This is a genomic window from Anaerococcus porci, assembly GCF_009696575.1.
Lineage (GTDB): Bacteria > Bacillota > Clostridia > Tissierellales > Peptoniphilaceae > Anaerococcus > Anaerococcus porci.
The window spans coordinates 1-57,671 of record NZ_VULQ01000007.1; the positions used below are offsets into that span (position 1 = coordinate 1).

55 protein-coding genes, 19 tRNA genes, 1 rRNA gene, 1 pseudogene, 1 riboswitch and 2 other annotated features (1 of these 79 running past the window's edge) are annotated in these 57,671 nt (G+C 31.3%); of the genes and pseudogenes, 70 read left to right on the top strand and 6 right to left on the bottom strand.

What is annotated here, in order from left to right:
- The first annotated feature begins 10 nt into the window (after positions 1-10).
- The 26 genes from rrf to FYJ26_RS06610 all read left to right on the top strand — a co-directional run bounded on the left by rrf (position 11) and on the right by FYJ26_RS06610 (position 9,204).
- Positions 11-127 (top strand): 5S ribosomal RNA (rrf, locus tag FYJ26_RS06485).
- A 94-nt stretch (positions 128-221) separates the two neighbouring features.
- A tRNA-Asn gene (locus FYJ26_RS06490) sits at positions 222-296 on the top strand.
- Between the two features lie 58 nt (positions 297-354).
- Positions 355-443, top strand: a tRNA-Leu gene (locus FYJ26_RS06495).
- A gap of 4 nt (positions 444-447) precedes the next feature.
- Positions 448-524 (top strand) — tRNA-Met (locus FYJ26_RS06500).
- Positions 525-547: 23 nt separating this feature from the next.
- Positions 548-622: transfer RNA gene (locus tag FYJ26_RS06505), tRNA-Glu, on the top strand.
- Positions 623-686: 64 nt separating this feature from the next.
- A tRNA-Val gene (locus FYJ26_RS06510) sits at positions 687-762 on the top strand.
- Positions 763-828: 66 nt separating this feature from the next.
- Positions 829-905, top strand: a tRNA-Asp gene (locus FYJ26_RS06515).
- Positions 906-971: 66 nt separating this feature from the next.
- Positions 972-1,047: transfer RNA gene (locus FYJ26_RS06520), tRNA-Thr, on the top strand.
- A 75-nt stretch (positions 1,048-1,122) separates the two neighbouring features.
- Positions 1,123-1,208, top strand: a tRNA-Tyr gene (locus FYJ26_RS06525).
- Between the two features lie 4 nt (positions 1,209-1,212).
- A tRNA-Gly gene (locus FYJ26_RS06530) sits at positions 1,213-1,286 on the top strand.
- A 3-nt stretch (positions 1,287-1,289) separates the two neighbouring features.
- Positions 1,290-1,366, top strand: a tRNA-Arg gene (locus FYJ26_RS06535).
- Positions 1,367-1,371: 5 nt separating this feature from the next.
- A tRNA-Gln gene (locus tag FYJ26_RS06540) sits at positions 1,372-1,447 on the top strand.
- A 3-nt stretch (positions 1,448-1,450) separates the two neighbouring features.
- A tRNA-Lys gene (locus FYJ26_RS06545) sits at positions 1,451-1,526 on the top strand.
- Positions 1,527-1,621: 95 nt separating this feature from the next.
- Positions 1,622-1,697: transfer RNA gene (locus tag FYJ26_RS06550), tRNA-Lys, on the top strand.
- A gap of 6 nt (positions 1,698-1,703) precedes the next feature.
- Positions 1,704-1,794 (top strand) — tRNA-Ser (locus FYJ26_RS06555).
- A 25-nt stretch (positions 1,795-1,819) separates the two neighbouring features.
- Positions 1,820-1,913: transfer RNA gene (locus tag FYJ26_RS06560), tRNA-Ser, on the top strand.
- Positions 1,914-1,916: 3 nt separating this feature from the next.
- Positions 1,917-1,992: transfer RNA gene (locus FYJ26_RS06565), tRNA-Phe, on the top strand.
- 63 nt (positions 1,993-2,055) lie between these two features.
- A tRNA-Trp gene (locus FYJ26_RS06570) sits at positions 2,056-2,131 on the top strand.
- 16 nt (positions 2,132-2,147) lie between these two features.
- Positions 2,148-2,224, top strand: a tRNA-Ile gene (locus tag FYJ26_RS06575).
- A gap of 24 nt (positions 2,225-2,248) precedes the next feature.
- Positions 2,249-2,325, top strand: a tRNA-Ile gene (locus FYJ26_RS06580).
- 430 nt (positions 2,326-2,755) lie between these two features.
- Positions 2,756-4,069 carry an alanine/glycine:cation symporter family protein gene (locus FYJ26_RS06585; protein ID WP_154540831.1) on the top strand — a complete coding sequence of 438 codons (1,314 nt, stop codon included), beginning with the start codon at positions 2,756-2,758 and terminating at the stop codon, positions 4,067-4,069.
- 212 nt (positions 4,070-4,281) lie between these two features.
- Positions 4,282-4,569 carry a hypothetical protein gene (locus FYJ26_RS06590; RefSeq protein WP_154540833.1) on the top strand — a complete coding sequence of 96 codons (288 nt, stop codon included), beginning with the start codon at positions 4,282-4,284 and terminating at the stop codon, positions 4,567-4,569.
- 9 nt (positions 4,570-4,578) lie between these two features.
- Positions 4,579-5,202: a hypothetical protein gene (locus FYJ26_RS06595; protein ID WP_154540835.1), complete on the top strand. Its 624-nt coding sequence runs from the start codon at positions 4,579-4,581 to the stop codon at positions 5,200-5,202.
- An 81-nt stretch (positions 5,203-5,283) separates the two neighbouring features.
- Positions 5,284-6,186 carry a helix-turn-helix domain-containing protein gene (locus FYJ26_RS06600; protein WP_154540837.1) on the top strand — a complete coding sequence of 301 codons (903 nt, stop codon included), beginning with the start codon at positions 5,284-5,286 and terminating at the stop codon, positions 6,184-6,186.
- Between the two features lie 187 nt (positions 6,187-6,373).
- The gene (gene trkA, locus FYJ26_RS06605; protein ID WP_154540839.1) at positions 6,374-7,741 is read left to right on the top strand and encodes a Trk system potassium transporter TrkA; all 1,368 of its coding nucleotides are present in this window, start codon (positions 6,374-6,376) and stop codon (positions 7,739-7,741) included.
- Between the two features lie 2 nt (positions 7,742-7,743).
- Positions 7,744-9,204, top strand: coding sequence for a TrkH family potassium uptake protein (locus FYJ26_RS06610; protein ID WP_154540841.1), 1,461 nt, complete (start codon positions 7,744-7,746; stop codon positions 9,202-9,204).
- Positions 9,205-9,369: 165 nt separating this feature from the next.
- Here FYJ26_RS06610 and ilvD read toward each other — a convergent pair whose 3' ends face one another.
- From ilvD to ilvB, 4 genes are read right to left on the bottom strand one after another with little or no spacing between them, the layout of a single operon-like run.
- Positions 9,370-11,034 (bottom strand): dihydroxy-acid dehydratase, encoded by a 1,665-nt coding sequence (gene ilvD, locus FYJ26_RS06615; protein ID WP_154540843.1) that lies wholly within the window; start codon positions 11,032-11,034, stop codon positions 9,370-9,372.
- Positions 11,034-12,038 (bottom strand): ketol-acid reductoisomerase, encoded by a 1,005-nt coding sequence (gene ilvC, locus FYJ26_RS06620; RefSeq protein WP_154540845.1) that lies wholly within the window; start codon positions 12,036-12,038, stop codon positions 11,034-11,036. The genes ilvD and ilvC overlap by 1 nt, the downstream gene beginning before the upstream one ends.
- Positions 12,039-12,054: 16 nt before the next feature.
- A complete protein-coding gene (gene ilvN / locus FYJ26_RS06625; RefSeq protein WP_176270030.1) occupies positions 12,055-12,534 on the bottom strand; it encodes an acetolactate synthase small subunit in 480 nt (159 codons plus the stop codon).
- A gap of 3 nt (positions 12,535-12,537) precedes the next feature.
- Positions 12,538-14,199, bottom strand: coding sequence for a biosynthetic-type acetolactate synthase large subunit (ilvB, locus tag FYJ26_RS06630; RefSeq protein ID WP_154540847.1), 1,662 nt, complete (start codon positions 14,197-14,199; stop codon positions 12,538-12,540).
- An 85-nt stretch (positions 14,200-14,284) separates the two neighbouring features.
- Positions 14,285-14,511: a binding site (T-box leader), on the bottom strand.
- A 231-nt stretch (positions 14,512-14,742) separates the two neighbouring features.
- Positions 14,743-14,845, top strand: a riboswitch (TPP riboswitch).
- Positions 14,846-14,995: 150 nt separating this feature from the next.
- Between ilvB and thiD the strand changes: the two genes are divergently transcribed.
- The 13 genes from thiD to FYJ26_RS06690 all read left to right on the top strand — a co-directional run bounded on the left by thiD (position 14,996) and on the right by FYJ26_RS06690 (position 22,874).
- Positions 14,996-15,808 carry a bifunctional hydroxymethylpyrimidine kinase/phosphomethylpyrimidine kinase gene (thiD, locus tag FYJ26_RS06635; protein WP_154540849.1) on the top strand — a complete coding sequence of 271 codons (813 nt, stop codon included), beginning with the start codon at positions 14,996-14,998 and terminating at the stop codon, positions 15,806-15,808.
- Positions 15,805-16,977: a putative hydroxymethylpyrimidine transporter CytX gene (gene cytX / locus FYJ26_RS06640; RefSeq protein ID WP_154540851.1), complete on the top strand. Its 1,173-nt coding sequence runs from the start codon at positions 15,805-15,807 to the stop codon at positions 16,975-16,977. Before thiD ends, cytX begins: the two co-directional genes overlap by 4 nt.
- Before the next feature lie 17 nt (positions 16,978-16,994).
- On the top strand, positions 16,995-17,738 hold the full coding sequence (locus tag FYJ26_RS06645; protein ID WP_154540853.1) for a sirohydrochlorin cobaltochelatase: 744 nt from the start codon (positions 16,995-16,997) through the stop codon (positions 17,736-17,738).
- A gap of 174 nt (positions 17,739-17,912) precedes the next feature.
- Positions 17,913-18,353 carry a 50S ribosomal protein L13 gene (gene rplM, locus FYJ26_RS06650; protein WP_154540855.1) on the top strand — a complete coding sequence of 147 codons (441 nt, stop codon included), beginning with the start codon at positions 17,913-17,915 and terminating at the stop codon, positions 18,351-18,353.
- 11 nt (positions 18,354-18,364) lie between these two features.
- A complete protein-coding gene (gene rpsI, locus FYJ26_RS06655; protein WP_154540857.1) occupies positions 18,365-18,757 on the top strand; it encodes a 30S ribosomal protein S9 in 393 nt (130 codons plus the stop codon).
- A 124-nt stretch (positions 18,758-18,881) separates the two neighbouring features.
- Positions 18,882-19,445 (top strand): chromate transporter, encoded by a 564-nt coding sequence (locus tag FYJ26_RS06660; RefSeq protein WP_154540859.1) that lies wholly within the window; start codon positions 18,882-18,884, stop codon positions 19,443-19,445.
- On the top strand, positions 19,435-19,992 hold the full coding sequence (locus FYJ26_RS06665; protein ID WP_154540861.1) for a chromate transporter: 558 nt from the start codon (positions 19,435-19,437) through the stop codon (positions 19,990-19,992). Before FYJ26_RS06660 ends, FYJ26_RS06665 begins: the two co-directional genes overlap by 11 nt.
- 8 nt (positions 19,993-20,000) lie before the next feature.
- Complete coding sequence (locus FYJ26_RS06670; RefSeq protein WP_154540863.1) at positions 20,001-20,630, top strand: epoxyqueuosine reductase QueH; 630 nt, start codon at positions 20,001-20,003, stop codon at positions 20,628-20,630.
- A gap of 52 nt (positions 20,631-20,682) precedes the next feature.
- Positions 20,683-20,985: a UDP-N-acetylmuramoyl-tripeptide--D-alanyl-D-alanine ligase gene (locus tag FYJ26_RS06675; RefSeq protein WP_154540865.1), complete on the top strand. Its 303-nt coding sequence runs from the start codon at positions 20,683-20,685 to the stop codon at positions 20,983-20,985.
- Complete coding sequence (locus tag FYJ26_RS06680) at positions 20,978-21,463, top strand: ferritin (protein ID WP_154540867.1); 486 nt, start codon at positions 20,978-20,980, stop codon at positions 21,461-21,463. The genes FYJ26_RS06675 and FYJ26_RS06680 overlap by 8 nt, the downstream gene beginning before the upstream one ends.
- Before the next feature lie 176 nt (positions 21,464-21,639).
- Positions 21,640-22,338 (top strand): aldose epimerase family protein, encoded by a 699-nt coding sequence (locus tag FYJ26_RS06685; RefSeq protein WP_154540869.1) that lies wholly within the window; start codon positions 21,640-21,642, stop codon positions 22,336-22,338.
- Between the two features lie 124 nt (positions 22,339-22,462).
- Positions 22,463-22,636: a hypothetical protein gene (locus tag FYJ26_RS10810; protein ID WP_176270025.1), complete on the top strand. Its 174-nt coding sequence runs from the start codon at positions 22,463-22,465 to the stop codon at positions 22,634-22,636.
- 10 nt (positions 22,637-22,646) lie between these two features.
- Entirely contained in the window at positions 22,647-22,874 is a 228-nt protein-coding gene (locus tag FYJ26_RS06690) for a hypothetical protein (RefSeq protein ID WP_154540871.1), read from the top strand.
- Positions 22,875-22,910: 36 nt separating this feature from the next.
- Here FYJ26_RS06690 and FYJ26_RS06695 read toward each other — a convergent pair whose 3' ends face one another.
- Positions 22,911-23,738 (bottom strand): Cof-type HAD-IIB family hydrolase, encoded by an 828-nt coding sequence (locus FYJ26_RS06695; protein WP_154540873.1) that lies wholly within the window; start codon positions 23,736-23,738, stop codon positions 22,911-22,913.
- 139 nt (positions 23,739-23,877) lie between these two features.
- Entirely contained in the window at positions 23,878-24,111 is a 234-nt protein-coding gene (locus tag FYJ26_RS06700; protein WP_154540875.1) for a glutaredoxin family protein, read from the bottom strand.
- Between the two features lie 82 nt (positions 24,112-24,193).
- Between FYJ26_RS06700 and srtB the strand changes: the two genes are divergently transcribed.
- The 31 genes and pseudogenes from srtB to FYJ26_RS06845 form a co-directional block, all read left to right on the top strand.
- On the top strand, positions 24,194-24,958 hold the full coding sequence (srtB, locus tag FYJ26_RS06705) for a class B sortase (protein WP_154540877.1): 765 nt from the start codon (positions 24,194-24,196) through the stop codon (positions 24,956-24,958).
- A 10-nt stretch (positions 24,959-24,968) separates the two neighbouring features.
- A complete protein-coding gene (locus FYJ26_RS06710) occupies positions 24,969-25,874 on the top strand; it encodes a DNA-3-methyladenine glycosylase family protein (protein WP_154540879.1) in 906 nt (301 codons plus the stop codon).
- An 84-nt stretch (positions 25,875-25,958) separates the two neighbouring features.
- Complete coding sequence (locus FYJ26_RS06715) at positions 25,959-26,240, top strand: co-chaperone GroES (RefSeq protein WP_154540881.1); 282 nt, start codon at positions 25,959-25,961, stop codon at positions 26,238-26,240.
- A 10-nt stretch (positions 26,241-26,250) separates the two neighbouring features.
- The gene (gene groL / locus FYJ26_RS06720; RefSeq protein WP_154540883.1) at positions 26,251-27,864 is read left to right on the top strand and encodes a chaperonin GroEL; all 1,614 of its coding nucleotides are present in this window, start codon (positions 26,251-26,253) and stop codon (positions 27,862-27,864) included.
- 580 nt (positions 27,865-28,444) lie between these two features.
- The gene (locus FYJ26_RS06725; protein WP_154540885.1) at positions 28,445-29,653 is read left to right on the top strand and encodes a dicarboxylate/amino acid:cation symporter; all 1,209 of its coding nucleotides are present in this window, start codon (positions 28,445-28,447) and stop codon (positions 29,651-29,653) included.
- A gap of 77 nt (positions 29,654-29,730) precedes the next feature.
- Positions 29,731-33,261 carry a pyruvate:ferredoxin (flavodoxin) oxidoreductase gene (gene nifJ, locus FYJ26_RS06730; protein ID WP_154540887.1) on the top strand — a complete coding sequence of 1,177 codons (3,531 nt, stop codon included), beginning with the start codon at positions 29,731-29,733 and terminating at the stop codon, positions 33,259-33,261.
- Between the two features lie 335 nt (positions 33,262-33,596).
- On the top strand, positions 33,597-34,313 hold the full coding sequence (locus FYJ26_RS06735; protein ID WP_154540889.1) for a glycerophosphodiester phosphodiesterase: 717 nt from the start codon (positions 33,597-33,599) through the stop codon (positions 34,311-34,313).
- Positions 34,314-34,323: 10 nt separating this feature from the next.
- Positions 34,324-35,667, top strand: coding sequence for an alanine/glycine:cation symporter family protein (locus tag FYJ26_RS06740; RefSeq protein WP_154540891.1), 1,344 nt, complete (start codon positions 34,324-34,326; stop codon positions 35,665-35,667).
- Between the two features lie 356 nt (positions 35,668-36,023).
- Complete coding sequence (gene glmS / locus FYJ26_RS06745) at positions 36,024-37,844, top strand: glutamine--fructose-6-phosphate transaminase (isomerizing) (protein WP_154540893.1); 1,821 nt, start codon at positions 36,024-36,026, stop codon at positions 37,842-37,844.
- Between the two features lie 498 nt (positions 37,845-38,342).
- Positions 38,343-38,566, top strand: a binding site (T-box leader).
- 63 nt (positions 38,567-38,629) lie between these two features.
- Positions 38,630-39,844, top strand: a complete 1,215-nt coding sequence (locus FYJ26_RS06750) for an amidohydrolase (protein WP_229771221.1) — start codon at positions 38,630-38,632, stop codon at positions 39,842-39,844.
- A gap of 12 nt (positions 39,845-39,856) precedes the next feature.
- Positions 39,857-40,885 (top strand): methionine ABC transporter ATP-binding protein, encoded by a 1,029-nt coding sequence (locus FYJ26_RS06755; protein WP_154540895.1) that lies wholly within the window; start codon positions 39,857-39,859, stop codon positions 40,883-40,885.
- Entirely contained in the window at positions 40,872-41,537 is a 666-nt protein-coding gene (locus tag FYJ26_RS06760; RefSeq protein WP_154540897.1) for a methionine ABC transporter permease, read from the top strand. Before FYJ26_RS06755 ends, FYJ26_RS06760 begins: the two co-directional genes overlap by 14 nt.
- Before the next feature lie 18 nt (positions 41,538-41,555).
- Positions 41,556-42,428, top strand: a complete 873-nt coding sequence (locus tag FYJ26_RS06765; protein ID WP_154540899.1) for a MetQ/NlpA family ABC transporter substrate-binding protein — start codon at positions 41,556-41,558, stop codon at positions 42,426-42,428.
- Positions 42,429-42,443: 15 nt separating this feature from the next.
- On the top strand, positions 42,444-43,310 hold the full coding sequence (locus tag FYJ26_RS06770) for a MetQ/NlpA family ABC transporter substrate-binding protein (protein ID WP_154540901.1): 867 nt from the start codon (positions 42,444-42,446) through the stop codon (positions 43,308-43,310).
- 149 nt (positions 43,311-43,459) lie between these two features.
- Positions 43,460-43,621 carry a hypothetical protein gene (locus tag FYJ26_RS06775; RefSeq protein WP_154540902.1) on the top strand — a complete coding sequence of 54 codons (162 nt, stop codon included), beginning with the start codon at positions 43,460-43,462 and terminating at the stop codon, positions 43,619-43,621.
- Positions 43,622-43,911: 290 nt separating this feature from the next.
- Positions 43,912-44,388 carry an NUDIX hydrolase gene (locus FYJ26_RS06780; protein WP_154540904.1) on the top strand — a complete coding sequence of 159 codons (477 nt, stop codon included), beginning with the start codon at positions 43,912-43,914 and terminating at the stop codon, positions 44,386-44,388.
- A 739-nt stretch (positions 44,389-45,127) separates the two neighbouring features.
- On the top strand, positions 45,128-45,388 hold the full coding sequence (locus FYJ26_RS11045) for a Fic family protein (protein WP_229771222.1): 261 nt from the start codon (positions 45,128-45,130) through the stop codon (positions 45,386-45,388).
- Positions 45,389-45,515: 127 nt separating this feature from the next.
- Positions 45,516-46,370, top strand: a complete 855-nt coding sequence (locus FYJ26_RS06790) for a hypothetical protein (RefSeq protein WP_154540906.1) — start codon at positions 45,516-45,518, stop codon at positions 46,368-46,370.
- A gap of 174 nt (positions 46,371-46,544) precedes the next feature.
- A pseudogene (locus FYJ26_RS06795) lies at positions 46,545-47,391 on the top strand (KilA-N domain-containing protein).
- 165 nt (positions 47,392-47,556) lie between these two features.
- On the top strand, positions 47,557-48,357 hold the full coding sequence (locus FYJ26_RS06800) for a class I SAM-dependent methyltransferase (protein WP_154540908.1): 801 nt from the start codon (positions 47,557-47,559) through the stop codon (positions 48,355-48,357).
- Positions 48,358-48,794: 437 nt separating this feature from the next.
- Positions 48,795-48,950, top strand: coding sequence for a hypothetical protein (locus tag FYJ26_RS10815; RefSeq protein WP_195837852.1), 156 nt, complete (start codon positions 48,795-48,797; stop codon positions 48,948-48,950).
- A 22-nt stretch (positions 48,951-48,972) separates the two neighbouring features.
- On the top strand, positions 48,973-49,185 hold the full coding sequence (locus tag FYJ26_RS06805) for a hypothetical protein (RefSeq protein WP_154540910.1): 213 nt from the start codon (positions 48,973-48,975) through the stop codon (positions 49,183-49,185).
- Between the two features lie 14 nt (positions 49,186-49,199).
- Entirely contained in the window at positions 49,200-49,346 is a 147-nt protein-coding gene (locus FYJ26_RS11450; protein ID WP_407654225.1) for a hypothetical protein, read from the top strand.
- A gap of 410 nt (positions 49,347-49,756) precedes the next feature.
- Positions 49,757-50,260: a GNAT family N-acetyltransferase gene (locus FYJ26_RS06810; protein ID WP_154540912.1), complete on the top strand. Its 504-nt coding sequence runs from the start codon at positions 49,757-49,759 to the stop codon at positions 50,258-50,260.
- A complete protein-coding gene (locus FYJ26_RS06815; protein ID WP_154540914.1) occupies positions 50,257-52,839 on the top strand; it encodes an ATP-dependent DNA helicase in 2,583 nt (860 codons plus the stop codon). The genes FYJ26_RS06810 and FYJ26_RS06815 overlap by 4 nt, the downstream gene beginning before the upstream one ends.
- Before the next feature lie 40 nt (positions 52,840-52,879).
- Entirely contained in the window at positions 52,880-53,194 is a 315-nt protein-coding gene (locus FYJ26_RS06820; protein WP_154540916.1) for a PadR family transcriptional regulator, read from the top strand.
- 1 nt (position 53,195) lies between these two features.
- Positions 53,196-53,897: a pseudouridine synthase gene (locus tag FYJ26_RS06825; protein WP_154540918.1), complete on the top strand. Its 702-nt coding sequence runs from the start codon at positions 53,196-53,198 to the stop codon at positions 53,895-53,897.
- A gap of 94 nt (positions 53,898-53,991) precedes the next feature.
- Positions 53,992-54,600 carry a sugar transferase gene (locus FYJ26_RS06830; RefSeq protein ID WP_154540920.1) on the top strand — a complete coding sequence of 203 codons (609 nt, stop codon included), beginning with the start codon at positions 53,992-53,994 and terminating at the stop codon, positions 54,598-54,600.
- 243 nt (positions 54,601-54,843) lie between these two features.
- Complete coding sequence (locus FYJ26_RS06835; RefSeq protein WP_154540922.1) at positions 54,844-55,416, top strand: glycerol-3-phosphate responsive antiterminator; 573 nt, start codon at positions 54,844-54,846, stop codon at positions 55,414-55,416.
- An 11-nt stretch (positions 55,417-55,427) separates the two neighbouring features.
- Complete coding sequence (gene glpK / locus FYJ26_RS06840; RefSeq protein ID WP_154540924.1) at positions 55,428-56,933, top strand: glycerol kinase GlpK; 1,506 nt, start codon at positions 55,428-55,430, stop codon at positions 56,931-56,933.
- 117 nt (positions 56,934-57,050) lie between these two features.
- Positions 57,051-57,671: the 5' portion of an NAD(P)/FAD-dependent oxidoreductase gene (locus FYJ26_RS06845; RefSeq protein ID WP_154540926.1), read on the top strand. It continues 801 nt past the right edge of the window; only the first 621 of its 1,422 coding nucleotides appear in the window; its start codon is at positions 57,051-57,053; the stop codon falls past the right edge of the window.

Below are 57,671 nucleotides of genomic sequence, written 5' to 3' on the forward strand. Positions count from 1 at the left end.
GTAAAGAAAATATGGTGACAAAAGCAGAAGGGATACACCTGTATCCATACCGAACACAGAAGTTAAGCCTTCTAACGCCGATGGTACTCGGAGGGAGACCTCCCGGGAGATTAGGAAGTTGCCAAACTTAGAAGTTTTTGTGAAGAATAATTCTTCACAAAAACCCATAAGATAATTTGACAAAAGTCAATACATATTTTATAATTATATATATTGCATGTGCTTAGGTAGCTCAATGGTGGAGCACCCGGCTGTTAACCGGTAGGTTGTGGGTTCGAGCCCCACCCTGAGCGCCATTTAAAACCCGTCCGGTTCCTGAAGGATTCGTGCGGAGCACTCGCTTTAGCGAGATAAGCCGGGGTGGCGGAACTGGCAGACGCACAGGACTTAAAATCCTGCGGTGGTCAAACACCGTATCGGTTCGATTCCGATTCTCGGCACCAATATCGCGGGATGGAGCAGCTTGGTGGCTCGTCGGGCTCATAACCCGGAGGTCGTAGGTTCAAATCCTACTCCCGCAACCAATTAATTACTCTAAATATAATAAGGCCCTATGGTCAAGCGGTTAAGACACCACCCTTTCACGGTGGTATCCCGGGTTCGAATCCCGGTAGGGTCACCATTTTTAAATTTATCAATTCTAGTTTATTAATTAAAATCATGTATTAGATTTTTGATAATTTTTTGGAAGTATAGCTCAGTTGGGAGAGCATCTGCCTTACAAGCAGGGGGTCACAGGTTCGAGCCCTGTTACTTCCACCATTAAACAAGTCGTCCGGTTCTGAGAAGATTCGAGCGGAGTACAAATTTAGCAAAGCTAGATTTTCTGGCTTAGTAGTTCAGCTGGTTAGAATGCCGCCCTGTCACGGCGGAGGTCGTGGGTTCGAGTCCCATCTAAGTCGCCAAAAGTCCTTTAAGCATTTATTGCTATAAAAGGATAAAGCCTTTGGATTTCAAAAGAGATCCAATGTGCTGATGTAGCTCAATTGGTAGAGCAATTGATTTGTAATCAATAGGTTGTAGGTTCAAGTCCTATCATCAGCTCCAATTTTATTGTGATTCAATAAAATAAAAAATGGTGTAAACCATTATATTTACTTATTTTTAAGAAATACAAATTTTGGGGAAGTTCCAGAGTTGGCCAAATGGGACGGACTGTAAATCCGTTAGCTTTGCTTTCAGTGGTTCGAATCCGCTCTTCCCCACCAATTTGCGGGTGTAGCTCAGTGGTAGAGCCCCAGCCTTCCAAGCTGGTTGCGAGGGTCCGATTCCCTTCACCCGCTCCATATGCGCCTGTAGCTCAGTTGGATAGAGCAACGGACTTCTAATCCGTGTGTCGGAGGTTCGAATCCTCCCAGGCGCGCCACATGTTGGGATATAGCCAAGTCGGTAAGGCACCAGACTTTGACTCTGGTATGCGTAGGTTCGAGTCCTGCTATCCCAGCCATATGATCCATTAGCTCAGTCGGTAGAGCACTTGACTTTTAATCAAGGTGTCCGGAGTTCGAATCTCCGATGGGTCACCATTAACATTTTTTATAATATGTAATTAGTTTAGTGGTTATACTGGCAAAGCTAAATAGGCGATAAAGGCAATCTTTAGCCACTGTATTTCTAGATTGATCCATTAGCTCAGTCGGTAGAGCACTTGACTTTTAATCAAGGTGTCCGGAGTTCGAATCTCCGATGGGTCACCAAAATATGGAGAGGTACCGAAGCGGTCATAACGGGGCGGTCTTGAAAACCGTTAGAGTCTTACGGCTCACAAGGGTTCGAATCCCTTCCTCTCCGCCAATATTTTAAGCCTTAATTGGCTTTTGGAGAAGTACTCAAGTGGCTGAAGAGGCTCCCCTGCTAAGGGAGTAGATCCTTTCAAAAGGGATGCGAGGGTTCAAATCCCTCCTTCTCCGCCATATGCCCAGATAGCTCAGTCGGTAGAGCAGGGGACTGAAAATCCCCGTGTCGGTGGTTCGATTCCGCCTCTGGGCACCAAACAAGCCTACTCGGCTTCTGGAAAACTCTTTATGTAATCTTAAGGATAATGGGAGTTTAAGTAGGGGTTTAGTTCAGTTGGTAGAACGTCGGTCTCCAAAACCGGATGTCACGGGTTCAAGTCCTGTAACCCCTGCCATTTTATATTTTAATATGGACCTGTAGCTCAGCAGGTTAGAGCGCACGCCTGATAAGCGTGAGGTCGGTAGTTCGAGTCTACTCAGGTCCACCATAAATGAATCTTATAGATTTATTTGGGCCTCTAGCTCAGTCGGTTAGAGCGCCCGGCTCATAACCGGTAGGTCCAGGGTTCGAGTCCCTGGAGGCCCACCATACTAACACCAATCATTTTTGATTGGTGTTTTTTATATGTAATAATTCAAATTCTACAATAGTTTTGAATATATAAGTATTTAAAATCAGTACTTTGCAACTTAATGAAATATTTTATATTTTTTATAATGGCAAATATATAAAATTTGCAATGAATAATTTCTCTTAGATGAAAAGATTAGAAATTTTACTAAAAATCATGATATAGATTTTAGGAAAATAAGATTTAGATGAATAACTGAATCAATATAAATTTTATATTAGCTTATTATCTTTTGCTAATATATTTTATCTTTGTAATTTTAAAAATATTACTAATATTTAACATTATTTAAGTTATTTTTAATTTTAAACGTTAATAATTAAATTAATTTAACATGACATACTATTTATGATAAAATTTAAACATATTTAATATTAGGAGAAAATAATGGAAAACTTAAATAATATTGTTGGAATTTTAAATTCCTTTGTAAGAGATTGGATTTTGGTTTTATTTCTATCTTCTATAGGAATTTACTTCACTTTCAAAACAAGATTTGTTCAATTTAGAAAATTTAAGACAGCTTTTATCGAAGCTTTTGGTGGAATGTTTCGACAAAATGATGAAGGAATTTCACCTGTTAAGGCCCTTTCGGTTGCTATAGCAGGTCAGGTTGGGACAGGAAATATAGCAGGTGTTGCAACTTGCATTGTAACAGGAGGGCCGGGGTCTATATTTTGGATGTGGGTAATGTCTATTTTTGGTATGGCTACGATTTATGCTGAAAGTGTCCTATCCCAAAAGTTTAATGAAAAACTTCCAGATGGAAGCTTAATTGGTGGTCCTTCATATTACATAATGAAAGGTATAAAAAATAAGAGATTGGCTAAGTTACTATCAAGGTCTTTTTCAATTTTATTAATAATAGCCTTAGGATTTTTTGGAAATATGACACAAGCAAATTCTATAGCTTCATCTATCCATGCTATAAATAATAATATCCCTTTGATTTTAATTGGGATTCTTATAGCCATAGTCTCTTTTGTTGTCCTTATAGGTGGAATTAATAGAATATCAAATTTTGCCCAACTTTTAGTTCCTTTTATGGCTATTTTGTATATAGTATTTTCTATCATAATACTCTTTAAGTATAAGGAAAATATCCTGCCTTCATTTAAGCTTATTTTCACCTCAGCTTTTGGATATAAACAAGCTTTGGGTGGACTTATGGGAATTTCTATGAAAAAGGCAATCTCTATTGGGGTTGCTAGGGGACTTTTTTCAAATGAAGCTGGTATGGGAACTACAGCCCATGCTCATGGATCTGCCAATGCAAAAAACGCTTATAGTCAAGGTTATATCGCTATGTTTGGTGTTTTTGTTGATACTATAATAATCTGTTCAGCAACTGCTTTAATAATATTAGTTACAGGAGTATATAAAGAAGATTTAAATGGAGCTGTCCTTACTCAAAGGGCTTTTGAATTGAGTTTTGGACCCTTTGGAAAGGTAATGCTTGCCATAGCACTTACATTTTTTGCCTTTACAACAATTGTAGCTTGGTATTATTTCGCAGAGAGTAACTATAAATTTTTATTTGGTGAAAAAAACATCAATATATTTAGGGCTATATTCATATCCTTTATAATTACAGGTTCTTTTCTTAAAATTAACCTTGTATGGAATTTATCAGACCTTTTTAACTCCCTTATGGTAATACCAAATATTATAGCCTTATTCCTATTAAGGGATAGGGTATAAGAATTCATTTTTTTTACTTTAATAATAACTTAAATAATTTTATCAAATTTTTCTAATATTAATGCTAAGTTTATAATATTCTATAAATCTACTTAGTAAATATTATAAACTTAGAAAAAACATACACAAATGATAGTTGTATGAAAATGAATTGTGTTATAAACTAAACATAAGATAGTTAGGTTATTCTATGGAAGCTTAAGGAGGATAAGATGGATAAGAAAAATACTAATTTATCAAAATACTTTTCTTACTTGCCGCTAGCTGGTTCTATAGTTGCTGTACTTATTAGCGTTTTATTTTATGTATTGATGGGAAAAAAATTTCAAACCGAATATTTAATAAAACCTATAATCTACTTTGCTATATTTACAGTAATTGGTTTGTTTGGGACAAAGTATTTAGAAGATGAAATACTGGTTAAAAATAAAAATCTTATTATTATACTCATAATAGTATTTTTGATAATTCAAGTATTAGCTTACTTAAAAATTATATAGGAGAACAATATGTTAAAAAAAGTGATAGCAGTTTCAATTTCAATATTAATGATCTTAAGTGGTATTAGACCTTCATTAGCTAGTGAAGAGAGTAAAACTTTTGATGAAATAGTTGAATCTACATTAAAAGATAATAATTTAGATTATAAATCAGAAAAGTACGATTTGAGTAATGATGATTGGGAAATAATAAATAAAGAGTTATCTTATAGTGGATACCTTAATAAAATAGATAAGAATAACTACAAAGAATTTAATAATTCAAAATTAGTACCAGTAAAAGTTGAATCTAAAGAATATGATAAGGCTATCATATTACCAATTTACTATGAAAATAACAATTCTAAATTATTTACACAAGTAGTATATATTCCTGATCAAAAAATCGTTTTATCAGTAGCTTCTGCTGAGCTAGATGAAAATGAAGAACTAAATGAATTTTTTGCATATAATAATATATCTTATTTCAGAGAAATAAGATATTCTCTTCCAAAATTTGTATGTGATTTGGGAGGAGCCGTAGCATGTGCAACCTTCTGTGGAGGAGTAGGAGCGGCGTTTCCAGTATTCGGTGTAGCATGTTCAATAATATGTGGACCTGCATTTGGATATGCTTGTGATGGTGTAGAATAATACACTATTTTAAGCTTCCATATTTTAATAATTAGAGCTGTTATATTTATAGCAGTTCTTTTTTAATACAAGGAGATTATCATGAACGATTATAGTTTTATAGGTAAAGAAATTAAAAATATTAGAAAATATCAAAATATGACTCAAAAAGAATTAGCAGATAGTTCAAATATTAGTGAACAAACTTTAAGAAGATGTGAGCAAGGTAAAATAGATACTAAATTAACTACCCTAGCAAATATACTAGATGCCTTAAATATCAGTGTTAGAAAATTGTTTTTAGATACAAATGGCTCCAAATTGCATGAAATAAATAATCTTTTTATTGAATTAAACTATAATTTAAATTGTAACTATTTAAAAAAAGTATCAGATATCTATGAAAATGTGAAATCTATTGACCTTGATAAGTTTGCACCTTATATACAAGTAGAGATTAATGCTAATTTAAAATTTTATGAAGCCTTATTTTTAGAGTTGTGTGAAAAAGAATATAAACTTGCTTTAGTTAAATATGAAGAATCTATTGAAATATATATTAAGAATTACGATATAAATAAGTTTGAAAGTTTTAATTATAATCAAAGATCACTGCATGTTCTAATTAAGATAGCAGATTTAATGACAAAAATGAATTATAATATTAACAAATCTAATGAGATTTTATGTTTTGTATATGATATTTTAGGAGATGATTCTGTTACATCAAATTATTTAATGTATATTTTAGCTATTAATAATTACATGAGTAAAAATTATGAAAAATCCTTAGAATATACAATAAAGGGAATTGATAATTCTAAAAGATTGTTTGATATGAAATATTTAGATCTTTTGTTTCATATATTATCTAAAATATATTATAAGATTGATAAATATGGTTTAGCCAAACATTATGAAGAAAAAGCAGATATACTATCTAAGGTGATTTGTGATTCAAGAGATAGGTTAGATTACTTAGACAAACATCTGGAAAGTAATTAAATTTTTAAAAAAAGACAATCATATACTAAAATAGTTTTTTTGAAAAAGTTTTTTAAAGTAACTTATTATATTTAAAAAATATTTTGCCCAACCTGTATCATATATCTGATCAGACTTTATTACTTTGATTTTTACTTAAGATATTATACAATAAGAACATATAAAGATAGTATCTTTAGGAGGAATTATGAATATTATTATTGTGGGTGCTGGTAAGGTAGGTTCTTACCTTACAAGTCAATTATCTGATGAAGGACACAATATTTTAGTTATAGATAAAGATCAAGATGTACTAGAAAGACTTCTTTCTCAAAATGATGTTATGGGAATTCTGGGAGATTGTAGAGACCTTGATGTATTAGATGAGGCTAATGTCGATAAATGTGATGTCTTTATAGCTATGACATTTGATGATGATGTAAACCTTATATCATCAATTATGGCTAAGAGAAAAGGAGCAAGGTCTACTATTGTAAGACTCCGTGATCCAAGATATATAAAAGATCAAGAATTTATGAGAAAGGCAATGGAAGTTGATAGGTTAGTAAATCCTGAGTTTTTTGCAGCAAAAGAGATTCAAAGAACCTTAAAATATACCTATGCGGTAAATGTCGAAAATTTCCTTAATTCAAAAGTCATACTTATAGAGCTTGAATTAGATAGAAATTCCAAACTTATCAATAAGTCTTTAATGGACTTGAATAAAGAAGGACTTTTGGGAAATATTATAATAGCTATTGGGGAAAAAGATGATCAAGTTGTTATACCAAATGGTAGCCATATATTAGAGGTTGGAGAGAAAATCTATGTAGCAGGTCCTAGGGAGGATATAGATAAGTTTTATAAAAGTCAAGTTGACTCTAAAAAAAATATAAAGGATGTTCTAATAATAGGTGGAGGCTCTATTGCCATTTATCTTACAAAACTTCTACTAAAGAGAAACTTTGCTGTAACAGTTCTTGAAAATAATAAGAAAAAGGCTATTGAATTTTCTGAGTCTGTTCCTGATTGCGATGTTATAAATGCAGATGGAACAGATCCAGAAATCCTAGATGAGGTAGGGGTTGAAAACTATGATGCAGTGGTTTCTCTTACAGGCATTGATGAGGAGAATATTCTTATCTCCTTACTTGCCAAAAAATGTGGTATAGAAAAAACTATAGCTAAGGTTAATAGAACCCAACTATTGAGGATAACTGGGATACTCGATGTAGATACTACAGTAACACCTAAAAAATCTGCTTCTTTTTATGTATCAAGACTCCTAAGAAGTAAGGAAAATTCAAGGGGAGAGTCTATATCAAACCTTTATAGGCTATCTGATGATAGGGTTGAAGCAATTGATTTTACAGTTATAGAAAATTCTAAGCTAACAGGTATTAGACTTAAAGATTTAAACCTTAAGTCTAATACCCTCATAGTATGCATATCTAGAAAAGATTTGGGTGGAAAAATCGAGGTTGCAAATGGAGAATCTGTAATAAAACTTGGTGATAGAGTTATGGTTATAACCAAGCACAAGGACTTTACAGAAATAGACGATATATTGGAGTAATTATGAACTTAAAAATTGTCAAATATTCTATAGGAAAGCTTCTTTTGGTTTTGGCAGGCTTGTTGGTATTCCCATTAATAGTTTCTTTTATTTATAAAGAATCAATAGCTGATAAGATAAATTTTATACTACCAATTATAATATCTATAATACTAGGTATGTTACTATCAAAACTTGGAGATAATAAAAGTCACATCTATACAAAAGAGGCTATGTTTATAACAGCATCAACTTGGCTTATATTTTCACTTATAGGGGCAATTCCCTTATTTCTTACAAAGTCAAATTACCCATCATATATAGATGCATTTTTTGAAATGGTATCAGGTTTTACAACATCAGGAGCATCGGTTGCCTTTAATGTAGAAGATTTACCTCATTCTATAATATTTTGGAGGTCATTTTCTCACTTTATAGGGGGTATGGGTATACTTGTATTTACCATAGCAATTCTTCCAAATTCCAACAAGGAATCATCTCTACTAATGAAAAGTGAGGTTCCCGGTCCAAGCTTTGGAAAGATTACACCAAGACTTTCAGACACAGCAAGAAACCTCTACCTTATGTATATAATCTTAACCATACTTACTATTATCTTACTTATGTTGGGAAGAATGAATCTTTTTGACTCTATTGTTCACGCTTTTGGGACAGCTGGGACTGGTGGATTTTCGAGTAAGGGTATATCAATAGGAGCCTATAATTCTAGATATATAGAATTTATTTTAGGAATTATGATGGCAGTATTTGGTGTAAACTTCAATATTTATTTTTATGCCATAACAAAAAACCTAAGAGTTGCTATTGATAGTGAGGAATTAAAATGGTATGTAGGTATAATCCTAATATCAAGTGTGCTTGTATTTATAAATATCCTATCTATGTACAAGGATGTAATATATTCTTTGGTAAATTCATTTTTCTCAGTTTCATCTATAATAACCACAACAGGTTATGTATCAGCAGACTTTGGAAAATGGCCACTTTTTTCTAAGTCTATTTTAATTCTTCTAATGTTTATAGGAGGATGTGCAGGTTCAACTGCAGGTGGACTTAAGGTATCTAGATTTGTTATCCTAATAAAAGGTGGTATAAACCAAATAAGAGAAGCAATGAATCCTAAGAAAATAACCATAAATAGACTTGATGGAAAGAGAGTTGATGAAAAGACTGAAAAATCAGTATCAAAGTATTTAGTTATATATATTTTAATTTTTATAATTTTTTTTATGATTGTGTCTATAGATATGAATGACTTTGAAACGGCCTTTGCAGCAGTTGCTACAACTTTTAATAACGTAGGTCCAGGTCTTGGAGCTTTTGGGCCAATTGAAACATTTGCACAAATGTCACAACTTTCAAAATTTGTCTTAACCTTAGCTATGCTTTTGGGAAGACTTGAAATATTCCCAGTGCTTTTACTTTTATATCCATCTACTTACAGGTATTTGAAGGATAAATAAGAAAATAAACCCACAATAAGGAAATTTTCGCTTAATGTGGGTTTTATTGGTATAGATTAGATGATTTTTATAAGGCAAAATTCATTTATACATTAGTCGTAGATTTAATTTATTATTTTAAATAAAAATTTAAAATGGACTTAATAAAGGAAAAATTTGATAAAATTATTTTAAAATAGCTCCCTTATCTGAGCTTGTTACAAGTCTTCTATACCTATTTAACCAACCATTTACTTTGTTTATTTCAAGAGGTATGAATTTATCAATTCTTTCTTTAAATTCTTCATCACTTATTTTTAAATTTATAGAATAAGATGGTATATCTATCTCTATAATATCACCATCTTCTATAATGCCTATAGGTCCACCTAGTGCTGCTTCTGGTGATACATGACCTATGGAGGCACCTCTAGATGCTCCAGAGAATCTTCCGTCAGTTATAAGCGCGACACTTTTATCAAGTCCCATTCCAGCAAGGGCAGATGTAGGGTTAAGCATCTCTCTCATACCAGGGCCACCTTTTGGACCTTCATACCTTATAATAACAATATCTCCAGGCTTTATTTGAGAGTTATAAATTGCTTTTATGGCATCATCTTCTGAATTATATACTCTTGCAGGACCAGTGTGTTTGAGCATAGACTCATCTACAGCAGATCTTTTAACAACTGCACCCTTAGTGGCTATATTTCCAAAAAGAATTGCAAGTCCTCCAACTTTAGAGTACGGGTTTTCAATATCTCTTATAACTTCATTATTTTTATTTTCAATATTTTTGATATTTTCTCCTACACTTTTCCCACTTACAGTAATAAGACTTAAATCGATTAATCCTTTTTTAGAGATCTCTTTTTCAACAGCTCCTATTCCACCACTTAGATATAAGTCTTCCATGTGGTGAGGACCTGCTGGAGCAAGGTGGCAAAGATTAGGCACTTTCTCGCTTATTTTATTGAATATATCTAGGTCTATATCAAGTCCTCTTTCACTAGCTATGGCTAATAGATGAAGAACTGTGTTTGTAGAACAACCCAAAGCCATATCACATGCTATGGCATTTTTAACTGACTTTTCTGTTATTATATCATTTATCCTAATGTCATTTTTTAAAAGTTCCATTATTTGAAAGCCAGATTCTTTAGCAAGCCTATATCTTTCAGAATAAACAGCAGGAGTTGTTCCATTTCCAGGCAAGGCTAGACCTATGGCTTCTGATAGGCAGTTCATAGAATTTGCAGTATACATTCCAGCACAAGATCCACAAGTAGGGCATACTGACTTTTCAATCTCATAAAGTTGTTCATCATTTATTAGATTAGCCTTATTTGCTCCTACAGCTTCAAAAACTGATGATAGGGAAAGTTCCTTACCTTTATTTTTTCCACTTAGCATAGGACCACCACTTACAAGAATTGTAGGTAGGTTAAGCCTTAAAGCTCCCATTATCATGCCAGGAACAATCTTATCACAATTTGGAACAAGCACTAGAGCATCAAGTCCATGGGCTATTGCCATAGTTTCAACGCTATCCGCTATAATTTCCCTACTTGGAAGGGAATATTTCATACCTATATGACCCATTGCAATACCATCACAAACTCCAATTGAAGGAATAGTTATAGGTGTTCCTCCATTCATTAAAACTCCGGCTTTTACAGAGTCAGCTACCTTATCTAGGTACATATGACCTGGAACAATTTCACTATAGGCTGATATTATTCCAATCAAAGGTCTATTAAGCTGTTCTTTGCTATAGCCTAGGGCATAAAAAAGCGATCTATTTGGAGCTCTTTCACTACCCCTTAGTACTTTATCACTATTTAATTTCATTAGTTCTCCTTTTTATTAAGCCAAGTCATCATAGATCTCAGATCTTTTCCGACTTCTTCTAATTGATGTTCTTTTTTTCTTCTTCTAGTTGTAAGAAATTCTATCTTTCTTCCTGATGAGAATTCTTGCATGAATTGACTTGCAAAGGCACCTGACTGGATATCTTCTAGGATATTTTTCATAGCATCTCTTGTTTCTTTTCCTATTATTTTCTTTCCAGCATAGTAGTCACCATATTCTGCAGTATTTGAGATGGAGTTTCTCATATTTGAAAAACCACCTTCAACAATCATATCAACTATAAGTTTCATTTCGTGAATACATTCAAAGTATGCCATTTCTGCTTCATATCCTGCTTCAACCAAGGTTTCAAAACCTGCTGTCATAAGTTCACAGATACCACCACACAAAACTGCTTGTTCTCCAAAAAGGTCAGTTTCAGTTTCTTCTTTGAAAGTTGTTTCAAGAATACCTGCTCTACCTGCACCTATAGCAGAGGCATAGGCTAGGGCAAGATCCTTTGCCTTACCAGAATAATCTTTATAGACTGCTACAAGAGAAGGAACACCATTACCTTTAACAAATTGACTTCTTACAGTGTGACCTGGTCCTTTTGGAGCGACCATTGCCACATCAATACCTTCAGCAGGTTTTACTAGGCAGTAGTGGATATTAAATCCATGAGCATACATCAAAGTGTCACCTTTTTTCATGTAAGGGGCAACTTCACTGTTGTATATGTCTGCAGATACTTCATCTGGTACAAGCATCATTACCACATTTGCTTTTTGGCTAGCTTCACTTACTTCATAAACTCTAAGTCCAAAGCTTTCTGCTTTTTTCCAAGATTTTGAGCCCTTTCTAAGTCCTACAAGGACATCTATACCAGATTCTTTTAAGTTGAGGGCGTGGGCATGACCTTGTGAACCAAATCCTATTACAGCTACAGTTTTTTCCTTAAGTAGGTTTATATTACAATCCTTGTCATAGTATTTTTTTATCATTTTTTACTCCTTAAATTTAATATTTTTTTATCCCTGTTATTCCAGTTCTAGTTACATCTTCTATTTGGTATTTTGAAACTATTGCTAAAAAATCATTAACCTTATCCCTATCTCCAGTAAGCTCTAAATAGAGGTCTTCTTTAGAATAGTCAATTATATTTGCCTTATATAGATTTGTTAGGGCATTTAATTCCAAATAGTCTTTTTTATGTATCTTTAGCCTAACAATTAGCATTTCTCTTGAAATAAAGTTTTTATCATCCATTATCTCAAGATTTATTACATCTTCAAGCTTCTCAATTTGCTTTACAACCTGCCTTACAAGCTCTTCTTCTTCAGATATGGTCGCGATAATCCTTGTCTTGTTACCTTTACCATTTACAGCTGCATTTATGCTTTCTATATTGTATCCTCTTCTTGAAAAAATCGAAGAAATTCTCGTAAGTATACCAGCATTGTTTTCCACTAAAACATTTATAGTACTTAATTTTTTCACTTTTTACTCCATTATTACATCATCAACTGATCCGCCAGCTGGTATCATAGGAAGGACTAATTCATTTGTGTCAATCTTTACCTCTATGATAGATGGGCCATCTATTTTTATGGCCTTATCAAAGCAATCCTTAAATTCCTTTATAGTACAAGCACTAAATCCTTTTGCACCCATGGCTTGGGCAAGAATCACATAGTTAAGTTTACTTTCAATATTGGTTTTTGAGAACCTATCCTTATAAAGAAGGTGTTGCCATTGCCTTACCATTCCTAGGGTATTGTTATTCATGACTACAGTTATGACCTTTATATTTTCATTGACTGCCGTTAAAACTTCATTAAAGTTCATATTAAAGGATCCATCACCTGTAATTAAAACTACAGGTCTGTTAGGATTGGCTAGTTTTGCTCCCATGGCGGCTCCATAACCAAATCCCATAGTTCCAAGTCCTCCACTCGTTAAAAATGATCTAGGCTTTGTTCTTCCACAATATTGGGCTGTCCACATTTGATGCTGACCAACATCTGTAACAAAGATTAAGTCATCACCCAAAGTGTTAGATATGTGTTTTATAACTTGATGTGGTTTTAATAATTCTTTTGAATCTTCTGCTTTAAAGTCTTTTTTTCTCAAATCATTTATCCTTGAAATCCAATCCTTTCTTTCTCTTTTTTCTACACAAGGTAAAAGTTTATTTAAAATTTCTTTTACATCTCCTACTAGACCAAAATCAACAAAGATATTCTTATCAATTTCTGACTTATCTATATCAATATGAATAATTTTAGCATCTTTGGCAAACTTCTTTGTATTTAGAGCGACTCTGTCAGAAAATCTTACTCCACAAGCTATCAAAAGGTCACATTCGTCTATAGCGTTATTTGTGGAATATTTTCCATGCATACCAACCATTCCAAGATTTAGTTCATCTTCATATCCTAAAACTCCTATACCCATGATAGTATTACAAGCTGGAATTTGAGACTTATGGATTAACTGTCTTAACTCTTTAAAGCTTTCTGACGAAGTGACTCCTCCTCCTGAATATATAATTGGTCTTTTTGCATTATTAATGTAGAATGCGATTTTTTTTATATCATTATCTGAAACTTCAAAATTTCTCTCTTTTCTAAAGATATCTTTTTTTACATATTCAATAAAATCTCCTGTAATATCACTAGGTATATCAACAAGAACTGGTCCCTTTCTTCCAGATTGGGCTATTAAAAAAGCTCTTTTTAGAGTATTTTGAAGATCTCTTATATCCCTTACTACGAAATTGTGCTTGGTAATGGGCATAGTTATACCCATTATGTCAATTTCTTGAAAAGAGTCTTTTCCAATAAGTTTTCTATTTGCGTTGCCTGTTATACAAACTAAGGGAATGGAATCCATAAAGGCAGTCGCAAGACCTGTCACAATATTGGTTGCACCAGGCCCAGATGTCGCAATAACTACTCCAGTTTTTCCGCTAGATCTTGCATATCCATCGGCTGCATGGACTGCACCTTGTTCATGACTTGTCCTTATAAGCCTGAGTTTATCTTCATAGTCGTAAAGTGCATCAAAGATTTGAATTACAGCCCCACCAGGATAGCCGAAGATAATATCAACTCCTTCGTCTATAAGTGTTTTTACAATTATTTCAGCACCCTTCACCTTCATTTAATCACCTCTTTTTAATTACTTAATTCTCATTATTCTTTAACATTTATAAAATTTTCAATAAAAAAAGTCCTTTGTCTTATTGACAAAGGACGAAATTATCGCGGTACCACCTTTTTTCTTATACAAAAATAAGCTCTCAAGCATCTAACAATGCCGGGTTTAGATAACGCCAACCATAGCGACAAATCTTACTTATTTTCAGACTTGCATAAGAAAAAGGATATTCAAATTATATCAACTATAAGCTCACACCAGCCGCTTACTCTCTTTAAATCTTTATAATCCTACTCGTTTTTTCTGATAATTTTTAAATTCAAATGTTAATACATATAATAATATCTATGTTTAAAAATGTCAAGTTTTTTTGTATATTTTTTTATAATTGGGTAAGTTTATACTTGGAAACATTGACATAATAATGTTTTATATAAAGAATGTAATTTTAATCTATTATAGCAATCTTATAATAAGAAAGACAAGTTTTTTTCTAAAAGACTATAAACTTTCAAAATTGACAAGAACTTCATTTTAATTTATTATAAAAGTGACAAAGGGAGTTCTAAAAAGATCTGAGAGGAAGATAAATCTTCGACCTTACCTGATCCAGGTAATGCTGGCGTAGGGAATATTTCATTTATTGAATTTATAAGGAAATGGCCTTTTGCTATTTCCTTTTTTATTTACCTTTTTTATTCTGAGTTTGTAACTTCCTTTGAGTATTTGTAACGATAGCGGTATATCGGGCAGACCACTTTATATCGCTTAAGAAAAGTGCTAAGAAAGGAAGTTTTTAATGAAAATAGCATTAACTATAGCGGGTAGTGACTCGTCGGCAGGCGCTGGTATCCAAGCGGATATTAAGACAATGACATTAAATGGAGTGTATGCAGAAAGTGCCATAACAGCCTTGACTGCTCAAAACACAACAGGAGTATATGATATATTAGAATCAAGTCCTGAATTTTTAAAAGCCCAACTTGATGCAATCTTCGATGATATATATCCAGATAGCGTAAAGATAGGCATGGTATCAAGCAAGGCTTTGATTGAGGTTATAGCAGATTGCCTAAAAGAAAGAAAGACCAAAAACATAGTTGTGGATCCTGTAATGGTTGCAACTAGTGGTTCAAAGCTTTTATTAGATGATTCAATTGAAACATTGATGCAAAAGCTCTTACCATTGGCAGATTTGCTTACACCCAATATTCCAGAAGCCGAGATTTTATCAGGTATAGAAATTAAGTCTATAGATGATATGGAGGAGGCGGCAAAAATTATCTCTGAAAAGTTTTCATGTAAAACTCTTATTAAGGGAGGGCATAAGCTAAATGATGCCAATGATTATTTATATAGTGAGGGAAAAGGTGTTTGGTTTAAGGGAGAAAGAATAGACAATCCCAATACCCACGGAACAGGTTGTACCCTATCATCTGCAATTGCAGCAAATCTTTCAAAGGGTTTTTCTATGGAGGAAGCTATAAAAATGGCTAAGGACTTTTTATCAGCTGCCTTAAAAGATGGTCTCAATCTGGGAAAAGGGTCTGGTCCTATGAACCATGCTTTTGATATAAAAGACAAGTATAAAAAGCTGGGAGAAAATAGATGAAAAAACAAGGAGTTTTAGAAGATAGCCTAATATGGTTTGGGGCGGCAGTATCAATTGCTGAAATTATCACGGGAACATATTTTTCTTCCTTAGGCTTTACTAAAGCTATGGCGGCTATTATTATTGGCCACATTTTTGGCTGTTTTTTGCTTTATCTGGCTGCAATAATTGGAGCAAGATTAAATATGTCTGCTATGGAGAGTGTGAAATACTCTTTTGGAAGTAAGGGTTTTGCTATATTTGCAATAATAAATATAATCCAGCTTGTAGCATGGACTGGAATTATGATCTATGATGGAGCTATAGCAGCTGGAAATATTTTTAATATAGGAAATTGGATATGGTCTTTAGTAATAGGGTTTTTAATTATCTTTTGGATATTCATAGGTATTAAAAATCTTGGACCTGTAAATAAGATATCTATGACACTTTTATTTGTTCTAAGTCTTGTACTTGCCTTTGTAATCTTTAAAAATAGAGGCGCAAGTCTTGGTATAAGTGGAAATGAACTATCATTTGGAAATGGGGTCGAGCTTTCTATAGCTATGCCTCTATCATGGATTCCACTTATAGCAGACTACTCCAAAGACTATGACAATTATAAAAAATCATCATTAGCCTCAGTCCTCGCCTATGGTATAGTTTCATTTTTTATGTATACTATAGGACTTTCTGCATCACTTTTTGCAGGAACAAATGATATTGGAGAGATTATGTTAAAATCAGGTATGGGAGTTTTGGGACTTTTAATAATTGTCCTATCAACAGTAACTACAACCTTCCTTGATGCCTACTCAGCAGGAGTTTCTGCAAACTCCTTAAATAAAAATATAGATATTAAAAAATGTGGTATTCTTGTTACAATTATAGGAACTATTGGAGCAATTATCTTTCCAATGGATGATATTACTGATTTTCTATATTTTATAGGCTCAGTTTTTGCACCTATGATTGCAATTTTAATTGCGGACTTTTTTATAATAAAAATCGATAGGACAGGTGAGGACTTTTATCTTAAAAATATTATAATTTGGATAATAGGATTTATAATCTATAGGATACTTTTAAATACTGATGTTATAATAGGAGCAACTTTCTTAAGTATTCTTATAACTATAGCTCTTACACTAATCGTTGAAAAAATAACAAAGAGGAGTAAAATCAAGTAAAAGAAAAGAGATATTTTATGGATTTTGCAACGATTATAGTTAATCATGGAACATCAAGATTAAATCTTCAATATGAGCTTATCGAAAGGGTTAGTAGGAAAATAAAGAAAACTTATCCAAAAAGCTATATAGGGGCTTATCTTGCGGGAAATAGTATAAGAAAAAAGATAAAAGATAAAGACTTAAAAATAGAGTTAGAAGATATCTTAAAAAATTTAAGGGAAAAAAATATTAGAGAAGTTAAGTTTTTGATGCTTTATGTGGTAAGGGGTATAGAGTATGAAAAGCTAATAAAGCTTGCCCACAGCCTAAATAAAGATGAATTTTTCACCTTTACCTTCACTAAGGCCCTGCTTGAAGAAGACTTCTGTGATAAAAAAATCTTAAAATTAATTGAAGAAATTAGTGAGAACAAGGAAAGCTTAATAATAGCTCATGGAAGTCCAAAAAAAGATTTGAATCAATTTGAAAACTTCAAAAAAAAGATTGATAATCAGTCTGATAAGCTCTATTTTTCAACTTTTGAAGACAATAATAAGGATTATTTAATAAGTGAGTTTAAGAAAAAGGATATAAAAAAGATAAGGATAATACCTTTCTTAATCCTTGCTGGAAACCATGTTTATAGAGATATAGAAAGTGAAGACAAAGCTTCCTATAAAAGTATTCTAAAAGAAAATGCAATCTCTGTAGAAATAATTAAAAAGGGACTCATAGAGTATGATGAAATACTTAATATAATTGTAGAAAAACTTTCTTAAATCATTGACAAAGCTGGGAATTTAGTGTATCATAAGTGGGTATGAAAAAGTTTCACTTAACTTTTGACATAATCGCATATCCTGGAGGCGATTTATAAATGCCAGGACGAGTAAAACCGCCACCTATCCGAGCGGTATCAAAGTAGATAGGCAAAATATTTAAGGAGGAACTTGATGAAAAATCAAAAGACATATGTACCTACAAAGTCAACAATCGAACCAAAATGGTATGTAGTTGATGCTACAGATATGGTACTAGGTAGACTTGCAACACAAGTTGCATCTATAATTAGAGGAAAACACAAACCAACATTTACTCCAAATACTGACACAGGTGATTATGTGATAGTTGTAAATGCTGAAAAAGTCATTCTTACTGGAAACAAACAATACCAAAAAGAATATAAGAGATATTCTGGCTATGCAGGTGGACTTAAGACTACAAAATACCTTGATATGATGGACAAACATCCAGAAAGGATTGTAGAACATGCTGTGTTGGGTATGCTTCCACATAACAAATTAGGTAGACAAATGGCCAAAAAACTTAGGGTTTTTGTAGGTAGTGAACATACACACCAAGCTCAAAACCCAGAAGTATTGGATTTAAAGTAAGGGGGATTTAGATGGCAGATATTATATATCAAGCTACAGGTAGAAGAAAAACTTCAGTAGCAAGAGTTACAATGAAACCAGGTAGTGGAAGTCTTTTAGTAAATGGTAGAGATTTAGATGATTATTTTGCATATGACACATTAAAAGTTATAGCAAAAGCACCTCTTAAATTAACAGAAAATGAATCAAACTATGATATCAAAGTTAATGTAAAAGGTGGTGGATTTAATGGACAAGCAGGAGCTATAAGACACGCTATAGCAAGAGCCCTACTTGAAGTAAATCCTGAATATAGAAAAGCTCTCAAAAGAGCAGGTTTTCTTACAAGAGACTCAAGAAAGAAAGAAAGATACAAATACGGTCAAAAGAAAGCAAGAAAATCTTCACAATTTTCAAAGAGATAAGAAGTATATTACAAACAAGGGATTTTTATTCCTTGTTTTTTTAATGTATAAAAATAGGTGGGAAAATTTTAAAATAACTATTTAATAAAAATATAGTAAAATGTAAATATGAAAGGATTTTGCTATGTCAAAAACACACAAACTATTTAAACTTTTTATAAATACCCTCAAACTTTCGGCTTTTACTTTTGGTGGAGGATATGTAATCTTATCTTTGATGGAAAATACCTTTGTAAATAAGCTTGGTTGGATTAATAAAGAAGAGATGCTTGATATGACGGCAATCGCCCAGTCATCACCTGGAGCTGTTGCTATTAATGCATCAATTAGTGTGGGTTATAAGCTTTTTGGGATTTTAGGAGCGGTAATTTCAACACTTGGAACTGTCATTCCTCCTCTTGTAATTATATCTCTTATCTCATTTTTCTATGAGGCTTTTATATCAAATAAATATATAGCCTTAGTATTAAAAGGTATGCAAGCAGGAGTTGCCGCTCTTATTATGAGTGTGGTAATAGATATGATAAAAGAGGTAATTGTTGGAAAATCATTTTTAATCTATGTTATAGCCTTAAGCTCTTTTGCATTAAATGTATTTTTAAATGTAAATATAATCTATATAATACTTACACTTATAATAACAGGGCTTTTGTATTCTTTTATAGAAAGGAGAAACCATGCTTCTTAAGTTATTCATAAGTTTTTTTAAGGTAGGACTTTTCTCTTTTGGTGGAGGATATGCTGCTCTTCCCTTAATCCAAGAAGAAGTTGTAAATGCTAATGGTTGGCTTAAAATTAGTGAATTTAATAATCTTATAACTATAAGTCAGATGACACCAGGGCCTATTGCCATAAACTCGGCATCATTTGTAGGTACTAGGGTTTTTGGGCTTTCTGGAGCTATTGCTGCAACTTTAGGATGTGTTACGCCTTCTTTTATCATAGTAGGAACTATTTCTTATTTTTATACGAAATATAAAAATCTTGATACTATGCAAAATGTACTAGGATTTTTAAGGCCTGCTGTTGTATCTATGATTTTTGCTGCTGGTATTGATATACTAAAGACTGCACTTTTTGATATAAATCGCATAAGATTGGAAAATTTGGATTTTATTATGCTTTTATTATTTGTTTTTATTCTAATTATTATAAGAAAGACAAAGCTAGATCCTATATTTTTAATGCTTTTATCAGGATTTTTATATCTTTTTATAAGTTTATTAGTGGGGTAGAATACTTTATGAACAAAATAAATTATAATATAAAAATGGAAGAAATAATTAAAAAAATAAGAAAAGATGGGAATAGACCCAAGCTTTTACTCCAAGTTTGTTGCGCACCTTGTTCTTCAAGTGTATTAAGTCGCTTAAGAAATGATTTTGATATAGATATATATTATTACAATCCAAACATATATCCTATAAGTGAGCTTAATAAGAGGGTTGATACTGTAAGAATTTTGCTAGATGAAATTGGCCTAAATAGTAAGGTGATTTTTCCAGAAAATAATCCAAAAGATTTTTATTCTTATGTAGATAGTCGTAAGGATGACCATGAAGGTGGTAAATCTTGTTATAAATGCTATGAATTAAGGCTTAGGTCTGCTGCGGAATATGCCAAAAAAAACTCTTATGACTATTTTACTACTACCCTTTCTATATCTCCTTACAAAAGAAGTGACTGGTTAAATGAGATAGGGGAGACTCTAGAAAGAGAATACGGGATAAATTATCTTTATTCTGATTTTAAAAAGAAAAATGGCTATAAGGACTCAATAGACTTTTCTAAAAAATACAATTTATACAGGCAAGATTATTGTGGATGTATTTTTTCTTTTAAAGAAATGGAAGAGAAAAAGAAAAATAAATAAAAAAATGTTACAATTATCTTTCTTTGGGTAATTTTATAAAAGGAGAGATAATATGGGCGATATGCTATTGATTAAAAAATTAGATAAGGGACAATTTAATAGTAATAATATTATACCTGTAACATTTACTACAGATACAAGTGATAGATGTAAGCTTGTTGGCTTTTTTAATTACCTAAAAGAAAAAAATCTTGTTAAATCTAATAGGATTTATATTAAAAATTCAAGTTTTACTATAGATATAATCTCTTCAAATATTACCAAAGTCACAAAAGAATTAATAGAGAATAATTTCATGATATATGGGGTATATATCTTATATGATGATTATTTGGAAGGAGAATGTAATGAGTGAAAAATTACTAGATATGCTTAATGAACAAATGAATTTTGAATTACAATCAGCATACGAATATAAGGCTATGCAAATCTTTGCTTATGACATAGAATTTGATGGATTTGCTTATTGGTTTGGCAAACAAGTTAAAGAAGAATTGGAACATGCTTTAAAAATTGAGGGATTTCTTTTAGAAGTAGGTTATAAACCACTTTATAAAGCACTTGAACAACCAGAAAATAAATTTGAAGATTTATTAGATGTTGCAAAAGTAGCCCTTGATCATGAAAAAGAAGTTACAAGAAGAATCCACGAAATTGCAAAAGCTGCAAGAGAAGAAGGAGATGAAAGAGTAATTTCATTTATAAAGTGGTTCGTTGATGAACAAGTTGAAGAAGAAGATAATTTTGGAAAACTTGTTACAAGACTTGAAAGAATCAATGGAAATTACGGTGGTCTTTACATTCTTGATGGTCAACTTGCTAAAAGAGGATAAGCAAATATAAGGAGCTGTTGTAAAATTATGGATTTCTAACGTTCTATCATTATAAGTTCTCATAGACAATTTGAGGGTGGTACTCCGCTTGTGGAGGTTAAATTGTCTGGAGAAGTTTGTAATGATTTTGGAGCGATTAATTCATTCTGCAATAGCCCCTTTTTTAGTACTCAGATATGAAGATTATATTAAATAATGATAAACTAAATCTTATTATAAACTCTTATGGAGCATATGTAGAAGAATTTAGTTTCAAAAAAAATCCGGTATTTTTTCCAAAACTTTTAATAAAGATTAAAGATGAACTTAAAACAAGGGGAGGTATGCATCCGTGCCTGCCTAATTTTGGAAAAAGTGATATTGAAGATTTAGACCAACATGGTTATGGTAGGATTTCTTTTTGGGAAGTCCTAGAAAAAGATGAAAAAAGGGTCCTGTTTAAACTTAATGGAAAGAAAAAATTTGAAAATCTTTTGACTTTTATAGAATATGAGATTTCAGATAAGAATTTTAAGACTAGTTTTAAGATAAGAAATAAGTCGGAGAAAAGACTTCCAATAGCACCAGGATTTCATCCTTACTTTTGTATAGGTGATGATTTTACCGTTGAAAATCTTTCTTTAAAAGATGTAAAGCTTGAAGATACTTTTTTTATAAAAAGAGATTATCTTATATTTAAGGCGAAATTTAGTAAAATAAGGATTGAGGCTAATAAGATGAATACGTTTGCTATTTGGACTGACTTTCATGGTGATTATATTTGCCTCGAGCCAAGTTTAAATGGACCAGCTTTTAGTAAAGAGATTAACAATCCCTTATACCTAAATCCAGGGGATGAATTCAACGATGAAATAAACATAAAGATATTGGATTAAATAAAGAAAATTTAAAATGAAATTCATATATTAAAAAAATATATGAAAATATTTAAAAATATCAAGACAAACTTTGATTTTTTTTAAAAACAAAGTATAATAATCTTAAGATTAGGAGGTTATTATGAATAATAAAGCAAAAAATGTGCTAGGGGTTTTATTTTTAGCCCTTATAGCTGTTATAGCCCTTAAGTTATTGGGATTTGCAATAAATGTTATAGTGTCTGTTATAATACCCCTACTAGTAATTTATGTTTTATACAAGATAATTATAAAGAAAGAAGATATTTTTTATTAGGTGGTTTATGATGGATAATAAAGTTTTTAAAATTATACTAGGAATAATAGTTATTATTATAGGTCTTAAATTAGCGGGTTTTATCTTATCACTTTTTTTTGGTCTAGCTTTTCCTATTATATTCTGTGGAGGTTTTATCTTAGTTCCATTAATGCTTTTAGGACTAAGTATAGCAATTCCAGTTATATTAATATATGGTATTTACAAATATTTCTTTAAAAAAGATTCTTTGAATTGATTGCAAACAAAAAAGAAGCCTTGGCTAAGTGGGCTTCTATTTTTGTTGTTTTTTATCAAATACGAATTTTTCTATAGCCTCACCTACAGCTCCCTCATTATTGTTTGCCTTGGTTGTATATTTTGATACATCCTTAAGAAGAAGATGAGCATTTTGAACAGCAGCAGAATATCCAGCCTCTTCTAACATTTCTTTATCATTGTAATTATCACCAATACTTAAGACTTCATTCATACTTATACCATAGTGCTTACAAATCTTTTTAATAGCATTTGCCTTATTTACATTTTTCCTATTTATTTCCATATATATATCTGATGAATAAGAGATAGAAACGTCCCAATCGCAAATCCTTGCTATATCTTCTTCAAGACTCATAAGATAGTTTAAGTTATGGTTTTTTAAGAGCACTTTTATAATTATCTCATCTTTTATGAAATCCTCTTTTTTAGGATCTTCTACAAATTTATAAATATCTCCATCATAGTTTCCAAAAATCTTATTTCCATTCGGACTTATAATACAATGTTTGTCAGTATATATTTCAAAATGTATGCCAAGATTTTTACAGTAGTCAGATATTTCCATAGCCTTATCATATTTTATAGGAGATGAATCGACTATTTTTTTACTCATATTATCCATAATAAGTCCACCGTTGCATAAAACAGAATACCTATCTTCTTTCTCAATGTCGATTTCTTCTAATATATTAAAAAGTTGGTATGGACCTCTACCTGTTGCAATTATAACCTTTATTCCCATATCCTGAGCTTTTTTTATGGCTTTTTTATTTCTTTCGTGGATTGTCCTATCTGAAGATAGGAGTGTTTCATCACAATCCGTTGCAATTAATTTAATCATATAAACTCCTTTATTGCTTGATACCCAAAACAGTTCTTTTATAATTACAAAATCTAATATATTTTATATTAAGTATAGGTGAATTTTTGGTAAATAAAAAAGGGAGACATGTAAGATAAACAAGTCCCCTTAGATTTTATTATTTTGAACTTTTCAAAAATTCTATAATATCATTGGATTCATACATATATTCTCCATCATGATATAGACATGGTACCTGTCTTTTTCCTCCATTTTTAATAAGTTCCATCATAGCATACCTATCTTCATTTATATTAACTATATCTATATTTATACCTTCTTCATCCATGAAGTTTTCTACTTTTCTACAATGTGGACACATTGATCCGACAAATAATTTATAATTTGACATTTATTTATCTCCTAACTAAATTTCATAAATTCTTCAATTTATATTATTATACTAATATGAGAAGAAAAATAAAGGTGGAGAGATGAAAGATAAATTACTAAAGGTATTTAGATTTATTCTTGTAATTATAATTATAGTATGCTTAATAATTCTTGGAAAAAGAGGCTATGATTACTATACAAACCACAAGAATAACGAACATATTTCAGATATAGTAGAAAGTGTAGAGAAAGATTATAAGAAAAAGGGAAAAGACAAAGAAACTTTTGAGCAAAAGGAAGAAAAGTCCTTGGCTATACTAAAAAAGCTTCAAGAAGAAAATTCCGATGTGACAGGATTTATTGAAATACCAGGAACTTATATAGCTTATCCTGTTATGAAGTCAAATGATAATGAATTTTATCTAAGAAAGGGTATTAATAAAGAGTATGACATAGCAGGTTCACTTTTTATGGACTATCAGAATGATAGAGAGTTTAATGATGACAATACTGTGATATATGGTCACTTTTTAGAAGATATACCTTCTATGTTTACAGCCTTAAAGGATTTTAGGGAGCAAGAATATGCTCAAAACAATAGAACAATTTATATAACAACTGATAAGGGTTTAAGAGAGTATGAGATATTCTCAGTATATGGAACTCCAGCAGATTATGACTACAGAAGCTTAGCCTTTGGAGATGGTGAATATAAGCTAAATTATTTTAAAAAACTTAAGGATAAGTCCGAAGTAAATCTTGAAAGCCCAGACTTTAGGGAAGATGATAAAATAATAACCCTATCAACTTGCCAATATGATTATGCAGACCAAAGGCTTGCGGTTCATGCACTGAGAATTAGATAAGGAAGTATTAATGTCAAGATTTAAAACAGATAGTAAAAAGAAATTAAATATTAGAGAAGATAAGGGTCAATTGATTCTAATTCACGAATCCTTTGACCCAAAGGATATCTTCACATGTGGGCAGTGTTTTAACTTTTATGAAGAAGATGATGGTTCATTTACTGCGGTTTTTTTGAGCAAAATTATCAACCTCAAAAGTGATGGTGATAAGGTGATTATAGATAATATTAGTTTAGATGAATTTTATGACATTTTCTATGATTACTTTGACCTTAACACAAACTATGAAAAGATAAAAAACTATATTTCAATAGATGAAACTTTGAAAAAAGCTACAGAATATGGAGCTGGAATAAGGATATTAAATCAAGAATTTTTTGAAACACTTATCTCTTTTATAATTTCAGCTAATAATCAAATACCAAGGATTAAAAAGTCTGTTAGGATAATCTCCAAGATGTATGGAGACTATATTGGAGAATATAGGGGAAGAGATTATTATTCTTTCCCAACTGCTGCTTCTCTTTCAAAGGCAAAGTCAGAAGATTTAAGAGAATTTGCAAGAGTTGGTTTTCGTGATAAAAGAATAGTTGAGGCTGCAAATATAATAAATGACGGATATTTTGACTTTGAAGAAGATATAAAAATGAAAACTCCAGATTTAAGAAAGAAACTACAAGAGCTTCCAGGCATTGGTCCTAAAGTAGCTGATTGTATTTTGCTTTTTGCCTTTCATAAAAGAGAAACATTTCCAGTTGACGTTTGGATAAAAAGAGTAATGGAGGCGTTGTTTATAAAAAAAGAAGTTCCTAAAAAACAAATTTCAGAATATGCTGATAAGTATTTTGGAGAAAATGCAGGTTATGTCCAACAATATCTATTCTATTATGGAAGAGAAAATGCTATAGGAAAATAAAACTTGAAATTTTTTTTATTACTCGTATACTTAATATTGAGAGTTAGCAGTCAAAGATAATGAGTGCTAAAAGGAGGATGAAAAATGAAATTAAAACCAATCGGTGAAAGAATAGTTATAAAAAAATTAGAAGCAGAAAAGAAAACTGAATCAGGAATAGTTTTGCCTGAATCAGCTCAAGAAAAACCACAATATGCCGAAGTTGTGGCTGTAAGTAATGATATTTTAAACGATGATGATAAAAAAGATTCATTAAAAGTAGGCGATAAGGTTATTTGTTCACAATATGCAGGTACAGATGTAAAAATCGAAAAAGACAATTATGTAGTTATTGCATACAAAGACGTATTAGCAGTAGTAGAATAGGAGTTTTATAATGGCAAAAAATATAGAATATGGTAAGAGTGCAAGAGATGGTCTTGAAAGAGGAATTGATAAATTAGCAAATGCTGTAAAAGTTACACTTGGACCAAAGGGAAGGAATGTAGTACTTGACAAATCATATGGAGCACCAACTATTACAAATGACGGTGTAACCATAGCTCAAGAAATTGAACTTGAGGATAGATTTGAAAATATGGGAGCTCAACTTGTAAAAGAAGTTGCAACAAAAACCAATGATGTAGCAGGAGATGGAACAACAACAGCTACAGTTTTAGCTCAAGCTATCATCAAAGAAGGACTAAAAAACTTAGCTGCAGGAGCAAACCCAGTAGTATTGAACAAAGGTCTTAAAAAAGCAAGTGAAGCAGTTGTAAAATATATAAAAGAATCTTCAAAAGAAGTAGAAGATAAAAAAGCAATTGAACAAGTTGGAACAATCTCATCAGCAGATCCTGAAATTGGTAAATTTATAGCAGATGCTATGGAAAAAGTAGGAAATGATGGAGTAATAACAGTTGAAGAATCAAAAACAACTGATACCTATCTTGATGTAGTTGAAGGTATGCAATTTGATAAGGGATATTTATCACCATATATGGCTACAGACAATGAAAAAATGGTAGCAAACTTAGATGACCCATATATTTTAGTAACTGATAAAAAGATTTCAAATATTCAAGAAATCCTACCTTTACTTGAACAAATAGTTCAATCATCAAAACCACTATTAATAATTGCAGAAGATGTTGATGGAGAAGCTCTTACAACACTTGTTTTAAACAAACTTAGAGGAACATTTAATGTAGTTGCAGTAAAGGCTCCAGGCTATGGTGATAGAAGAAAAGAAATGCTTGAAGATATAGCAATCCTTACAGGAAGCAAGGTAATTTCAGAAGACTTATCAATGGAGTTAAAAGAAGCTACAATAGAAGACTTGGGTTCTGCTAAAAAGGTTAAAGTTGATAAAGATAAGACTGTAATAGTTGAAGGCAAAGGTGACAAAACCAAATTAGCTGAAAGAGTTGAAAAAATCAAAGGTCAAATCGAAGCATCTGATTCTGAATATGATAAAGAAAAATACCAAGAAAGAGTAGCTAAACTTGCAGGTGGTGTTGCAGTTATAAATGTTGGAGCTGCAACAGAAACAGAAATGCAAGATAAAAAATATAGAATTGAAGATGCTCTATCAGCAACAAGAGCAGCAGTAGAAGAAGGAATTGTTGCAGGTGGCGGTACAGTTCTAATAGAAGCTATCAAAAAGGTAGAAGAAATAGAAGAAACACTTGAAAATGATGAAAAGACAGGAGCAAAAATAATTGCCAAGGCTCTTGAAGCACCACTTAGACAAATAGTAGAAAATGCTGGTATGGACGGATCAGTAGTTCTAGAAAACGTTAAAAAAGCTGGACAAAATGAAGGTTATGATGCCTATGATGATGAATATGTGAATATGTTTGATAAGGGAATTGTGGAACCTACAAAAGTAACAAGGTCAGCCCTTGAAAATGCAACAAGCATTGCAAGCATGATTCTTACAACAGAAGCAGCCATAGGAGATATACCAAAAGAAAAACCAGAAGCACCACAAATGCCAATGGGATATTAAAAAATTATAAAAAAGCTGCAAGATATTGTGGCTTTTTTTATATTTAAAATAAAAACGAGCCAGTAGCAAGTTTAGATGATAAAAATGCTAAACTTGTATTTGATAGGATTCTTTCTTTAAACTCTACTATTATAATTATCTCTCACAAAATAACTAAGGATAGTTTAGATAGATTTGATAAAATAATAAATATCTAAATAGAAGATTTTGTAAAAAAGACTATAAGACAAGGATTATAAGTTAAAAATTATATATTTTAGGAAAACAATTAAAAAAATGAGTGAAATTATAAAGATATTATTGTTAAAATTAACAGTATAATTTATCATGGCTTATAGGAAAACCTAACTATTTTTAAAAATTTAATAAGAAATTTATAAAAAAGCATAAGATTCTATGAAAAATATTACTAAAAATAGATTTAAATTCTTTTAAATTACTAGAATTAAAAATTATATTTAGCAAATATGTATAAAAATTGACAAGACTTTGGAATTAGCCTTAAAAAGTTGACATGAAAACGTAAATTTGATAATATTTAGGTGATCTTAAGATTAATAATTCATTTTGGAGGAAAAAAATGAAAAAATTAGGTTTATTGCCAAGGCTTATTATTGCAATTATCTTAGGTATTATAATAGGTTTAGTAGGACCAGCAGTCCTAGTAAGAATATTAATTACTTTTAATGGTCTATTTGGCAACTTCCTTAACTTTGTTATTCCATTAATTATTATGGGTTTTGTAATCCCAGGAATAGCAGACTTAGGAGATTCAGCAGGAAAGACACTAGCAATTACAGCAGGAATTGCATACTTATCAACAATTGTGTTTGGTACTATTACATATTTTGTAGGAAGAATTATACTACCTAACTTTATCAAGGTTGGAGCTATTTCATTTAATCCAGAAGATAATGCAGGAAGGGTACTAGAACCATTTTTCCAATCACCAATGGATCCAATATTTTCTGTAACAACAGCTCTAATTATTTCATTCATTTTAGGTGTTGGTATAGCAGCAGCTAAGGCTGATGTTCTTAAAAAAGCAGTACACGAATTTTCTGATATAATCACAAAGCTTATATCATCAATAGTAATTCCATTATTACCAGTTCATATTTGTGGTATTTTTGCAAATATGGCTTATCAAGGAACAGTGGTAACAGTATTATCTGTATTTTCAAAAGTATTCATAATGGTAATAATCCTTCACTGGTTAACAATTACTGCACAATTTTCAATAGCTAGTACAGCAAGTGGTGGAAGTCCATTTAGTAAAATTAAGACTATGATCCCAGCATATATGACAGCTATAGGTACACAATCATCAGCAGCAACAATACCAGTTACACTTAACCAAACATATAAGATTGGTGTAAATAAGGGTATAGCAGATTTTGTTATTCCACTTTGTGCGACAATACACTTATCTGGATCAACAATAACACTTACATCTTGTTCAATGTCAATTCTTATGCTTAACGGATCAGATGTTGGATTCCAACACATATTTCCATTCATTTTAATGCTTGGAGTGACAATGGTAGCAGCACCAGGAGTTCCAGGTGGAGCAGTAATGGCAGCATTAGGTATTCTTCAATCAATGCTTGGATTTACAGAACCTATGACAGCTCTTATTATAGCTTTATACGTAGCTCAAGACTCATTTGGAACAGCTTGTAATATTACAGGAGATGCAGCTATAGCATGTATTGTAAACAAGATTTCTGGATTCAAACTAGATCCTGCAGCAAATGCAGAATATATAGATGAATTAGTAAAACAATAAAAATAGAACTCTTTTTTGAGTTCTATTTTTAATCGTTAAGATCAAAATTATCAAAAAAATATTAAAAGGAGTATTTAATGACTATAAAGAGAAGAAAAGTTACCATGGATGGTAACACTGCGGCGGCTCATGTTTCCTATGCTTTTAGTGAAGTATCTGCCATATATCCTATTACACCATCATCACCAATGCCAGAGTTTATTGATAAATGGGCAGCCAATGGCAGATTAAATTTATTTGGAAACCCAGTTTCAGTAACAGAAATGCAACATGAAGCGGGAGCGGCAGGAGCGGTACATGGATCTCTTGCAGCGGGAGCATTAACATCTACATACACAGCAAGTCAAGGACTTTTACTAATGATTCCTGATATGTATAAGATTGCTGGAGAAAGACTTCCTGCAGTATTTCATGTGGCGGCTCGTTCAGTCTCAACATCGACTATCAATATGTATGGTGACCATCAAGACGTTATGGCAGCAAGAGCAACAGGATTTGCTTTCTTAGCGAGTGGTTCAGTTCAAGAAATAATGGATCTTTCGCCAGTAGCGCATCTTTCAGCAATTGAGGCTAGAATTCCATTTGTAAACTTTTTTGATGGATTTAGAACAAGTCATGAAATTCAAAAGATAGATGTATGGGATTATGACCAATTTCAAGATATGGTAAATTGGAAAGCTGTTGATGAGTTTAAAAACGATTCCTTAAATCCACATAGACCATTTATGCGTGGAGTATTTGAAAAGAGTGGATATTTCCAAAGAGCTGAAGCTCAAAATAAGGCTTATATTGGATTACCAGAAATCGTTATTTCATATATGAATAAGATAAATGAAAAAATCGGAACAGATTATTCTTTATTTAACTATGTAGGAGCTGAAGATGCTACTGATATAATTGTTGCAATGGGTTCTGGTACAGATACTATCCAACAAACTGTAGATGAGCTAAATAAAGAGGGAAGAAAAGTAGGGCTTGTAAAAGTTCACCTTTATAGACCTTTCTCTACAAAACACTTACTTGAAGCAATTCCAGAAACAGTAGAAAGGATTGCAGTACTAGATAGGACAAAGGAAAAAGGATCTGCTGGAGAACCACTATACTTAGATGTGTTAGAAGCATTCTCAGACTCTAGTAGAAATCCAAAAATAATAGCTGGTAGATATGGACTTGGACAAAAAGATACAAGACCTGCTCACTTTAAATCAGTGTTTGACAACCTACAAGGTGAGATGAAAAATCACTTTACTATAGGTATTTATGATGATGTAACAAACACATCACTTGAAACAGACGAAAGCTTTGTAATTTCAGATGGACAAACAAGACGTTGTATCTTCTGGGGTAATGGTGGAGATGGTACAGTTGGTGCAAACAAATCTGCTATAAAAATTATAGGAGATAATACAGATATGTTTGCTCAAGGTTATTTTGATTATGATGCAAAGAAATCTAATGGGCTTACAATGAGTCACTTAAGATTTTCACCAAACCCAATTCATGCAGCATACTTTATAGATGAAGCAGACTTTGTATCATGCTCACCTCAAGCCTATGTTAGACAATATGACTTGGTAGAAAATCTTAAAGAAGGTGGTATCTTCTTACTTAACACAATTTGGTCAGAAGATGAACTTGAAGATCATATACCAAACAAAATGCTTAGGGATATAGCTGAGAAAAATATCAAATTCTATACAGTAAACGCATCAAAGATTGCCCAAGAAGTTGGACTAGGACATAGGACAAATATGGTTATTCAAACAGCCTTCTTTATCTTATCAGAAGTACTCCCTATAGATGATGCAATAAAATATCTAAAAGATTCTATAGAAAAATCTTATGGTATGAAGGGTCAAGATATTGTTGATATGAACAATAAGGCAGTAGATCGTGCTAGTGAACAATTACAAAAAATAAAAGTAAAAGAAGAATGGAAAGACCTAAAAGATGATGAAGAAAATGTAAATGAAAATGAACCTGATTTTATCAAAAATATGGTTAGGCCAATCATAAACTTAAAAGAAGATGAACTTCCAGTTTCAACATACCTTCCATACGATGATGGTCAATACATGCCTGGAACATCAAGATATGAAAAACGAGGTATAGCCTTATTCGTTCCAGAATGGAATATAGACAATTGTATCCAATGTAATCAATGCTCTTATATTTGTCCACACGCAACAATTAGACCATTTTTATTAGATGAAGAACAAAAAGCTAAGGCACCAGAAGGATTTGAAACTAAAAAAGCTATAGGAAAAGGTCTAGAAGGATATGAATTTAGAATCCAAGTATCACCATATGACTGTATGGGATGTGGAAACTGCGTTGATGTATGTCCAGCTCCTAAAAAAGCCTTAGAAATGAAGTCAATAGAAGAACAAATAGAAAAAGAAGCAGATAATTGGGAATTTGCCCATAGTCAAGTTGGATATAGGAATGACGAAATAGCACCAACAAATGTTAAGAATTCACAATTTAGCCAACCACTTCTTGAATTTTCAGGAGCTTGTGCAGGTTGTGGAGAAACACCTTATGCAAAACTTATAACTCAACTATATGGTGATCATCAAATCATCTCAAATGCAACAGGATGTTCATCAATCTGGGGCTCATCAGTTCCATCAATGCCATATTGCACAAATAGCAAGGGTGAAGGCCCAGCTTGGGCATCATCCTTATTTGAAGATGCAGCAGAGTATGGCTACGGTATGCTTCTAGCAACAAAATCTAACAAGTTCTTACTTGAAACATTAATGAAGAAGTTTATAGGACTTAAAGTAACATCTGCTCTTAACGAAGTATTTAACGAATGGCTTGAAAATAACAATGATTTTGAAGAGAGCAAGAAAGCAGCTATAAAGATTGGAGCACTTCTAGGAAATAAAACTGATAATGACGAAGCAAATGGGATTTTGGAAAGAATTAAATCACTAAAAGACTACCTAGTTAAAAAATCCATATGGATTTATGGTGGAGATGGTTGGGCTTATGATATAGGTTTCTCAGGAGTAGACCATGTACTAGCTAGTGGGGAAGATATAAATATAATTGTATTTGATACAGAAGTTTACTCAAATACAGGTGGGCAAAGCTCAAAAGCAACACCTCTTGCAGCTGTAGCTAAATTTGCAGCAAGTGGCAAGAAAGTAAGGAAAAAAGACCTAGGACTTATGATGACAAGCTATGGATATGTATATGTAGCACAAGTTGCAATGGGAGCAAATCAAGCCCAAACTCTTAAGGCTATAAAAGAAGCAGAATCATACCATGGTCCTTCAATCATAATTGCCTACGCACCATGTATAAACCATGGTATAAAGGCAGGTATGGGTAAGACCCAAAGAAGAGAAAAAGAAGCTGTAGCAAGTGGTTATTGGCACTTATGGAGGTTCAATCCAATGCTTAAAGAAGAAGGAAAGAATCCTTTTGTTTTAGATAGTAAGGAGCCTACAGAATCATTCCAAGAATTCTTACAAGGAGAAGTAAGATATGCTTCCCTTAAGAAAGCCTTCCCAGAAGATGCTGACAGACTCTATGCAGAAGCAGAAGAAGCTGCAAAAGATAGGTACGAATCATACCTAAAAATGGAAAATAAATAAGCTGATAAATCCTAAAAATATCATATGAATTACTAAGTGTTTTATAAAAGGGACTGTTGCAAAATATGAATTTCTAATGTTCATTATTACAAGTTACTCATAGACAATTTGAAAATATCCTAATGGCTCATGGATGCTAAATTTTCGTGGAGGAGCTTGCAATGATTTTGAAATGATTAATTCATTCTGTAACGGTCCCTTTTTTATGTCTAACAGGTAAATTTATGATTATTTAAGAATATAAAAAAAATATTGACAGCAATGTTAAATATGCTATTATATAAATAATAGTCCAGTTAATTATTGCTGGGCTTATTTTATTATAGGGGGTAAAAATGTTAAATTACGCACATAGAGGTTTCAAAGAAAAGTTTCCAGAAAATACTATGCTAGCTTACAAGAAGGCTCTTGAATATAAAGCAGATGGTATAGAGCTTGATGTACACTTAAGTAAAGATGGTGAACTAGTAATAATCCATGATGAAAATTTATTAAGAACTTGTGGTGAAGATAGCCTTGTTAAAGATAAAACTTTAAGTGAATTAAAGAAATTAAATGCATCTTTTGATTATGAAGAATATAAAGAAGAAATTCCAACTCTTAGGGAGTATTTTGACTTTATTAAGACAAGCAATCTAATAACAAATATTGAGATTAAAAATGGGTTAATCTTTTATCAAGGCATTGAAGAAAAAATTTATAATATGATTAAAGAATATGATCTTAAAGATAGGGTTATAATTTCATCATTTAATCATGAATCTATTATGAGAATGAAAGAAATTGATGAAACTTTAAAACTTGGATTTCTTGAAGAATCAGTTCTTGCAAATCCTATAAAATACCTAAAGGATAATGGAATATCTTATTTTCACCCACTAATTAATACAATTAATAAAGACTTGGTGAAAATGATGCATGATAATGGTATAAAGGTAAATGCATGGATGTCATCTAAGCAAAAATATGATTACTTAAAGTACCTAGATTATGATCTAGATGGAATTATCACAGATAATCCTGAAAAAATTTATAATTTAACAAATAAATAAGGAGAACTTTATGGAAAATTTAGAACTGATATTAGAAAAAATAAATAAAGTATTATGGGGTAATTGGTTAGTTTTTGTTCTTTTAGGATTAGGTATTCTATACACCATAGCAACTGATTTTGTTCAAGTAAGGCACTTTAAATATATAATAAAAAGCACATTAATAAAAAGTTTTAAGGAAAGAAATATTGAAAAAAGAGAGGGCTCCTTATCAACTTTTCAAGCTATGATGGTTACTTTGGCTGGTAACATAGGTGGAGGAAATGTAGTTGGTGTTGCAACAGCTATAGTATCTGGTGGTTATGGAGCCATATTTTGGATGTGGTTGGCTGCTTTTTTTGGTATGGCTTTAAAATATGGTGAAATAGTATTATCTCAACTATATAGAGGAGAGGATAAAGATAAAAATATATTATCCGGTCCTATGTATTACATAAGAGATGGGCTTAAAGCGCCATTTTTGGGTATAATTATAGCAATTCTCATGACTATAAAGATGATGGGTGCGAACTTAGTTCAATCAAATACAATAGCAACAATCCTATATGACAATTTTAAATTCAATAATTTAATGACAGGAATTATATTAACAATATTACTTTTTATTATTGCTATAGGAGGATTGAAAAGATTAGCCAAAGTTGCAACAAGTCTTGTACCTATTATGTCAATTTTGTATGTAATTCTTTGCTTACTTGTGATTATTGTAAATATAAAGAATGTTCCAATTGTTATTTTTAATATATTCAATCAAGCTTTTTCTTTTAAAGCTGCAAGTGGTGGAGTAGGTGGACTGGTTATTGCAAGAGCCATGCAATATGGTATAGCACGTGGTATGTATTCAAATGAAGCAGGTGAAGGTACTGCACCATTTGCACATGGTACAGCTATAGTGGATCATCCTGTTGAAGAAGGAATTACTGGTGTTACTGAAGTTTTCATTGATACCATAGTTATTTGTTCACTTACAGCTATAACTATAGGTGTTTCCCAAATTCCTATAGATGGAGAAAGTATATTAGCATCAAACATGGCAATAACAGCTATATCTACTGTATTTAAACCATTATCATATTTAGCTATATTTGCCTTATTAATATTTTGTTTTACAACACTTATGGGTCAATGGTTTAATGCTGCAAAATCATTTACCTATGCATATGGAGAAAAATTTACTTCAAAAGTAAAATATGTTTATCCATTTCTTTGTATCGTAGGATGTCTTGGAAAAATTAATTTGGTTTGGACAATTCAAGATATAGCAATGGGACTTGTTATAATTCCAAATATAATTGCTTTATTAATCTTGGTAAAAGAGGTAAGAAACCAAACTAAAGATTTTTTTGGAAAATAAATATTAGAAAATATACAGGGTTAATTTTACTAACTCTGTATTTTTGTCTAATTTTCTTAGTATAAAAATTTCGATATACTTATGTAGAATTGTGTAAAGTTTAACAAAAACCTTTAGGTTTTATTTATGACTTTTACAAATACTTTATTTATTCACAATTTTATCGTATAATTAAACACGAGGTAAAAAAATAAATTAGCGCCAGATCCCTAAGGGATGACGAGGAATGGAGCTATCGAAAATTCGGCGGGTGCTCCATGGCTTTCACAGGCTTAGTATTTCACAAAAGTAGGAAGAAATTCCTATCACAAAAGAAATAAAGTGACCTCTAAAATTAAATATTTAAGGAGGATACTATGTGCGGAATAGTATGTTATAAGGGAAATTTAAATGCTAGAAATGTAATTGTAGAAGGTTTAGAAAGACTAGAATATAGAGGATACGACTCAGCTGGAATTTCTCTAATTAAGGACGGTAAATTGTCTACTGTTAAGAAAAGTGGTAAAGTTAAGGTTTTAAAAGATGAACTTGAAAAAAACCCTATTGAAGGAAATCTTGGAATTGGCCATATAAGATGGGCAACTCATGGTGGTCCTTCAGACATAAACTCCCACCCACATTTATCAAATGATGGTAAGATTGCAGTAGTCCACAATGGTATTATTGAAAACTACAATGAATTAAAAGAAGGTCTTAAAAAGGAAGGATATACGTTTAAGTCAGATACAGATACAGAAGTAGTCGCAGTTTTGATAGAAAAATACTATGACGGAGACCTACTTGAAGCTGTAAAAAAAGCGAGACTTGACTTAAGAGGTTCCTATGCTTTAGGAATTATTTCAGAAAATGAAGATGATAGGCTTATAGTGTTAAGGGAAGAAAGTCCACTAGTTTTAGGTCTTACAGAAAGTGGAATCCTTGCAGCAAGCGACCTTCCATCTATTATAAAATATACTAAAGATGTAATTTATCTTGACAATGGCGACCTTGTAGATATTAATGGAGATAAGTACACAATTTATAATAGAGATAATGAAGAAATTGAAAGAGAAATATCAAAGGTTACATTTTCATTTGAAGATGCAACAAAAGAAGGCTATGACCATTTCATGATTAAAGAAATCAATGAACAACCAAGAGCTATAGCTGATACTATAAAATATAAGATGCATGAGGGAGATATTGATTTTGGGGAAAATGCCTTTACTAAAGAGGAGATTGAAGGTTTTAATAAAATCTATATGGTAGCTTGTGGTACTGCCTACAATGCAGGAATAGTTGGAGCTTATGCCTTTGAAAAGTTTGCTAAAATTCCAGTTATAACTGATATAGCTAGTGAGTTTAGATACAACGATCCATTTATAGATAAAAACTCTCTAATAATCCTTCCATCTCAATCAGGTGAAACAGCAGATACTCTAGCGGCACTAAGACTTGCAAGAGAAAAGGGAGCAAAAACTTTAGTCTTAACAAATGTGGTAGCATCATCTCTTGATAGGGAAGCTGATAAGACAATATATTGTTATGCAGGTCCTGAAATTGCAGTAGCATCAACCAAGGCTTATACAACCCAAATTATATCTTTATATATGCTTGCTCTAGATTTTGCCAAAAAACTAGGAACAATCTCAGAAGATGAATATAAAAATATCTTAGAAGAGATTAAGGCTATACCAGAAAAGGTAAAAGAAATCCTAAACAATATTGAAGATATTAAAAAATATGCTCAAGAAATTAAAGACTTTGAATCAATGTTTTATTTAGGTCGAGGTCTTGACTATTCATCTGTAATAGAGGGTGCACTTAAACTAAAGGAAGTTTCATATATCCATTCAGAAGCCTTTGCTGCAGGAGAGCTTAAACATGGAACTATAGCCTTAATAGAAGAAGGTACTCCAGTTGTAACTGTTGCAACCCAATCAAATATTATAGAAAAAACTATATCCAATGTAAAAGAGGTAATATCAAGAGGAGCAAATATTTTTGCAATCTGTACTCCAGATGACCATCTTGAAGAAATATCAAATTATGCCTACATCTTACCTAAGACAATTGATGCTCTTTATCCAGTACTTGCAGTAATTCCACAACAATTACTTGCCTACTATACATCAAATGCTAAGGGGATAGATGTAGATAAGCCAAGAAACTTAGCTAAATCAGTTACTGTAGAATAACTTGCACAAATGTTTAAATACAGTATATTATTAGTGAATTTATTTTACCAAAACCATGGGGAAGTCCTTTAGGACTTCTTTTTTTGTATAAATTTATATTTTATATAAGATTATAAGACTTTGGATAAATGAGAAATTTTAAAAGATGATACTACTATATATTGCTTATTAATTATAATATATAATCAAATTTCCTATATTAATCTTTAAGATTAGTTATCTTTTTAAAAAATAAGGATAAAACTTATAAAAGTATCAAGTATTATACTTTACTTATCATTATATATGGATTTCCTATTAACTTGCCTACAGTATAGCTAAAATTTTTCAAAAATTTGTAATAATCATCGAACTATATATATTAGCCTTATATAAAAAATCCTTTAAAATAGGCATTTATTTTCATAAATTACGAGTTTAATAATAAATTATAAAAAAATATTTGACAGCTTCAAGAAAAAATAGTATTATTACAATATCAAATCGAATTAGACTAAAATAAACCAGACAAAGAGAAGAGTAATTACGTGGATTATTCTACAGAGAGCCCTGTTTAGCTGAGAAGGGTGGATGAGAAATGTGATGAAGATGGCCTCAGATGGGATAAGTCGATAGTTAGACTTATACGGGAACTCCCGTTACAGGGTTAGGATATGCTAGTATCTGAAGTGGCATTTTTTAATGCAAAAAAGGTGGTAACGCGGAAAATTTTCGTCCTTATTGTAGCTTAGGCTATGATAAGGACTTTTTTATTACAAATAAAAATCAAGAGAAAGGATATAAAAATGGCAGTTAAAGATATAGGAATAAGTGGTCAAGAAATAAAAGATTTATCTAAAGGAAATCTAGACTTTGCTAAGAATGTCAAAAATTACCTGCATGAGTTTCCTGAACTATCAAGTAAGGAATTTAAAACAAGAAAATTTCTGATAAGTGAGTGTAGAAAACTTTGCCTTGAAATTGAAGAAGTACAAAACTCAACTGGCTTTGTTGCAATTCTTGATACTAAAAGGCCAGGTAAAATTGTAGGAATAAGGACAGATATAGATGCCCTTCCTATAGATGAAAGTGAATTTAACTTAAATAGAAAAAAAGAGAAAGTATCTAAAAATCCTGGCGTAATGCACGCTTGTGGTCACGATGCTCATATGGCAATAGTACTTACAAGTGCAAAAATTCTAACAAACCTTAAAGATAGACTTTCTGGAAAAATATACTTTATCTTTGAAGAAGGTGAAGAAACTGGTTCTGGTATCTATCCAATGATTGAGCATCTAAAGGATGTAGGATTTGATGCAATATATGGAAACCATATTGATACAGACCTTGCTGTTGGAAAAATAGGTATACCTCTTGATTCAGTCTATGCAGGAAGCGTAGGAGTTGACTTTGATGTTATAGGTCGTGGTGGTCATGGTAAAAGACCTGATTTACTAATTTCTCCTATAACAGCCCTCACAAGCATCATAAATGCTCTAACAACAACTTGGGCAACAGGTTTTAATCCTGAGGAGATTATTACTTTAGGTATAGGGGCTATAAATGCAGGTCATGCTTCAAATGTAATACCAGATAAGGCAAATCTCAAGGCAACCCTAAGATTTTTCAAAGATGAGGTTGGAGAAAGGGCTCTAGATAAGCTTAAAGAAGTGGTTAGTGCCACTGCTTCAGTTTATGGCTGTAAGGTAAGATTTAATGACTTTACAAGAATTGTTGCCTACCCAGTCTTTAATGATAAAAAGCTTGCACTATTTGCAAGAAATTCTCTAGAAAACTTATTTGAAGACTCTCTTGTTGAGGTAGAAAGATCCTTTGGTGGAGAAAGCTTTTTTGGATATGCTAAACTATGTCCTACAGTTTTCGTAAAAATTGGAGTTAGAAATGAAGATGTTGGAGCTGGAGCAGGAGTCCACACAGATATATTTGATCTTGATAATGATGCACTATACTATGCAATAGCTAATGCAGTTAATTTTGTAAAAGACTTTTTAAATAATTAGAAAGAGGAATAAATGATAGAATTAAAAGATATAAGTGTCGACTTTGATGGCTTTAAGGCAGTCGATAAGGTAAGTCTTAAAATAGAAAAGGCAGATGCCTTTGGCATAGTGGGATTTTCGGGGGCTGGAAAGTCAACCCTAGTAAGATGTATAAATCTTCTACAAAAACCAACAGAAGGCGAAGTAATAGTAAATGGAGAAGATTTTCTAAAGCTTTCAGATAAAGAATTAAGAAAAAGACGTAAAAAAATCGGAATGATTTTTCAACATTTTAACCTACTTAATAATCTTACTGTAATAGACAATGTGATATTTCCGATAAGAAAAGATCAAAAGAGTAAAAAAGAAAAACTAGAAAAGGCTCAAAAGTTGCTAGAGCTTGTAGGAATAGGGGATAAGGCAAACTCTTATCCTAGAGAGCTTTCAGGAGGACAAAAACAAAGATGTGCCATAGCAAGAGCTCTTGCATCTGATCCTGAGATTCTTCTTTGTGATGAGGCAACAAGTGCCCTTGACCCAAAGACAACCAAGCAGATCCTTGCCCTTTTACAAGAAATAAAAGATAAAATCGGCCTTACTATAGTAATAATCACTCATCAAATGGAAGTTGTAAAAGACTTGTGTAATAAGGTTGCAGTAATGCAGGATGGGAAAGTTGTAGAAGAGGGAACAACGCTTGAAATTTTCTCAAATCCAAAAAACAAACTCACTAAGGATTTTGTTGAAACTTCAACTAATGTAAACCAAACCATAGAAGAAGTCAAAAATAATATATCAGCACTTGGACCTGATGAGTCCCTAGTTAAACTTTCTTATGTAGGAGAGAGTACAACAGAACCAGTTATAAATGAAATCTATGAGAAATTTTCTATAAAGACAAATGTACTTGCAGGAAATATCGAGTTTATAACAGGAACTCCTGTAGGAAACCTAATAGTAACCTTTAAGGGAGATAAAGAAAAAATTGATCAAGCCGTTGAGTATCTAATATCAGGTGGAACGAATGTAACTTTTTTAGGAGATAGTAATGGAATACTTTGATTATGCACTTTCAATAAAAGATAGGATATTTGAGGATATAGGCCTAACATTTTATATGCTTATCTTATCAGCTATATTTTCTGGAATATTTGGACTTATAATAGGAGTTATTTTAGTTGTAACAAATGATGGGGGGATTTTAGAAAATAAAAAAGTTTACTCAATCCTTGATAAAATAACAAACCTCTTCAGAGCTATACCCTTTATCATACTTCTTGCTGTAATAAGCCCTCTTACAAATATAATAGTAGGAACAAGGATAGGGCCAACAGCTGCAATAGTACCCTTAGTTTTCTCATGTGTGCCATTTTTTGCCAAACAAGTAGAACAAGCACTTGCAGAAGTAGATCCAGGAGTAATAGAGGCTGCAGAAGCTATGGGAAACTCCCCTTTTGAAATAATAACAGCAGTTTACTTAAGAGAAGGTCTTCCTTCACTTATAAGGGCGTCATCCATAACTCTTATCTCCCTTCTAGGTCTTACAGCTATGGCTGGAACTATAGGGGCAGGAGGAATAGGAAATCTTGCCATAGCAGTTGGCTATAACAGATATAAAAATGATGTTGTAATAATTTCAGTAATAGTAATTTTAATAATTGTATATGCTATACAGGGTATAGCCAATTTATTAATAAAGAAAACATCACATTAATAAATATAGGAGGAAATGATGAAAAAACTTACAAAACTAGCACTTACATTTGGACTTATACTTTCAGTTACAGCTTGTTCAAATAATAGTAGTAATAAAAATGTAGAAAGTAATAACTCTTCAAATCAAAGTCAAGCAGAAGACAGATTTGCCAATGCTGATACTATTAAACTTGGTGTAGTTGGTGAAAAAAACGAGGTATGGCAAGATATAGCCAAAAGATATGAAAAAGACACAGGGAAGAGAATTGAAATCATATCTTTTTCAGATTATAATCAACCAAACGAGGCATTGAATTCAGGAGATATTGACATTAATGCTTTCCAACACAAGAAATTCTTGGAAGACTATAATCAATCCCATAAGACAGACATAGTATCTATAGGAGACACCCTACTTGCACCAATGGGAATATACTCAGATAAGATTAAAGATGTAAAAGAAATTGAAATTGGTGATAAAATCGCTATTCCAAACGACCCAACCAATGGAGCACGTGCACTTTTCTTACTTCAATCAGCAGGCCTAATAGAGCTTAATGGAAAAGAAGGAGATGCTATTACAGTTGCCAATATTAAAAATAACCCTAAAAACCTTGAGATAATAGAACTTGATGCCTCACAAACAGCAAGAAACCTAACAGAAGTTAAGGCATCAGTAATAAACTCAGGGATGGCAGTAGATGCAGGATTTATTCCAACAGAAGATGCAATCTATCTTGAAGATAAAAATGATCCGGCAAAAGCAATTTATGTAAATATAATAGCAGCTAAAAAAGAAGATAAGGACTCAAAAACTTTAGAAAATATAGTTAAAAACTACTATCAAACAGACGAAACAAAAAAAATAGTAGAAAAAGAATCAAAAGGTTCAGAAATACCAGCATGGTAAAATAAGGAGAGAATAATGAAAAAACTAGCAAAAATCGGATTAAGTCTTGCACTAATTATTGGAATAACAGCGTGTGGAAATAATAATAAAGATGATAGCAAAAAGGCAGCTTCAAATGATACATCAAATTCTACACAAGCAAGTGAAAAACAAACCATAAAAATTGGTGTTGTTGGAGAATTTAATGATGTATTAAAAGAAGTTGCTAAAAGATATGAAGAAAAAACAGGCAATAAAATTGAAATTGTAGTATTCGGCGACTATAACCAGCCAAACGAAGCTCTAGAAGCAGGTGATATTGACCTAAATGCCTATCAACACAAAAAGTTCCTAGAAGGATTTAACAAAGACCATGGAACAGATTTAGTATCTATAGGAAATACAATGCTTGCACCTTTAGGAATCTACTCTAAACAATACAAGTCACTTGATGAAGTAAAAGACGGTGATAAAGTAGTAATTCCAAATGATGCATCAAACGGAGCAAGAGCCTTATTCTTACTTCAAGATGCAGGGCTTATAAAAGTAAATGGCAAAAAAGGAGATCCAGTAACTGTAACAGATATTTCAGAAAACCCTAAAAAACTTGAAATAATTGAAGTAGATGCCTCACAAACAGCAAGAAACCTAGAATCGGCAGCTCTTGCTGTAGTAAATGACACCTTTGCACTTGACTCAAAGATTGCAACAGAGTTTCCAGCACTAAAATTTGAAGAATCAAAACCAACAGATGACAACCCATATGTTAATATAATCGTAGCTAAAAAAGATAGAAAAGATGATAAAGTATTAAATGACTTTGTTAGAAACTACTATCAAACAGACGAAACAAAAAAAGACTACGAGAAATTCACAGGTGGAGCTTGGATACCTGCTTGGTAAAAATATCAAACCATAATCGTAGAAAGGCCCTTGCTGGGTCTTTTCTATTGCTTAAATTTACATAAATTATAGTATAATGACATAAAAAATTAGAGATTTATGTTAATAGGAGAAATTAGAAATAAGGTGGACTCCATCTGGACTACCTTGTGTATAGAGGGTTAAACCAACCACTTACAAATATAGAGCAAATTACATACCTATTTTTTATTAAATGTCTTGATGAAAGAGATATAAACCTCGAAAAAGATGAAAACGTCAAAATAAATAAGGCTAAAACTTTACAAAAAATAGTAGAAGGCTATAGATGAACTTCCTACAGAAGATAACGACATAAAAGGAAATATCTACGAATACCTTTTATCCAAACTTCTTCGCACACCAAGATATATTATAAAAATGATAGTAGAACTAGTTAGACAAAAGCTGATGATTTAATAATAGATCCAGCTTGTGAGTTTCGTTTCACCTTATGACAACGTCAGATAGTTACGATGGATACTTGGTTTTAGAGCCTCTACAAAAAAATAAAAATAACAATTAATAGAATTTGAACGATAATTTAAAAACCAACTTGAAATAACGTGTATTAGGAGAGAAGATGGATATTAGTTTTATAAATAATAAAGAAAAATTTAATTATAGAGTATGTGGGATAATCATCAAAGAAAATAAAATTTTGGCGATGAAAGACGAGAGATCCTCTTATTATTATTTGCCAGGTGGACGAGTTATGATAGGGGAACGAGCAGAAGATGCAATCATTCGTGAGATAAAGGAAGAGCTTGAAATAGATGCTTCGATTATTAGACCGCTATGGCTTAACCAAGCTTTCTTTCGAGAAAATGTAGATAAACTTCAATATCATGAGCTGTGTATTTACTTTTTAATGGATATTGAAAATACATCTATTTCACAAAAGGGAAATAAATTTACTTTACAAGAAGGTAACCATACCCATGACTTTGAATGGTTATACTTTGATTCACTAACAGATTTATATTTTTATCCTTTGTTTTTAAAAGATGAAATATTTAATATTCCTGAGACATTTACACTACTTACTGAAATAGAGTAGTTATTTTATTTACCTACATAGATTCCTTTATTCCGAAAAACGATTTATTTCATTCTGAAAAAGCCTTTTATAATATGCTTTATGTGATGAAAATGTATTAGTATAAAAGAAGCCACAGAGAAATGGGAAATTTCAGATAGAAGAATATGAGTGCTCTTGAAAGAGGAAAAAATTCCAGTTGCTTTTCGTAGAGGCAAACTTTGGTAGATTCCTTCAAGTGAAAAAAATCTAAGATGGATGTTTGAAAAAAGTTGATGATTTACTGTTTAAAATTGAAAAGAATAAAAAGATATTAGATAACAAACGTCCACTAACTTGGGGAAGGCTAGAGGACTAAACGAAGAATTTAAAGTTGAATATACTTTTAACTCTAATGCTATTGAAAGGAATACACTAACCCTAAGAGAAAAAGATATGGTTTTAAGGGGCTGACGATTGACAGAAAACCCTTAAAATATTACCTCGAAGCAATAGGTCACAAAGAAGCTTTTGATTTTGTAAGGTCCTTAGTAAAAGAGAAAGCACAATTAACAGAGAGTATTATTAAGCAAATACATTATTTGATTTTATCAGATAAAAAAGATGATAGAGAAGTTTATTGAACAGTTCCTGCTCGTATAATGAGAGTTAAGGTATAATGAGAGTTAAGTATGAATCAGTGCAACCCTATTTAAGAGAGCCCAAGATGAATGAGTTATTAAATTGATATCAAGAAGCTTCAGAAAATATTGTTTCAAATTTGAATAAATTCCATATTGAATATGAAGCAATTCATCCATTTATAGATGGAAATGTAAGGACTGGAAGATTCTTGGTCAACTTAGAGCTAATTAAAACAGGCTACCCTCCTATTGATATTAAGTTTACTAATAGAGTTTCTTACTATAAAGATTTTAACGAACATCATACTAAAGGAGATTTATCAGATATGGAAAATTTATTTGCTGGTTATTTAATTGAAAGGCCTAAATATTACATTAATATATTAAGTGATGAGTAGATTTAACGCCTGGGTCTCTTGTCATAATTGTGATAATGGCAGATAGTAAGATGGACATTGGCTTTCAATCATTCTACTAGAAAACTAATAAGAGATGGTTCATAATTTATTGGAAAAGGATATTTATATGACTAATGATAAAAAAATTATAGAAGAATTAATAGAATACCAATTAGAAAATACTAAAGTCAATTTGATTCGAGAAAAAGATGGAATTGGTGTATATCGTGTTGAAACACCAGGTCATTCATATGTATTAAAATATTTCTACAATAAAGAATTTCGTAGAGAAATTAGTTATTATCAAACTCTAAAATCCTTGAATATTCCGACAATTCAAGTGTTTGGAAGTACACAATCTTCAATTCTTCTTGAAAATATTAATGGATCATTTGAATTTCGTTTAGGTCAGAAGGAAGATTTTGAAAATAAAAATATTATTAAGGCCTTGGCGAGATGGTATAAACTTCTCCATAAAAATGGTATGAAATATGCTGAGGATAACAATTTATATTCTCAATGGGATTATCTGTCTGAATTAAATTTATATAAGATGGCTAATAAATTTGATTTATCTAATGAAAAATCGTTTATAAACTTTATGAACTTTTATCCTAGAATTTGTGAAAAAATGAGAAATGCTAAGAAGACTCTTATCTATCAGGATTTCTATTATACAAATATGGTGGTTAGCATAGATGAAAGTAAAGCATTTATGTTCGATTATAATATGCTTGGCAAAGGTTCATATATATCGGATATTTTGAATGTTACTTATTGGTTTTCTAAAGAAAACAAACAATTATTCATTGATGAGTATGGTGGCATTGATTACCAATTGTTAAATTTAGAAAAGTTAATTGCGCCATTTATTGCATTGATTATTGCAATGGAAAGAAATGTTTATCTATCCTGGACTCAGGATGCTAAAGATACTATCATAAACAAAGTCGATTCATATTTAGAATACTTTCACAATTAGATTAAGAAACCCGGCTTTTGTGTCATAATAATGATAGAGGAAAATAGTTATGTAAATATAAGGAGTTTAGAGTTTCTACCAAAGTTTAAAACTCAAAAAATAAATATTTGGTGTGCTGCTTAGGGTAATAATATAATTATTGTAAGGAGTATACCAGTATAAGGAGGAAGTAAGTTGACAAAGATTAGAAAGGAAAAGATTACTGCTAAGGGATTTAGCATTCAAGTTTATACTGAAGACTTTAAGAATGATTATATTAGCTTAACAGATATAGCTAAATATAAAAATAAGCAAGAGTTCAATGTCGTTGTAGCCAATTGTATGAGAAATTATAATACTATGAATATTTAGGGATATGAGAGTAAGTTAAACAATCCAAATTTTAACCCCCTCGAATTCGAGTGGTATTACAAGAAGCAGGTAGCGATGCTTTTACTCTATCACCTCAAAAGTGGCAAAAAACAACAAATGTAATTGGATTATTTGCAAAACTTGGAAGATGCGGAGGAACTTTCGTCCATAAAGATATTGCGTTTAAATTTGCATTTTGGATATCAGCTGAGTTTGAACTATATATAATAAAAGATTATCAGAGATTAAAGGAAGATGAAAATTTAAAATTATCTCTATCATGGAATCTTCATAGAGAAATATTAAAGATAAATTATAAAATTCATACTTATGCAAGCAAAGAATATTTGATAAAAGATTTGACGAATGAACAATTGTCATTTAAATATGCAAGTGAAGCTGATATGTTAAACGTGGCATTATTTAAAAAAATAGCCAGACAGCGGAGAGAAGAAAATCCAAAACTAAAAAGAAACATGAAGGACTATGCAAGCCTTAATGAACTCTTAGTACTTGCCATATGGAGTCATATAATGTGATTTTAATTGAAAAGGGAATTTGTCAAAAAGAAAGAATGATTGAGCTAAGAAACTTGGCTAGAGCACAACTAATTTCTCTAGAAAGGTTAAATAATTTAGAATTAAAGAGTTATCAGAATAGAGAAAATTAAGTATAAAAAATAGATTTGATGAAAATAAATGTATTTATTAATTGTACTAATATTTTATTTAAGATGTAAGAAGTGGACCTTATTTCATAATTATGACAACGGCATATAGTAAAGATGATGAATGGATTTTAGAGTTATCTGCGAAAAATATAAGAGGAATAAAAAATGGATTTTAAAGAAATTTCAAAAATAGATAATGATTTTATTAGAAATGAGAAATTGTATAAATTTTTTGACGAAGAAAAAAGACTATTTAGTAAATCAGGTCAGATTGAAAAAATTACTACCTTAAAAGAAATTTCTAATTATATTAGTCAAGATTCAAAAATTCTAGATGTTGGAGCAGGAACTGGGGTTTACAGTATCCCTTTGGCTGAAAAAGTAAATAAAGTTATTGCTTATGAACCTGCAACTAATAACTATATACAAATAAAAGAAAAAATCAAAAAGAATAATTTGCAGAATATTACAGTTGAAAATAAAAGTTCACTTAATATGGAAGAGCTAAAAGATGAATATTTCGATATAGTCCTGCTATTTGGACCTATGTATCACTTATCAAGCGAAGAAGACAGAGTACATACACTTAGTGAAGCAAAGCGTGTTGTTAAAGCTGGAGGACATATACTAGTATCTTTTATCAACCATGACATGATTCCAATGACAGAAATGGTCTATAATTCAAATTTTTTTGAAACTGAAGGATATAATCCCACAAAGCAAAGACTTATAAATAGACCCTTTATTTTCTTTACATTATCAGAGTGCATTGAAATGCTTGAAAAGGAAAATCTTATAATCATTAGAAAAGTTGCCACAAGTGGATATTCTGAATTATTACAAAATCAGATTAATGATATGAGTAACTTATCTTATGGAAGATATATTGATTGGCACCTTGCTCATTGTGATAAAGAAGAGTTACTAGGAGCAAGTAATCATTATCTTTTTGTTTGCAAAAAGTGAATATAGAATAAAATGCTAAAAGACATAATGTTTAATAACCACCAAAATAAAAAACAATTAAGTTTTTAAGTTTATTGATATTGTTTTAGATTTTTTACCCTGTAGTGACATCTTGTTATTAAAATCTTTGATGAAAAACAAAGTGCTAAGAGATAGCTTATTTACAAAAATTAGAATAATAGATATTTAGAAAATGATAAGTTTGATAGTAAGTACAAGGAATTAGGGGACAATTTTATAATGCAGCTTTATAAGGATGTAAAAAGCTCGATAGAAAGTAATTTAGGATAAAAAATCTTATTGAAGAAGTCACCAAGTTTTCTGATTTTAATTTATGGCCTAGGATAGAAAATAAAGATATAAATGATTTTGATAAAATAGGAAGGATTATTAATCTGCCTGAAAGTCACGAACTTACCCAAAGATTTCATAATTCCATGCTTCAACTTGAATTAGGTTTATTACAAGGCAACTTAAATATAATTGCTATAAAAACTATAAGGCAGACTGCCAAAAACCTATCCAAAAAAGGAAAATATAAAGAAAGGCGATTAAGAAAAATCTTACCTATTAAAAAACATAGAAGACGATAATTTTTGGAAAGATATAGGCCTTATGAAATTTGAAGAAATAAGGCTAGCTCTTAGAGATTTTATGCCTTTAATTGGCCTTAAAGAACAAAAAAGCTACTATTCAAACTTTAAGGATGAATTTATTAGTATAAAAGAAAATGATGTTGAATTTTTTGAAGAAGCTCTTAAAATATATAGGGAAAAAGCTAAGCACTATGTAAAATCAAAAGTAAAGGATGATCGTATCATAAATTAATAATTATAAGATCGATAACAGGATTAAGTCAAGATAGTATAAACAAAGCCTTTGCTGAATTTTATAGAGAAAATAAACTAAACTATGAGCAACAAATGTTTGTAAAAACCATAACCAATTACCTAAAGAAAAATAACTACCTATCTATGGAAGTCTTCTAAAAAGAGTCTTTTAAATCAATAGGCTCTATTACAAAAATTTTTAAAGATAATAAAAAAGAAATTAGAAGCCTACTTAATATTCTAAATAAGCTAAATGAATATGTAGATGTGGTCTAAAAATTAATAAAAGTATATATGAACTAGGAATTAGAACAAAACTAAATATTAAAGCTTCTATATAGCAAAATGAAAGGCTACGAGTTTGAAAACTCATAGTCTTTTTAGTTATAATGTTTTATTGATAGATATCATAAAAATAAAAGTTAGATTTATTTTACTTTGTAATTTCAGTTTACTTATTATGATTATATATTAAGAAATAGTATAACTAATTTAATCCTTGAACTTTTTATTTTATTAAATAAGTATTTTAAAATATTAAATTCATCAAATTAAAGTATAATAAAGCTATGAGAAAAGCAGAATTAAAAGATTTGAAAAATGTAATGGAAATAATTGAAGATGGGAAGCTTTCACTTAAAGAAGACGGGATAGACCAATGGCAAAATGGTCTTCCTAAAATAGATGATATAAGGAAAAATATAGAATCTAATCAAGGCTATGTTTATATAGTAGATGGTGAAATTGTTTCATTTGCTTATCTTAAAGAAGATTATGAAAAGGATTATGAGCCTATTGAAAAAGGCTTCAAAAAACATGATGATTTTTTTACTATACATAGATTAAGTATCAAAAAATGTTCGAAAGGAAAGGGGATTTCTAAGAAGTTTTTGGGCGAAATCATAGCTTTTGCTAAGGATAGAGGGCTTTCATCTGTTAGGATTGATACCCATAGAGATAACTTTAAGATGAAATCTTTGATAAAAAAGTTTGATTTTAAAAAGATTGGGCCATGTTTTGTAGATGATGGAAAGGGAAGAAGCGAAAGAATTGCCTATGAGTTAGTATTATGATAAATAAAAGTCAAGAAATTATAGTGAATGAATCAAAATATCCAGCTTGTGTTATAGCAGGTCCTGGGACTGGAAAGACATTTACTATAGTTAGAAAAATTATATCTTTAATCAAAAATGATGGTCTTGCTCCCAATAGGATTCTTGTTACAAGTTTTACCAAAAAAGCTGCCAATGAGCTTATAGAAAGGGTTGAATCCGAGCTTAAAAAAGAAAATATCAAGGCTGATACTTCCAATATGCTTATAGGGAATTTCCATTCTCTTGCCTTGAATTTTTTAAGAAAATACAAATCCTTTAGTGGGGATATTTTAGAAAAAAGGGTCATTGACCAAGCTATGGAAGGCTATTTACTTGAAAAAAATCTTCATATCTTTAAAAATATTGATGATTTTGACACTTATATTTCCTATAATGAAGTTGGTCAAATTATGGGAATATTTTCCTATATTACCAACAACCTTATAGATTTGAATGCTTTAAGGGAGTCCAATGATAAAAAAGATAGATTAGGTCTTGAAATTTATTTAAAATGGGCGAGTTTTTTGGATGAAAATAAGCTTATTAATTATCAGCTTATCCTTAAAAATTTCTACAATCTTTTAGATGATTTTGAATATGGGAGAAAAATCAGGGATGAGATAGATTTTGTAATAATAGATGAGTATCAAGATACTAATCATATCCAAGAAGAGATAGGGTTTAAACTTTTAAAAGGTAAGAATATCATGGTTTTTGGAGATGATGATCAATCACTTTATGCTTTTAGGGGAGCAAGTCCAGAAAACCTCACAGATTTTAATAAGACTTGCGAGAGAAAGCTTAAGTGCAAGGCCAATTTTTATAGTCTTAATATAAACTACAGATCGAATCAGGAAATTATAGATAAGTCCAAGGATTTTTTATCTCAAAGTGGTGCCTTTGATCAGATTAAAGATCTTAAGGCTTTTGATGAAGAAAATAATCACAATACAGTGGTAAGGGCAAGGGCTTTAAACTATGATAATATACTAAAGATTATAAAAGAGTTAAATAAGGATATTAATTTAAATCAAATAGCCTTTCTTTTTCCAAGCTTAAAACACAAGTATCCAAAAGATCTTCAGTCATTTTTTGAATTTAATAAAATAGGAGTCTTAAACAAGTCATCTAAGCTTTTTTTTAGAAGAGATGAGGTAAGGATTTTGCTTTTTATCCTTCTTTCCATATATTCAAGAAAGCCAAAATCAAAAGAAGGTTCTAATGAAAATAATTATAAAAGAGCACAGGAGACGCGTTTTAAGACCTATCTTATATCTATCTTTGATGATGTGAATTTCAAAAAAGATAAGGATTTAAATTGTTTTATAAGTAATAAAAAAGAAAAAATCAAAGAAAATTTATCTTATACTGATATAATCTATGAATCTTTTAAACTACCTATAGTGAAATCCTACCTTGACCAAGAACTTAAAGGACTAAAGGCTATTCGTAATCTTTCAAATATAGGAAAATTTACTGAGATTATAACTGATTTCATTGATATAAATGGACCTGATATTAACTTTTACCAAAAGTCAGTAGAGCTTTTTTATGGATATATTTTTTATCTCTTTAAAAATGAGCTGGTTCCTGAATTTGAAGATTTTGATACACCAAAAAATGCTATAAATTTTTTAACTATCCACCAATCAAAAGGACTTGAGTATGATGTAGTTTTTGTATCTGGTCTTTATGAGAATCCATCAAGTCCTAAGATGGGTTTTTCTAAAAACATAAGAGATAAAAATGGAAATAATGAGTATAAAAATTTTTTCAGAAAGTACTATACAGCTATGACCAGAGCTAAAAAACTTTTAGTAATTTTAGATAACTCAGAGAATTTTCAAATCAAAAATTTCCAAAAAGGTCTGAATAATTCATCAAATTTATCGACTCTTGACCTTAAATTTGAAAAAGAAGAAGTAAAAAAAGAAATATTAGCATACACAACTGACATTGAAGTTTATAAGTCTTGTCCTTTAAAATACAAATTCATAAGGCTTTTATCTTTTAGAAAAGAAAAAAGCAAGTCTTTAATCTTTGGTTCAAATGTCCATGCTATAGCTGAGTTTTTGACTAATCTTCAAAAGGAGGGCAAGTCATTAGATTTAGTAAATGAATTTATAAAAAATAATAAAATATATCAAAAGCCAATAGAAAATTTTGTAAATAGAGATTTTAATATAAAAGAATCAGAGCTTAACCTAAAGCTTGACAGAGGATTTTATTTACTTCAAGGAAATATTGATGTGGTTTTAGAAGATGGTTCGATTGTTGATATAAAGACGGGAAAAGTAAATGAGAATTATTTAGAAAGATATAAAAACCAACTCCTTACTTACTACAACTTGTTTGTGTATAATAACAAAAAGATAAAAGACTTATACCTTTATTTTATAGAAAGTGATAAGCTTATTAAAGTTAAGAGAGATAACTTTAATATAAGTATGATTGATAATCTTGCTAAAAATATAGTTAAGAGAAATATTGAAGTAAAAACAAGTAATAGAGATGAGTGCAAGTTTTGTCCTATGGCTTACTTTTGTGATAGAGCTTGAAAAAGGACTACTATGTAATACAATATTCTTAGGTGATAATATGGAATCTCAAATGTTAAAAGGAGTTATCGAAGGGGTAATTCTTCAAATAATTAAAAATAAAGAAACATATGGTTATGAGATTGTAGAAAATCTAAGGCTAAATGGTTTTTATAATATGACAGAGTCAACAGTTTATCCAATCCTACAAAGATTATCCAATAAGGGTCTTATCCTTTCATCAAAGGAGAAGTCTAAGCTTGGACCTAAGAGAAAATATCATTATATAACCCCCAAAGGGGAAGAATACTTAGAGGAATTTAAAGAAAGTTTTAGAGAGCTTGAAAGACTAGTTGGAAATATTATAGGAGATTAAGATGATAATGAGAGTAGATAAAATGATTGGAAATGCCAATCTTGATACAAGAAAAAATATAAAAAGAAACGCCAAAAAGGGAGCTCTTCTTATAAATGGAGAAATCATAAAGGATTCATCAACAAAGGTTGATCCTAATGTAGATGAGGTAGTTTATATGGGAGAGTTAGTAGACTATTTTGACAATATTTATATTATGATGAATAAGCGAGAAGGTCTTATTTGTCAATCAAATGAACTTGATGGAACTGTAATGCAAGACTTGGATGATTTTTACCTAAATCTTGATATATCAATAGTCGGAAGACTCGATAAGGATACAACAGGACTTTTATTAATGTCAACTGATGGGAAATTTGTCCATAAGCTTATAAGTCCAAATTCAAATATTTGGAAAAAATATGAGGTTGAAACTTCTAAAAAAATAGATCCTTCTTTAGTTGAAATTTTTAGAAATGGAGTATATATTAAAGAAGATGACTATACAGCAAGAAGTGCTAAACTTGAAATCCTTGATGAAAGAAAAGCCTATGTATATGTAACAGAAGGTAGATTTCACTTAGTTAAAAGGTTATTTTCCAACAACAACAATGAGGTAATAAAGCTTAGAAGACTTGCTATAGGGGATTTAGAACTTGATTCTAGTCTTAATCCTGGACAATATAGAGAACTTAGTAAAGAAGAATTGAATTTATTTATCTAAACAAAAATTCCATAAAAAATAAGTTTAGATTAAAATAGGAATAAATAAGTGGCGCTCTTGAGTAGTGCCTTTACCTTGTAAAAGTGGAGGGTATATGTACGAAAACTACATAAAATTTATTTTGGACAAGATACTGGCAATAATTGCTCTAATACTACTTAGTCCAATAATTTTGATTACAGCCTTAATTATAAAAATAAAAGAGTGGGATTCCCCTGTCCTTTTTATCCAAGAAAGGTCAGGAATTTATAGAAAGCCTTTTAAGTGCTATAAATTTAGGTCTATGTCAACTTCAGCCCCTAAGAATGCATCTACATGGGAGCTTGAAAATCCAGAAAATTATATAACACCATTTGGTGCTTTTATGAGAAAGACTTCCCTTGATGAGCTTCCTCAACTTTTCAATATCCTAAAGGGGGATATGTCCTTTGTAGGGCCTAGACCAGTTATCCTAAAAGAAACTGAATTATTAGACTTAAGAGAAAAGTATGGAGCATGCAAGGTAAAACCAGGTATAACAGGACTTTCTCAAATATCTGGAAGGGATAATCTTCCACCTAGGCAAAAGGCTAAGATGGATGGACTTTATGCTGGAAATGTAAACTTTATTGATGATATGAAGCTATTTTTAAAGACTATTCCTGCTGTTATATTTGGAGAAGGCATAAGAGAGGGAAAAATAAATGATGAAGATTTCAAATAATTAGCCTTTTGGCTTTTAGATACAAATAAAATGTTTTCATAAAGTAAAGATAAATTCTTATAAAGAAAATAATAAAAAGATTTTAATATTATAGGACTTCACTTTTTTTCGGAAAATATTGGATTCTTTTCATGAAATTGATTGCATTTATTTTTACATTGTGATATTATTAAAATATAAGAATATTATGGAGAAGCGAGCAGGATTAATAACCGGCTCGCTTTGTGTATTTATGGAGGATAAATGATTGATATAGTTGATTTGCTTTATGAAAATCCTGTGATTATGGCTATTAAAGATAATAAGGATTTAAGAGAGTGCCTAAAAAAAGAAAATAATGGCAACAAAATAGTTTTTGTTCTATATGGAAATATTGAAACTATATCACTTATAGTAGAAAAACTTAAGGATAAGGGAAAAATAGTCCTTGTTCACGAAGACCTTGTAGAAGGACTTTCTTCATCTTACCTTTCATCATCCTTTATTAAAAAATACACAAATGCCGATGGAATTATTACTACAAGATCACAAAATGCATCATATGCTAGAAAAATCGGTCTTATATCTGTTCTTAGGTTTTTTGTCCTAGACTCTCTTTCTTATGAGAATGTCAAAGAAACCATAAAAAAGGCTAATTGTGACCTTATAGAAATACTTCCTGGTATTATGCCAAAAATCTTAGATGATATAGGGAAAAGAACTGCTATTCCAATAATTGCAGGTGGCCTTATTAGAGATAAAAATGATGTTATCGAGGCCTTAAATGTTGATGCTGTAGCTGTATCATCGTCAAATTACAACGTTTGGAAAATGTAAAGGAGATTAGTATGACTAAGTACATAATGGCGCTAGATGCTGGAACAACAAGTAATAGAGCGATTCTTTTTAACAAGAAAGGTGAAATTAAGTCAGTTGCCCAAAAAGAATTTACCCAATTTTTCCCACACCCAGGCTGGGTTGAACATGATGCTACAGAAATTTGGTCAACTCAATTAGGGGTTTGTACAGAAGCTATAGCAAAGCTTGGTATCGATTCTAAAGATATAGAGGCAATTGGTATAACAAACCAAAGAGAAACAACTATAATTTGGGATAAAAAAACTGGAAAGCCAGTCTATAATGCAATCGTTTGGCAATGCAGAAGAACAGCTGATATGGCAGACAAACTTGTAGAAGATGGCTATCGTGAAATGATTCAAAATAAGACAGGCCTTGTAGTGGATCCATATTTTTCAGCAACAAAGATAAGATGGATACTCGATCATATAGAAAATGGGCAAGAAAGAGCTGAAAATGGAGAGCTTTTGTTTGGGACAGTTGACACATGGCTAATCTATAACCTAACTCGTGGAAAAGTTCATGTAACAGACTATACCAATGCTTCAAGAACAATGTTATTTAATATCCATACCCTAGAATGGGATGATGAACTTTTAGAAATGCTAAATATACCTAGGTGCATACTTCCAGAAGTAAAACCATCAAGCTTTGTATATGGTAATACTTTCCCAGGATATTTCAATGGTGAAATTCCTATAGCAGGAATTGCAGGTGACCAACAAGCAGCTTTATTTGGACAAACATGCTTTAACCCTGGAGATGCCAAAAATACTTATGGAACAGGTGCTTTCTTACTTATGAATACGGGAAAAGAAGCAGTAAAAAGTGACAATGGCTTAGTTACAACTATAGCTTGGGGGCTTGAAGAAGGAAAAGTAAGCTATGCCCTAGAAGGTTCAATCTTCGTGGCCGGTTCTGCTATCCAATGGTTAAGAGATCAACTTAGGATAGTTGATGCTGCTGATGATACAGAATATATGGCTACAAAAGTAGATGATACCAACGGATGTTATGTAGTTCCAGCCTTTACAGGACTTGGTGCTCCATACTGGGATCCTTATGCAAGAGGAACAATTGTGGGTATATCAAGGGGAACGAGTAAGTACCATATAGTTAGGGCAACACTTGAATCTCTAGCCTATCTTACAAATGATGTCTTAACAGCTATGGCGAAAGATTCAGGAGAAAGTCTAAAAGAATTAAAAGTAGATGGTGGAGCAAGTGCTAATAATTTCTTAATGCAATTTCAAGCAGATATGATTCAAACCAAGGTAGAAAGACCAGAAACACTTGAAACAACAGCTCTAGGTGCATGCTACTTGGCAGGACTCGCTGTAGGATTTTATAAAAATCTAGATGAGATAAAAGAAAATAGATTAGTAGATAAAGAATTTATTCCAGAAATATCCAAAGAAGAAAGGGATAAGAAGGATAGAAACTGGCAAAGAGCTATGCAAAGAGCTTTTGGATGGGCTAATCATTTTGAAGAATAGTTTACAAAATCTAAAATTTAGAGTATACTACAAATAAGAATAATATACGAAAGAGAAAGCGAGTTAAAGTTAGCCTTACTTTAACTTGCTTTTTTTATTACTTAAAAGGAGAAATAAATGTTTGATGCAATAATTATTGGTGGTGGAGTTACAGGTACATCCATAGCCTACAATTTATCAAAGAAAAAGGGAAAGTTTCTATTAATAGAAAAAAATGAGGACTTATGTACAGAAACATCAAAGGCAAATTCTGGTATCTGCCATGGTGGATATGATGCGAAGCCTGGTTCTATGAAAGCTAAAATGAATGTTTTAGGAAATCATATGATGGAAGAGATTAGTAAGAAACTATCCTTTCCTTATAAAAAAATAGGAACTCTAGTTTTATGCCACAGTGAAGCTGATATGGATAAGCTTCAAAAACTTTATGACCAAGGTATAGAAAATGGTGTTTCTGGTATGAAGATTTTAAATAGGCAAGAAGTTTTAGAGCTTGAGCCAAATGTAACAGATGATGTAGTAGCAGCCTTATTTTGTGAGGAAGCAGGAATTTTAGATCCATTTTTGATGACTATAGCTTTTGGTGAAGTTTCAAATATAAATGGTGTTGATTATGTTTTCAATGAAAAAGTTATAGACACAATAAGAGAAGATGATTATTGGATAGTTAAAACTGAAAAAAATACATATAAGACAAAGACTATTGTAAATGCAGCTGGAATTCATTCTGATGAAATT

Excerpts from the sequence above, each read along its gene's own strand:
- FYJ26_RS06765 (WP_154540899.1), top strand. The coding sequence starts at position 41,556 with ATGAAAAAACTTACAAAACTAGCACTTACATTTGGACTTATACTTTCA.
- groL (WP_154540883.1), top strand. The coding sequence starts at position 26,251 with ATGGCAAAAAATATAGAATATGGTAAGAGTGCAAGAGATGGTCTTGAA.
- FYJ26_RS06830 (WP_154540920.1), top strand. The coding sequence starts at position 53,992 with ATGTACGAAAACTACATAAAATTTATTTTGGACAAGATACTGGCAATA.
- FYJ26_RS06585 (WP_154540831.1), top strand. The coding sequence starts at position 2,756 with ATGGAAAACTTAAATAATATTGTTGGAATTTTAAATTCCTTTGTAAGA.
- FYJ26_RS06750 (WP_229771221.1), top strand. The coding sequence starts at position 38,630 with ATGGCAGTTAAAGATATAGGAATAAGTGGTCAAGAAATAAAAGATTTA.
- FYJ26_RS06715 (WP_154540881.1), top strand. The coding sequence starts at position 25,959 with ATGAAATTAAAACCAATCGGTGAAAGAATAGTTATAAAAAAATTAGAA.
- FYJ26_RS06710 (WP_154540879.1), top strand. The coding sequence starts at position 24,969 with ATGTCAAGATTTAAAACAGATAGTAAAAAGAAATTAAATATTAGAGAA.
- FYJ26_RS06660 (WP_154540859.1), top strand. The coding sequence starts at position 18,882 with ATGTCAAAAACACACAAACTATTTAAACTTTTTATAAATACCCTCAAA.
- FYJ26_RS06770 (WP_154540901.1), top strand. The coding sequence starts at position 42,444 with ATGAAAAAACTAGCAAAAATCGGATTAAGTCTTGCACTAATTATTGGA.
- FYJ26_RS06810 (WP_154540912.1), top strand. The coding sequence starts at position 49,757 with ATGAGAAAAGCAGAATTAAAAGATTTGAAAAATGTAATGGAAATAATT.
- FYJ26_RS06700 (WP_154540875.1), bottom strand. The coding sequence starts at position 24,111 with ATGTCAAATTATAAATTATTTGTCGGATCAATGTGTCCACATTGTAGA.
- FYJ26_RS06610 (WP_154540841.1), top strand. The coding sequence starts at position 7,744 with ATGAACTTAAAAATTGTCAAATATTCTATAGGAAAGCTTCTTTTGGTT.
- cytX (WP_154540851.1), top strand. The coding sequence starts at position 15,805 with ATGAAAAAACAAGGAGTTTTAGAAGATAGCCTAATATGGTTTGGGGCG.
- FYJ26_RS06780 (WP_154540904.1), top strand. The coding sequence starts at position 43,912 with ATGGATATTAGTTTTATAAATAATAAAGAAAAATTTAATTATAGAGTA.
- FYJ26_RS06675 (WP_154540865.1), top strand. The coding sequence starts at position 20,683 with ATGGGCGATATGCTATTGATTAAAAAATTAGATAAGGGACAATTTAAT.
- FYJ26_RS10815 (WP_195837852.1), top strand. The coding sequence starts at position 48,795 with ATGCTTCAACTTGAATTAGGTTTATTACAAGGCAACTTAAATATAATT.
- FYJ26_RS06805 (WP_154540910.1), top strand. The coding sequence starts at position 48,973 with ATGAAATTTGAAGAAATAAGGCTAGCTCTTAGAGATTTTATGCCTTTA.
- FYJ26_RS06790 (WP_154540906.1), top strand. The coding sequence starts at position 45,516 with ATGACTAATGATAAAAAAATTATAGAAGAATTAATAGAATACCAATTA.
- thiD (WP_154540849.1), top strand. The coding sequence starts at position 14,996 with ATGAAAATAGCATTAACTATAGCGGGTAGTGACTCGTCGGCAGGCGCT.
- FYJ26_RS06595 (WP_154540835.1), top strand. The coding sequence starts at position 4,579 with ATGTTAAAAAAAGTGATAGCAGTTTCAATTTCAATATTAATGATCTTA.
- FYJ26_RS06820 (WP_154540916.1), top strand. The coding sequence starts at position 52,880 with ATGGAATCTCAAATGTTAAAAGGAGTTATCGAAGGGGTAATTCTTCAA.
- FYJ26_RS06680 (WP_154540867.1), top strand. The coding sequence starts at position 20,978 with ATGAGTGAAAAATTACTAGATATGCTTAATGAACAAATGAATTTTGAA.
- FYJ26_RS06670 (WP_154540863.1), top strand. The coding sequence starts at position 20,001 with ATGAACAAAATAAATTATAATATAAAAATGGAAGAAATAATTAAAAAA.
- FYJ26_RS06800 (WP_154540908.1), top strand. The coding sequence starts at position 47,557 with ATGGATTTTAAAGAAATTTCAAAAATAGATAATGATTTTATTAGAAAT.
- FYJ26_RS06835 (WP_154540922.1), top strand. The coding sequence starts at position 54,844 with ATGATTGATATAGTTGATTTGCTTTATGAAAATCCTGTGATTATGGCT.
- FYJ26_RS06645 (WP_154540853.1), top strand. The coding sequence starts at position 16,995 with ATGGATTTTGCAACGATTATAGTTAATCATGGAACATCAAGATTAAAT.
- FYJ26_RS06685 (WP_154540869.1), top strand. The coding sequence starts at position 21,640 with ATGAAGATTATATTAAATAATGATAAACTAAATCTTATTATAAACTCT.
- rpsI (WP_154540857.1), top strand. The coding sequence starts at position 18,365 with ATGGCAGATATTATATATCAAGCTACAGGTAGAAGAAAAACTTCAGTA.
- FYJ26_RS06600 (WP_154540837.1), top strand. The coding sequence starts at position 5,284 with ATGAACGATTATAGTTTTATAGGTAAAGAAATTAAAAATATTAGAAAA.
- FYJ26_RS06815 (WP_154540914.1), top strand. The coding sequence starts at position 50,257 with ATGATAAATAAAAGTCAAGAAATTATAGTGAATGAATCAAAATATCCA.
- FYJ26_RS06690 (WP_154540871.1), top strand. The coding sequence starts at position 22,647 with ATGGATAATAAAGTTTTTAAAATTATACTAGGAATAATAGTTATTATT.
- FYJ26_RS06760 (WP_154540897.1), top strand. The coding sequence starts at position 40,872 with ATGGAATACTTTGATTATGCACTTTCAATAAAAGATAGGATATTTGAG.
- FYJ26_RS06665 (WP_154540861.1), top strand. The coding sequence starts at position 19,435 with ATGCTTCTTAAGTTATTCATAAGTTTTTTTAAGGTAGGACTTTTCTCT.
- FYJ26_RS06725 (WP_154540885.1), top strand. The coding sequence starts at position 28,445 with ATGAAAAAATTAGGTTTATTGCCAAGGCTTATTATTGCAATTATCTTA.
- FYJ26_RS06735 (WP_154540889.1), top strand. The coding sequence starts at position 33,597 with ATGTTAAATTACGCACATAGAGGTTTCAAAGAAAAGTTTCCAGAAAAT.
- srtB (WP_154540877.1), top strand. The coding sequence starts at position 24,194 with ATGAAAGATAAATTACTAAAGGTATTTAGATTTATTCTTGTAATTATA.
- rplM (WP_154540855.1), top strand. The coding sequence starts at position 17,913 with ATGAAAAATCAAAAGACATATGTACCTACAAAGTCAACAATCGAACCA.
- ilvB (WP_154540847.1), bottom strand. The coding sequence starts at position 14,199 with ATGAAGGTGAAGGGTGCTGAAATAATTGTAAAAACACTTATAGACGAA.
- glmS (WP_154540893.1), top strand. The coding sequence starts at position 36,024 with ATGTGCGGAATAGTATGTTATAAGGGAAATTTAAATGCTAGAAATGTA.
- FYJ26_RS06755 (WP_154540895.1), top strand. The coding sequence starts at position 39,857 with ATGATAGAATTAAAAGATATAAGTGTCGACTTTGATGGCTTTAAGGCA.
- nifJ (WP_154540887.1), top strand. The coding sequence starts at position 29,731 with ATGACTATAAAGAGAAGAAAAGTTACCATGGATGGTAACACTGCGGCG.
- FYJ26_RS06740 (WP_154540891.1), top strand. The coding sequence starts at position 34,324 with ATGGAAAATTTAGAACTGATATTAGAAAAAATAAATAAAGTATTATGG.
- FYJ26_RS06590 (WP_154540833.1), top strand. The coding sequence starts at position 4,282 with ATGGATAAGAAAAATACTAATTTATCAAAATACTTTTCTTACTTGCCG.
- FYJ26_RS10810 (WP_176270025.1), top strand. The coding sequence starts at position 22,463 with ATGAATAATAAAGCAAAAAATGTGCTAGGGGTTTTATTTTTAGCCCTT.
- FYJ26_RS06825 (WP_154540918.1), top strand. The coding sequence starts at position 53,196 with ATGATAATGAGAGTAGATAAAATGATTGGAAATGCCAATCTTGATACA.
- glpK (WP_154540924.1), top strand. The coding sequence starts at position 55,428 with ATGACTAAGTACATAATGGCGCTAGATGCTGGAACAACAAGTAATAGA.
- ilvD (WP_154540843.1), bottom strand. The coding sequence starts at position 11,034 with ATGAAATTAAATAGTGATAAAGTACTAAGGGGTAGTGAAAGAGCTCCA.
- trkA (WP_154540839.1), top strand. The coding sequence starts at position 6,374 with ATGAATATTATTATTGTGGGTGCTGGTAAGGTAGGTTCTTACCTTACA.
- ilvC (WP_154540845.1), bottom strand. The coding sequence starts at position 12,038 with ATGATAAAAAAATACTATGACAAGGATTGTAATATAAACCTACTTAAG.
- FYJ26_RS06695 (WP_154540873.1), bottom strand. The coding sequence starts at position 23,738 with ATGATTAAATTAATTGCAACGGATTGTGATGAAACACTCCTATCTTCA.